Source organism: Flavobacterium fluvii, from assembly GCF_900129545.1.
Lineage (GTDB): Bacteria > Bacteroidota > Bacteroidia > Flavobacteriales > Flavobacteriaceae > Flavobacterium > Flavobacterium fluvii.
On record NZ_FQWB01000001.1, the window covers coordinates 403,700 to 461,370 of the forward strand.

General features: G+C 36.4%; 55 protein-coding genes (2 of these 55 running past the window's edge). 23 read left to right on the forward strand and 32 right to left on the reverse strand.

Features of this window, described 5'->3' with window-relative positions; all coding sequences use genetic code 11:
* From BUC16_RS01680 to purN, 5 genes are all read right to left on the reverse strand, one after another.
* On the reverse strand, window positions 1–1,405 hold the 5' portion of the coding sequence (locus BUC16_RS01680; protein ID WP_073367453.1) for an amidophosphoribosyltransferase. Its footprint begins 494 nt before the window's first position; the window shows 1,405 of its 1,899 coding nt (coding positions 1–1,405); its start codon is at window positions 1,403–1,405; its stop codon lies off the left edge, out of view.
* 64 nt (window positions 1,406–1,469) lie between these two features.
* On the reverse strand, window positions 1,470–2,393 hold the full coding sequence (locus BUC16_RS01685; protein ID WP_073367455.1) for a PfkB family carbohydrate kinase: 924 nt from the start codon (window positions 2,391–2,393) through the stop codon (window positions 1,470–1,472).
* Between the two features lie 181 nt (window positions 2,394–2,574).
* Window positions 2,575–3,588: a cytochrome-c peroxidase gene (locus tag BUC16_RS01690; protein WP_073367457.1), complete on the reverse strand. Its 1,014-nt coding sequence runs from the start codon at window positions 3,586–3,588 to the stop codon at window positions 2,575–2,577.
* Window positions 3,589–3,722: 134 nt separating this feature from the next.
* Window positions 3,723–4,202 (reverse strand): ribonuclease HI, encoded by a 480-nt coding sequence (gene rnhA, locus BUC16_RS01695; RefSeq protein WP_073367458.1) that lies wholly within the window; start codon window positions 4,200–4,202, stop codon window positions 3,723–3,725.
* 2 nt (window positions 4,203–4,204) lie between these two features.
* On the reverse strand, window positions 4,205–4,774 hold the full coding sequence (gene purN, locus BUC16_RS01700) for a phosphoribosylglycinamide formyltransferase (protein WP_073367460.1): 570 nt from the start codon (window positions 4,772–4,774) through the stop codon (window positions 4,205–4,207).
* Window positions 4,775–4,949: 175 nt separating this feature from the next.
* On the opposite strand from purN, the gene BUC16_RS01705 reads away from it, so the two are divergent.
* The 6 genes from BUC16_RS01705 (at window position 4,950) to BUC16_RS01730 (ending at window position 10,331) form a co-directional block, all read left to right on the forward strand.
* The gene (locus BUC16_RS01705) at window positions 4,950–5,186 is read left to right on the forward strand and encodes an acyl carrier protein (RefSeq protein WP_007137004.1); all 237 of its coding nucleotides are present in this window, start codon (window positions 4,950–4,952) and stop codon (window positions 5,184–5,186) included.
* Window positions 5,187–5,364: 178 nt separating this feature from the next.
* A complete protein-coding gene (gene fabF, locus BUC16_RS01710) occupies window positions 5,365–6,618 on the forward strand; it encodes a beta-ketoacyl-ACP synthase II (protein ID WP_141226055.1) in 1,254 nt (417 codons plus the stop codon).
* A 14-nt stretch (window positions 6,619–6,632) separates the two neighbouring features.
* Window positions 6,633–7,373 carry a ribonuclease III gene (rnc, locus tag BUC16_RS01715; protein ID WP_073368634.1) on the forward strand — a complete coding sequence of 247 codons (741 nt, stop codon included), beginning with the start codon at window positions 6,633–6,635 and terminating at the stop codon, window positions 7,371–7,373.
* Between the two features lie 114 nt (window positions 7,374–7,487).
* A complete protein-coding gene (locus BUC16_RS01720; protein ID WP_073367461.1) occupies window positions 7,488–7,976 on the forward strand; it encodes an IPExxxVDY family protein in 489 nt (162 codons plus the stop codon).
* A gap of 5 nt (window positions 7,977–7,981) precedes the next feature.
* Window positions 7,982–9,412 carry a pyruvate kinase gene (pyk, locus tag BUC16_RS01725; RefSeq protein ID WP_073367463.1) on the forward strand — a complete coding sequence of 477 codons (1,431 nt, stop codon included), beginning with the start codon at window positions 7,982–7,984 and terminating at the stop codon, window positions 9,410–9,412.
* A gap of 145 nt (window positions 9,413–9,557) precedes the next feature.
* Window positions 9,558–10,331, forward strand: coding sequence for a Bax inhibitor-1/YccA family protein (locus BUC16_RS01730; protein WP_073367465.1), 774 nt, complete (start codon window positions 9,558–9,560; stop codon window positions 10,329–10,331).
* 46 nt (window positions 10,332–10,377) lie between these two features.
* Here the strand turns inward: BUC16_RS01730 and dinB are convergent, their stop codons facing one another.
* Window positions 10,378–11,460 carry a DNA polymerase IV gene (dinB, locus tag BUC16_RS01735; protein WP_073367466.1) on the reverse strand — a complete coding sequence of 361 codons (1,083 nt, stop codon included), beginning with the start codon at window positions 11,458–11,460 and terminating at the stop codon, window positions 10,378–10,380.
* A 103-nt stretch (window positions 11,461–11,563) separates the two neighbouring features.
* Between dinB and BUC16_RS01740 the strand changes: the two genes are divergently transcribed.
* Both BUC16_RS01740 and BUC16_RS01745 read left to right on the forward strand, forming a co-directional pair.
* The gene (locus BUC16_RS01740) at window positions 11,564–12,970 is read left to right on the forward strand and encodes a T9SS type A sorting domain-containing protein (protein WP_073367468.1); all 1,407 of its coding nucleotides are present in this window, start codon (window positions 11,564–11,566) and stop codon (window positions 12,968–12,970) included.
* A gap of 34 nt (window positions 12,971–13,004) precedes the next feature.
* Window positions 13,005–13,472 (forward strand): CYTH domain-containing protein, encoded by a 468-nt coding sequence (locus BUC16_RS01745; RefSeq protein WP_073367469.1) that lies wholly within the window; start codon window positions 13,005–13,007, stop codon window positions 13,470–13,472.
* A gap of 1 nt (window position 13,473) precedes the next feature.
* Here the strand turns inward: BUC16_RS01745 and BUC16_RS01750 are convergent, their stop codons facing one another.
* From BUC16_RS01750 to uvrC, 8 genes are all read right to left on the reverse strand, one after another.
* On the reverse strand, window positions 13,474–13,959 hold the full coding sequence (locus tag BUC16_RS01750) for a septal ring lytic transglycosylase RlpA family protein (protein ID WP_073367471.1): 486 nt from the start codon (window positions 13,957–13,959) through the stop codon (window positions 13,474–13,476).
* A 157-nt stretch (window positions 13,960–14,116) separates the two neighbouring features.
* Window positions 14,117–14,539 carry a hypothetical protein gene (locus tag BUC16_RS01755; RefSeq protein ID WP_073368636.1) on the reverse strand — a complete coding sequence of 141 codons (423 nt, stop codon included), beginning with the start codon at window positions 14,537–14,539 and terminating at the stop codon, window positions 14,117–14,119.
* Between the two features lie 101 nt (window positions 14,540–14,640).
* Window positions 14,641–17,469 carry a TonB-dependent receptor gene (locus BUC16_RS01760; protein ID WP_073367472.1) on the reverse strand — a complete coding sequence of 943 codons (2,829 nt, stop codon included), beginning with the start codon at window positions 17,467–17,469 and terminating at the stop codon, window positions 14,641–14,643.
* A 320-nt stretch (window positions 17,470–17,789) separates the two neighbouring features.
* Window positions 17,790–19,433 (reverse strand): glucose-6-phosphate isomerase, encoded by a 1,644-nt coding sequence (gene pgi, locus BUC16_RS01765; RefSeq protein ID WP_073367474.1) that lies wholly within the window; start codon window positions 19,431–19,433, stop codon window positions 17,790–17,792.
* Between the two features lie 99 nt (window positions 19,434–19,532).
* On the reverse strand, window positions 19,533–20,750 hold the full coding sequence (locus BUC16_RS01770; RefSeq protein WP_073367475.1) for a peptidoglycan DD-metalloendopeptidase family protein: 1,218 nt from the start codon (window positions 20,748–20,750) through the stop codon (window positions 19,533–19,535).
* 113 nt (window positions 20,751–20,863) lie between these two features.
* Window positions 20,864–21,649 (reverse strand): DUF3108 domain-containing protein, encoded by a 786-nt coding sequence (locus tag BUC16_RS01775; RefSeq protein ID WP_073367477.1) that lies wholly within the window; start codon window positions 21,647–21,649, stop codon window positions 20,864–20,866.
* A 537-nt stretch (window positions 21,650–22,186) separates the two neighbouring features.
* The gene (locus tag BUC16_RS01780) at window positions 22,187–24,394 is read right to left on the reverse strand and encodes a patatin-like phospholipase family protein (RefSeq protein WP_073367479.1); all 2,208 of its coding nucleotides are present in this window, start codon (window positions 24,392–24,394) and stop codon (window positions 22,187–22,189) included.
* Between the two features lie 9 nt (window positions 24,395–24,403).
* The gene (gene uvrC, locus BUC16_RS01785) at window positions 24,404–26,197 is read right to left on the reverse strand and encodes an excinuclease ABC subunit UvrC (protein ID WP_073367480.1); all 1,794 of its coding nucleotides are present in this window, start codon (window positions 26,195–26,197) and stop codon (window positions 24,404–24,406) included.
* 98 nt (window positions 26,198–26,295) lie between these two features.
* On the opposite strand from uvrC, the gene BUC16_RS01790 reads away from it, so the two are divergent.
* Genes BUC16_RS01790 through BUC16_RS01800 form a run of 3 tightly spaced genes read left to right on the forward strand, consistent with a single transcriptional unit; the run spans window position 26,296 to window position 28,318 of the window.
* Window positions 26,296–27,534: a pyridoxal phosphate-dependent decarboxylase family protein gene (locus BUC16_RS01790; protein WP_073367482.1), complete on the forward strand. Its 1,239-nt coding sequence runs from the start codon at window positions 26,296–26,298 to the stop codon at window positions 27,532–27,534.
* Entirely contained in the window at window positions 27,527–28,090 is a 564-nt protein-coding gene (locus BUC16_RS01795) for a 5-formyltetrahydrofolate cyclo-ligase (protein WP_073367483.1), read from the forward strand. The genes BUC16_RS01790 and BUC16_RS01795 overlap by 8 nt, the downstream gene beginning before the upstream one ends.
* A gap of 36 nt (window positions 28,091–28,126) precedes the next feature.
* Complete coding sequence (locus BUC16_RS01800) at window positions 28,127–28,318, forward strand: hypothetical protein (RefSeq protein ID WP_073367485.1); 192 nt, start codon at window positions 28,127–28,129, stop codon at window positions 28,316–28,318.
* An 80-nt stretch (window positions 28,319–28,398) separates the two neighbouring features.
* On the opposite strand, the gene BUC16_RS01805 is transcribed toward BUC16_RS01800, so the two are convergent.
* From BUC16_RS01805 to gdhA, 7 genes are all read right to left on the reverse strand, one after another.
* On the reverse strand, window positions 28,399–29,007 hold the full coding sequence (locus tag BUC16_RS01805; protein ID WP_073367486.1) for a lipoprotein signal peptidase: 609 nt from the start codon (window positions 29,005–29,007) through the stop codon (window positions 28,399–28,401).
* Window positions 29,008–29,093: 86 nt separating this feature from the next.
* Complete coding sequence (locus BUC16_RS01810; protein ID WP_073367488.1) at window positions 29,094–29,474, reverse strand: TraR/DksA family transcriptional regulator; 381 nt, start codon at window positions 29,472–29,474, stop codon at window positions 29,094–29,096.
* A 7-nt stretch (window positions 29,475–29,481) separates the two neighbouring features.
* Window positions 29,482–32,883 carry an isoleucine--tRNA ligase gene (gene ileS, locus BUC16_RS01815; protein WP_073368638.1) on the reverse strand — a complete coding sequence of 1,134 codons (3,402 nt, stop codon included), beginning with the start codon at window positions 32,881–32,883 and terminating at the stop codon, window positions 29,482–29,484.
* A gap of 188 nt (window positions 32,884–33,071) precedes the next feature.
* Window positions 33,072–33,785, reverse strand: coding sequence for a DNA repair protein RecO (gene recO, locus BUC16_RS01820; RefSeq protein ID WP_073367490.1), 714 nt, complete (start codon window positions 33,783–33,785; stop codon window positions 33,072–33,074).
* Window positions 33,779–34,813, reverse strand: coding sequence for an acyltransferase family protein (locus BUC16_RS01825; RefSeq protein WP_073367491.1), 1,035 nt, complete (start codon window positions 34,811–34,813; stop codon window positions 33,779–33,781). Before BUC16_RS01825 ends, recO begins: the two co-directional genes overlap by 7 nt.
* A gap of 8 nt (window positions 34,814–34,821) precedes the next feature.
* A complete protein-coding gene (gene porZ, locus BUC16_RS01830) occupies window positions 34,822–37,110 on the reverse strand; it encodes a type IX secretion system anionic LPS delivery protein PorZ (protein WP_073368640.1) in 2,289 nt (762 codons plus the stop codon).
* 136 nt (window positions 37,111–37,246) lie between these two features.
* A complete protein-coding gene (gene gdhA, locus BUC16_RS01835; RefSeq protein WP_073367493.1) occupies window positions 37,247–38,590 on the reverse strand; it encodes an NADP-specific glutamate dehydrogenase in 1,344 nt (447 codons plus the stop codon).
* A 246-nt stretch (window positions 38,591–38,836) separates the two neighbouring features.
* Between gdhA and BUC16_RS01840 the strand changes: the two genes are divergently transcribed.
* A complete protein-coding gene (locus BUC16_RS01840; RefSeq protein WP_073367494.1) occupies window positions 38,837–39,640 on the forward strand; it encodes a THC0290_0291 family protein in 804 nt (267 codons plus the stop codon).
* Between the two features lie 85 nt (window positions 39,641–39,725).
* Here BUC16_RS01840 and BUC16_RS01845 read toward each other — a convergent pair whose 3' ends face one another.
* Window positions 39,726–40,181: a DinB family protein gene (locus tag BUC16_RS01845; protein ID WP_073368642.1), complete on the reverse strand. Its 456-nt coding sequence runs from the start codon at window positions 40,179–40,181 to the stop codon at window positions 39,726–39,728.
* 80 nt (window positions 40,182–40,261) lie between these two features.
* On the opposite strand from BUC16_RS01845, the gene BUC16_RS01850 reads away from it, so the two are divergent.
* From BUC16_RS01850 to nadD, 6 genes are all read left to right on the forward strand, one after another.
* Window positions 40,262–40,612, forward strand: a complete 351-nt coding sequence (locus tag BUC16_RS01850) for an arsenate reductase family protein (RefSeq protein ID WP_073367496.1) — start codon at window positions 40,262–40,264, stop codon at window positions 40,610–40,612.
* On the forward strand, window positions 40,612–41,508 hold the full coding sequence (locus tag BUC16_RS01855; protein WP_073367498.1) for a DMT family transporter: 897 nt from the start codon (window positions 40,612–40,614) through the stop codon (window positions 41,506–41,508). Before BUC16_RS01850 ends, BUC16_RS01855 begins: the two co-directional genes overlap by 1 nt.
* A gap of 2 nt (window positions 41,509–41,510) precedes the next feature.
* The gene (locus tag BUC16_RS01860; protein WP_073367499.1) at window positions 41,511–41,819 is read left to right on the forward strand and encodes a hypothetical protein; all 309 of its coding nucleotides are present in this window, start codon (window positions 41,511–41,513) and stop codon (window positions 41,817–41,819) included.
* An 81-nt stretch (window positions 41,820–41,900) separates the two neighbouring features.
* The gene (locus BUC16_RS01865; protein WP_073367501.1) at window positions 41,901–42,761 is read left to right on the forward strand and encodes a YicC/YloC family endoribonuclease; all 861 of its coding nucleotides are present in this window, start codon (window positions 41,901–41,903) and stop codon (window positions 42,759–42,761) included.
* A 121-nt stretch (window positions 42,762–42,882) separates the two neighbouring features.
* Window positions 42,883–43,455 (forward strand): guanylate kinase, encoded by a 573-nt coding sequence (gene gmk / locus BUC16_RS01870; RefSeq protein ID WP_073367503.1) that lies wholly within the window; start codon window positions 42,883–42,885, stop codon window positions 43,453–43,455.
* A gap of 110 nt (window positions 43,456–43,565) precedes the next feature.
* Window positions 43,566–44,147, forward strand: coding sequence for a nicotinate (nicotinamide) nucleotide adenylyltransferase (gene nadD / locus BUC16_RS01875; RefSeq protein ID WP_073367504.1), 582 nt, complete (start codon window positions 43,566–43,568; stop codon window positions 44,145–44,147).
* Here the strand turns inward: nadD and BUC16_RS01880 are convergent, their stop codons facing one another.
* On the reverse strand, window positions 44,148–45,044 hold the full coding sequence (locus BUC16_RS01880) for a LysR family transcriptional regulator (protein WP_073368644.1): 897 nt from the start codon (window positions 45,042–45,044) through the stop codon (window positions 44,148–44,150).
* Between the two features lie 86 nt (window positions 45,045–45,130).
* Here BUC16_RS01880 and BUC16_RS01885 point away from each other — a divergent pair, with 86 nt between their 5' ends.
* From BUC16_RS01885 to BUC16_RS01900, 4 genes are all read left to right on the forward strand, one after another.
* A complete protein-coding gene (locus tag BUC16_RS01885; RefSeq protein WP_073367506.1) occupies window positions 45,131–45,901 on the forward strand; it encodes a type 1 glutamine amidotransferase domain-containing protein in 771 nt (256 codons plus the stop codon).
* Between the two features lie 3 nt (window positions 45,902–45,904).
* On the forward strand, window positions 45,905–47,068 hold the full coding sequence (locus BUC16_RS01890) for an iron-containing alcohol dehydrogenase (RefSeq protein WP_073367507.1): 1,164 nt from the start codon (window positions 45,905–45,907) through the stop codon (window positions 47,066–47,068).
* A gap of 275 nt (window positions 47,069–47,343) precedes the next feature.
* The gene (locus tag BUC16_RS01895; RefSeq protein WP_073367509.1) at window positions 47,344–48,339 is read left to right on the forward strand and encodes an NAD(P)H-dependent glycerol-3-phosphate dehydrogenase; all 996 of its coding nucleotides are present in this window, start codon (window positions 47,344–47,346) and stop codon (window positions 48,337–48,339) included.
* A 161-nt stretch (window positions 48,340–48,500) separates the two neighbouring features.
* Window positions 48,501–49,217 carry a hypothetical protein gene (locus BUC16_RS01900; protein ID WP_073367510.1) on the forward strand — a complete coding sequence of 239 codons (717 nt, stop codon included), beginning with the start codon at window positions 48,501–48,503 and terminating at the stop codon, window positions 49,215–49,217.
* Between the two features lie 103 nt (window positions 49,218–49,320).
* Here BUC16_RS01900 and BUC16_RS01905 read toward each other — a convergent pair whose 3' ends face one another.
* From BUC16_RS01905 to BUC16_RS01915, 3 genes are all read right to left on the reverse strand, one after another.
* Window positions 49,321–49,728, reverse strand: coding sequence for a hypothetical protein (locus tag BUC16_RS01905; RefSeq protein ID WP_073367511.1), 408 nt, complete (start codon window positions 49,726–49,728; stop codon window positions 49,321–49,323).
* 94 nt (window positions 49,729–49,822) lie between these two features.
* Window positions 49,823–50,842, reverse strand: a complete 1,020-nt coding sequence (pheS, locus tag BUC16_RS01910; RefSeq protein ID WP_073368646.1) for a phenylalanine--tRNA ligase subunit alpha — start codon at window positions 50,840–50,842, stop codon at window positions 49,823–49,825.
* 153 nt (window positions 50,843–50,995) lie between these two features.
* The gene (locus tag BUC16_RS01915; protein WP_073367512.1) at window positions 50,996–51,352 is read right to left on the reverse strand and encodes a hypothetical protein; all 357 of its coding nucleotides are present in this window, start codon (window positions 51,350–51,352) and stop codon (window positions 50,996–50,998) included.
* A 135-nt stretch (window positions 51,353–51,487) separates the two neighbouring features.
* Here BUC16_RS01915 and BUC16_RS01920 point away from each other — a divergent pair, with 135 nt between their 5' ends.
* Complete coding sequence (locus BUC16_RS01920) at window positions 51,488–51,991, forward strand: CvpA family protein (RefSeq protein WP_073367513.1); 504 nt, start codon at window positions 51,488–51,490, stop codon at window positions 51,989–51,991.
* 21 nt (window positions 51,992–52,012) lie between these two features.
* On the opposite strand, the gene BUC16_RS01925 is transcribed toward BUC16_RS01920, so the two are convergent.
* The 6 genes from BUC16_RS01925 to BUC16_RS01950 all read right to left on the reverse strand — a co-directional run.
* A complete protein-coding gene (locus tag BUC16_RS01925) occupies window positions 52,013–52,756 on the reverse strand; it encodes a tetratricopeptide repeat protein (protein WP_073367514.1) in 744 nt (247 codons plus the stop codon).
* A gap of 48 nt (window positions 52,757–52,804) precedes the next feature.
* Window positions 52,805–53,185 carry a GxxExxY protein gene (locus BUC16_RS01930; protein WP_073367515.1) on the reverse strand — a complete coding sequence of 127 codons (381 nt, stop codon included), beginning with the start codon at window positions 53,183–53,185 and terminating at the stop codon, window positions 52,805–52,807.
* A gap of 54 nt (window positions 53,186–53,239) precedes the next feature.
* Entirely contained in the window at window positions 53,240–55,000 is a 1,761-nt protein-coding gene (locus tag BUC16_RS01935; RefSeq protein WP_073367516.1) for a BatD family protein, read from the reverse strand.
* Window positions 55,001–55,020: 20 nt separating this feature from the next.
* A complete protein-coding gene (locus BUC16_RS01940; protein ID WP_073367517.1) occupies window positions 55,021–55,767 on the reverse strand; it encodes a tetratricopeptide repeat protein in 747 nt (248 codons plus the stop codon).
* Window positions 55,768–55,769: 2 nt separating this feature from the next.
* Window positions 55,770–56,801: a VWA domain-containing protein gene (locus BUC16_RS01945; RefSeq protein WP_073367519.1), complete on the reverse strand. Its 1,032-nt coding sequence runs from the start codon at window positions 56,799–56,801 to the stop codon at window positions 55,770–55,772.
* Between the two features lie 62 nt (window positions 56,802–56,863).
* Window positions 56,864–57,671 carry the 3' portion of a vWA domain-containing protein gene (locus BUC16_RS01950; protein ID WP_073367520.1) on the reverse strand. Its footprint extends 194 nt past the window's final position, so only the last 808 of its 1,002 coding nucleotides appear in the window; its start codon lies off the right edge, out of view; the stop codon is at window positions 56,864–56,866.

Sequence of the window (57,671 nt, forward strand, 5' to 3'; positions counted from 1 at the left end):
GCGTTGTTCCTCGCACGATGCTATCGTCTATAATTACCAAATTGTCGGTAGGCTTTATTACACCGTAAGTAACATCATATACGTGGGCAACCAAATCATTACGACTGCTGTCTTCTGTAATGAAAGTTCGCAATTTGGCATCCTTGATGGCTACTTTTTCGGTTCTGATTTTTACCGAAAGGATTTCCTCCAATTTCTCCTTGGTTAATTTTTTTCTGTTTTCAAGAATGTAATTGTTTTTTCTTTGATTCAAGAAATCTTGGGCCGCTTCGACCATTCCGTAGAAAGAAGTTTCGGCGGTATTTGGAATATAAGAAAAAACAGTATTGTCCGTATCGTCACCGATTGCATTTAAAACTGCAGGGAGAATTAATTTTCCAAGATTTTTTCTTTCTTGATATATTTCGGCATCACTTCCACGAGAGAAATAAATTCTTTCGAAAGAACATGCTTTTTTCACGGTTGGTTCCAGAATTTGTTGCTCTGTTACCGTTCCGTTTTTCTTTATAATCAAGGCATTTCCAGGTTGCAATTCCTGTACTTTTTCGAAATCGACATTGAAAACCGTTTGAATGACCGGACGTTCCGAAGCCACTACCACAATTTCGTCATCTTCATAAAAATAGGCTGGACGAATTCCGGCTGGATCCCTGAAAACAAAAGCGTCTCCGTGACCCAAAAGTCCTGCCATGGCATAACCTCCATCCAAATTTTTGGAAGCTCTTCTCAAAATTCTGGCAACGTCTAATTTTTCAGCTATAACTGGCGATGCTTCTCTTTTTGTCAAACCGTTATTTTTGCATTCTTGATACAAATCGGTAACTGCATTATCCAAGAAATGTCCAATTTTTTCCATTACCGTAACGGTATCTGCCATTTCTTTTGGATGCTGTCCTAAATCAATAAGGTTTTGAAAAAGTTCTTTTACGTTGGTCATATTGAAATTTCCAGCCAAAATCAAGTTTCTGTGCATCCAGTTATTCTGACGTAAAAATGGGTGAACACTTTCGATGCTGTTTTTTCCAAAAGTCCCGTAACGTACGTGTCCCAAAAATAACTCCCCTAAATATGGAATCATTTTTTTCTGCAAAGCCACATCATCTAGATATTCGGGATGCAATGCCAATTCCTCGTTAATCCTGTCGTTTATCTGGGCAAATACATCTTGAATAGGCTGTGCATCATTGGAACGCACACGACTAATGTATCTTTCTCCTGGTTCAACATCAAGTTTAATACTTGCAAAACCTGCTCCATCCTGCCCACGATTGTGTTGCTTTTCCATAAGGAGATACATTTTTTGTATTCCGTAGAAAGCCGTTCCGTATTTTTCTTTGTAGAATTCTAACGGTTTCTTTAATCTTAAAAGGGCAATCCCGCATTCGTGTTTAATTGCGTCGCTCATTGTATAGTAGTTGTAGTTGGTTTCTATTGAAAAAGCCCCGTCTCCGAGGCTTCATAATTTTGCATTATAGTTCTATATCAAATTGGGTCAATGACTTGAATTGCTTCAATCTCGACACTACTTCTTCTTTTTCCAATCCAACCATTCTTTCGGTTCCAAATTTTTCTACACAGAAGGAAGCTAAATTTGATCCATAAATAATGGCGTTTTTCATATTCTCGAATGATATGTTTTCGCTTTGGGTTAAATACCCGGCAAATCCTCCTGCGAATGTATCTCCAGCTCCCGTTGGATCGAAAACTTCTTCCAATGGCAATGCTGGCGCAAAGAAAATTTGATTGTCATGAAACAATAAAGCACCGTGTTCACCTTTTTTGATAACTACGTATTTTGGCCCCATTGCGTGAATTTTCACGGCTGCTTTTACCAATGAATATTCTCCCGACAATTGTCTTGCTTCTTCGTCATTGATGGTAATGACATCCACACGTTTTATTACTTCCAATAATTCAGGCAAAGCACAATCCATCCAGAAATTCATCGTATCCAAAACTACTAATTTAGGTTTGGTTTCCATTTGGTCCAAAACGCTGCTTTGTACTAATGGATGCAAGTTTCCAAGCATTACGACATCGGCAGTTTTGAAATTTTGAGGAACTTTTGGCTGAAAATCCGCCAACACATTCAACTCTGTTGCCAAAGTATCTCTTGAGTTCAAGTCGTTGTGGTACAAACCACTCCAAAAGAAAGTTTTTCCACCTTTAACTACTTCAAGACCTGAAATATCGATGTTTCTTTCGGTTAATAAATCTAAATATTCTTGTGGAAAATCATCGCCAACAACAGAAACAATAGCAGATTCCAGTTTAAAATGAGCCGCAGAAAGTCCTATATAAGTTCCCGCTCCACCCAAGATTTTGTCTGTTTTACCAAAAGGTGTTTCAATGGCGTCGAAAGCAACAGTCCCAACAATCAATAATTTATTCATTATATGTGTTTCGAATTAAGCGGCAAAGATAGTTCATAAGTTTTAGAGTTGCAAAGGATGATGCTCTCAAAGTTTTCATAAAATTATACGCCCATTTTTCACAAAAACACCCAACAAACAAATGTTGGGTGTTTCAGGTATCACAAGAAGTGAAACTCAAAATTGAACTATAAAATAGTAATTATTCTTTGTATTTAGAATCTACATCAGCGGTTAATGTTTTCAAAAAAGCCTCCATATCATTGGCATCGGCATCAGAAATATCTTTCTTGAGCTGTAATTTTCCCATTATTTTTATGGCTTCTTTAAGTGAAGCAACTGAACCATCGTGGAAATAAGGATATGTTTTTTCACTATTTCTTAAACTTGGAGTTTTAAACAAAAATTGGTCTCCCTCTTTTTTGGTCACATTATAAAGTCCCTTGTCTGTTTTTTTACTGTGAGTCAAATTCGCATAATCTCCATACAATCCAAATTTTTGCATCAATTGTCCTCCCACTGCAACCCCGCTGTGACAAGTAATACAAGCATTGTCAATAAAAGCGGACAACCCTTTTTTCTCCTGTTCGCTTAGAGCATCTTCATCGCCATCTAAATAGCTGTCAAATTTACTTTTGGGCAATAATTGGCGTTCAAATGCCTCGATTGCATTATTGAAGTTTGCAATAGTGATAGGTTCTTTGTCATTTGGGAATGCCTTTTTAAAAGCAGCTTGGTATTCTGGATTCGCATTTAATTTTTTTACCAATACTGCTGCGCTTGGAATTCCGTGCTCAACAGGATTTGAATTTGAATTTCCAGTTTCTCCGATGGCTTTGCCCCGACCATCCCAAAATTGCGAAGCGTGTAAAGACGCGTAAATTACTGATGGAGAATTTCTTTCTTCAGGTTGTTTGGAATCTCCAAGTGAAAACACTTTGTTGTCAACTCCAAAAGTTGCCAGGTTGTGGCAAGAATTACAACTGATGTCGCCGTTTTTTGAAAAGGTTTTGTCAAAATACAACTTTTTGCCCAAATCAATTTTATCCAGAGGAATCGCCTCATATTTGACCGTTGAAATGGATTTAAAGAAATTTTCGGCTTTTTTCACAAGTTCTGATTTTTCAGAAACTGGTTTTATGGAGAAATCTTCTTCGGCTCCTTTTTTGCAACCAAACAAAGTCAATCCCAGTATTACAAAAACTAACTTTTTCATTTCTTTATTTTTTTACAACAAAGTTAGTCAGGAACACAACAAAAAGCAACATTAAATACCTGAAATATAAGCAATTATAAAAACAATAGAGCTAAAACAAAAGGTTTTTGAAACACATATAGAACTTTGGATTTCTATAAAAGCTTACCCTCTTCTTTTTCATAAAAAACATCCACGGAAAGTTTACTTTGAGTAGAAGCCATAACCGCCAATTCATCGCAGCGCTCATTTTGGGGATGATTATTATGTCCTTTTATCCATTTGAAATCGACTTTATGCTTTCTGTAAACTATTAAAAACCGTTTCCACAAATCAGAATTTTTCCTGTCTGCAAAACCTTTTTTCTCCCAGCCAAAAACCCATTTTTTCAAAACAGAATCCACTACATATTTAGAATCCGAAATAACCAAAACTTTCATATTCGGATTTTTTAGTTTTTCAAGACCCACAATTACAGCCAACAATTCCATTCTATTGTTAGTTGTAAGGCGAAAACCTTCGTAAAATTCCTTTTTATGCGGCGTACCCACCAATTCCATCACAACACCGTAACCACCGCGACCAGGATTCCCCTTGGCAGCACCATCAGTATATATATGTACGTCGTGTTCCAATTTTAGGATTTAAGTTTTAGGACTTCTTCTACTATTGATGGAAAATATTTTTGTTCCAATTCGTGTATTTTTTCAGCCACAACCTCAGGTGTGTCCGTAATCAACACGGTTACCTTTTTTTGAAAAATAATATTTCCTTCATCATAATTTTCATTTACATAATGAATGGAGATTCCCGTTTCCTTTTCCTTGTTTTCGACAATCGCTTTATGCACATTCATGCCGTACATTCCTTTTCCACCATACTTTGGCAACAAGGCTGGATGCACGTTTATTATTTTATCGGGATACTGTGCTATAATATTTTCGGGGAATTTTAATAAAAATCCGGCAAGAACTATCAAATCGGGCTGAATGGCAATTAATTTTTGTAGTATTTTGTCGCTATTTAATTCTTCTCTGGAAAAAATTTCTGTTGGAACCTGAAAATTTTTAGCTCTTTCAATTACATAAGCCTTTGGATTGTTTGTAAAAACAGAAACGACTGTTCCTATACTGGTACTTTTAAAATGTTTTATAATGTTTTCAGCATTAGTACCCGATCCAGAAGCAAAAATTACTATTTTTTTCATATTTTTAACAGATTTCAATACTGCAAAAAAAAGAATAAAAAGTGATAATAAATAACATTAACGGCTCTTTGTGAAATTTATTTTATAAATTAGCTGTCACATTTATTAACTAAATAGTTGTTTTAAAATAAAGTTTTTTATTTTTGCCAACAATTAAAATTTAAAATTAAAGATTATGTCAGACATTGCATCAAGAGTAAAAGCGATTATCGTAGACAAATTAGGTGTTGACGAAAACGAAGTTGTAACAGAAGCTAGCTTCACTAATGATTTAGGAGCTGACTCATTAGACACTGTAGAGCTTATTATGGAGTTCGAAAAAGAATTTGACATCCAAATTCCAGACGATCAAGCAGAGAATATCGCTACTGTAGGTCAAGCAATTTCTTATATCGAAGAAGCTAAGAAATAATAAAAAAACACCCGTTTATATTTTATTGTAAACGGGTGTTATTATTTTTTAAAATTAAATTCCGGATTGAATTTCAATCAAAAATGATATTTATAATAACACCCATGGCTCTTTTGTGATATCAATACAGCAAGAAAGCATGGGTTTTATTTGTTTAAAAATACTAATTTAATAAATTATGGAATTAAGGCGAGTTGTTGTAACAGGTCTAGGTGCTCTTACTCCTATTGGGAATACTATTCAAGAGTATTGGAACGGTCTTATTAACGGCGTTAGTGGAGCTGCTCCAATAACTTATTACGACCCTTCAAAGTTTAGAACACATTTTGCATGCGAGTTAAAAAACTTCAATGTTGAAGATTTTATAGACAGGAAAGAAGCTCGAAAAATGGACCGTTATGCTCAATATGCACTGGTTGCAGCCGAGGAAGCCGTACAAGATGCCGGTTTTAATTTTGAAAAATTAGACAAAGACAGAGTCGGCGTTATCTGGGGTTCTGGTATTGGCGGATTGGAAACTTTTCAAATAGAAGTTCTTAATTATGCAGCCGGAGACGGTACACCAAAATTCAATCCTTTCTTTATACCAAAAATGATTGCCGATATAGCAGGTGGTCACATTTCGATTAAATACGGTTTTAGAGGCCCTAATTTCACGACCGTTTCGGCTTGTGCTTCATCTACAAATGCCATTATTGATGCTTTCAATTATATTCGATTGGGTCATGCTGATGCTATGGTAACAGGAGGTTCAGAAGCTGCAGTAACGATTGCGGGGATGGGTGGATTCAATGCCATGCACGCTCTTTCGACAAGAAATGACGATCCAAAAACCGCTTCCAGACCTATGGACAAAGACCGTGACGGTTTTGTTTTAGGCGAAGGTGCAGGTGCTTTAATCCTTGAAGAATACGAACATGCCGTAGCCCGTGGAGCAACTATTTATTGCGAAATTGGTGGCGGTGGAATGTCGGCAGATGCTTATCATATTACGGCTCCACATCCAGAAGGACTGGGTGCAAAAAACGTGATGCTAAACTGTTTGAGAGATGCCGGATTAAAACCTACCGATGTTGATGGCGTGAATATGCACGGAACTTCGACACCGCTTGGCGACTTGGCAGAATCTAAAGCCATTGAAACTGTTTTTGGAGAACATGCTTACACCATGAATTTGAATTCCACAAAATCAATGACGGGACACTTGCTAGGTGCAGCCGGCGCAATAGAAACCATCTCTTCCATCCTTTCGATAAAACACGGAATTATTCCTCCAACAATCAATCATTTTACCGATGATGAAAGCATTAATTCTAAATTAAACTTTACTTTTAATGTTGCCCAAAAAAGAGACGTGAATGTCTTGATGAGTAATACTTTTGGTTTTGGCGGACATAATGCTTGTGTATTGGTAAAAAAACTAGATTATTAATTATATCAATGCAAATGCGTATAATTAAAAAAATATTTTCAAAATCCCGTTCTCTTGAAGACGGGATTTTTTTTGATGCTATACGTAAGGTTTTGGGGTTTGACCCAAAAATGCTCGATTACTACAAAAAAGCATTTACCCACCGCTCCTCGAATAAGCTGGATGAACAAGGAAACGCAATTAATTATGAACGCCTAGAATTTCTGGGTGATGCCATGTTAAGTTCTGTAATTGCGGCGCATTTATTCAACAAAGCTCCTGCTGGAGACGAAGGTTATCTTACAAAAATGAGGTCGAAAATTGTTAGCAGGGAACATCTGAACGAATTGGGAAAAGATTTGAATCTCATTCGATTCATAGAGAGCAAAGTTCCCGTACAACATTTTGGAGAGAACATTCACGGCAATATTTTTGAATCTTTGGTTGGTGCCATCTATCTGGATAGAGGCTATAATTATTGCGAAAAATTCATCCAGAAAAGAGTCGTGATTCCTTATGTGGACATTGCCCGATTGGAAGGAAAAGTGATCAGTTACAAAAGTCTGCTCATAGAATGGTGTCAAAAAGAAAAAAAACAATTTCACTATGACATATTTGAGGATAACGGAATAGATGGACAACGATTATTTGGGGTAAAACTGAGTATCGACGACAAAGTAATTGCAAAAGCAAGAGCAACTTCTAAAAAGAAAGCCGAAGAAAAAGCATCGCAACGTGCTTATTTTGCATTTCAAAAAAAAATTGACAATAAATGATTACAACAAGATGTTAGCTACATCGTTTTCGAATATAAAATAACAAAATCATCCGTTTTGATAGGTAAATGCTTGCGATAGAAATACTATCTTTACATCTTATTTTTTCATGAAATGGCTATTCATAAATTGGATCTTGGCGAGTTTGACGAAATAGATTATCATCTTATTGCTATTCATACTTCGTTGGAAGATTATCGGCTGGCTTATTTCATCAATCAAAAGCTTCCAATAAATTTGGGCAAAAACAAGAATGAAATTCAAATCAACATAAAAGAAGGAGAGACAAAATTCTCGCGATTTTATTATTACGATGTCGAAAAAGAGATTTTCTGGAATTTAATTCAAAACAAAAACGAAGTCATACAACAAAAAAATAACAGTGGAGGAAATCTATTTTCGAATATAAACATGGAAGTTTCAACAAAAGTCTATTTGCTTCCCGAATTCAAAAAAGTAGATTATTTTTTAAAAATTGAAAATATGGACAAGGCCACGGATTTGTTAAAAATACAATCCATATTAAATACAATAGAAAGCATATCAACGGCATATTCCGTTGAAACAAATAAAATAAAATCAAAAAATAATTTAATTTTTTAATACAAATGATTACAAACAAAAAGACTAAAATTGTAGCCACACTAGGACCTGCATGTAGTACAAGAGAAATCATAAAAGACATGGTTGACGCAGGTGTAAATGTGTTCAGAATAAATTTTTCACATGCGGATTATGAAGATGTTAAACAAAAAATCAATATAATTAGAGGTCTTAACGAAGAATTTGGACACACTACCGCAATTCTTGCAGACTTGCAAGGTCCTAAACTTCGTGTAGGTGTCATGGAAGATGGTGTCGTGGTAAATGACGGTGATTTAATCACGTTTACAACTGCCGAAGACATACTTGGTACTGCCAAAAAAGTTTTTATGAAGTACAAAAATTTTCCAAACGATGTGAATCCTGGGGAAAAAATCTTGCTTGATGACGGTAAATTGATTTTCGAAATTGTTGAAACAGACAAAAAAACCGAAGTTGTGGCGAGAGTCCTTCAAGGAGGTGAATTGAAATCCAAAAAAGGGGTAAATCTTCCTAACACAAAAATTTCATTGCCTGCATTGACTGAAAAAGACATTGCCGATGCCATATTTGCAATAAGTCAAAATGTAGATTGGATTGCACTTTCATTCGTAAAAACTCCAGAAGATTTACAAGACCTGCAAGAATTAATCGCAAAACATTCAGATTATAAAATTCCAATCGTTGCCAAAATAGAAATGCCGGAAGCATTGGTAAATATCGACAAGATTATTGCTTATTGCGACGCCTTGATGGTAGCACGTGGTGATTTGGGAGTAGAACTTCCTGCACATGAAGTACCTCTTGTTCAAAAAGAATTAATTAGAAGAGCAAAAACAGCAAGAATTCCTGTTATTGTGGCCACCCAAATGATGGAAACCATGATCACCAGCTTGACTCCTACACGTGCTGAAGTAAACGACGTTGCCAACTCGGTTATGGACGGTGCCGATGCTGTAATGCTTTCTGGAGAAACTGCTACAGGTAATTATCCTGTTCAAGTAATTCAACAAATGTCACAAATTCTTAAAGCTGTTGAAGATTCTCCGTTAATTCAAGTTCCTCAAAACACGCCTCAAATCAAAACAAACCGTTTTATCACCAAAATTGTTTGTCACCACGCAACAGTTATGGCCAACTCAATCAAAGCCAAAGCAATTTGTACTTTGACAAACAGTGGTTATACTGCTTTTCAAATTTCGGCTTGGAGACCACAATCCCATATTTTGGTTTTTACTTCCAATAAACGAATCTTGACTCGTCTTAATTTGTTATGGGGAGTAAAATCATTTTATTATGACAGTTCCGTAAGTACGGATGACACTGTTGCTGATGTAAATGAAATTGCAAGAAAAAAAGGGTATGTAACCAAGGGTGATTTCTTGGTAAACCTTTCTGCAATGCCTCTTACCGACAAGGGTATGGTAAACACCTTGAGAGTTTCAGAAATAGAATAGTGTAAGCTGTCAAATCAATAACAAATCCGTGTCAATAAAATGGCACGGATTTTTTTGTTTAGGCACCTAATGAAAAAAATTAAGAATAATTAAACATTCTTCTACAGAAAATATTCTACTTTTGAAAAAACTAACATTTTATACTATGGCTTTCGAATCGAAAAACCCGTTTTTAACCAATAAATCTTTTACGGCCACATCGGCTTCATCTGACAACAAAGTGCATCAAGCCACTCTTATTGATTACAATCAAGAGATGACTTTGTCTGGAACAATCAACAAAACTTTAATCTTGTTTCTATTGCTTACGGCATCGGCCATCGTGGTTTGGTGGATGGCTTTTAATGGAATGAATCCGTTGTTGCCTGCTATTGGAGGCGCAATTGTGGGATTAATTTTAGTAGTGATTGCCGCTTTTAAACCTCAATATTCACCCGTTTTGGCTCCAGGTTACGCCTTGTTCGAAGGCTTGTTCATAGGAGGCGTATCAGCAATTTTTGAGGCAAAATATCCAGGAATCGTGATTCAGGCTGTCGGCGCCACATTTGTGACATTTGCTGTCTGTCTTGGACTGTATAAGTTTAAAATTGTACAAGTAACCGAGCAGTTCAAATCGGTTGTTGTTGCGGCAACGCTTGCCATTGCCACCTATTACTTAATTTCCTGGTTAGTTTCCATATTTACCAGCTATACTCCTGCACATTATGGCAATTCTATGATGAGTATCGGCATCAGTGTTTTCGTGATTGTAATTGCTGCATTAAACTTATTCTTGGATTTTGATAGAATTGAAAAAGGAGTACAAGAAAAAATGCCTAAATTCATGGAATGGTTTGGCGCCATGGGATTGATGATAACCTTGGTTTGGTTGTACATCGAGTTTTTAAGATTGCTTTCCAAACTTTCGAGCAGGGATTAAATAAAAAACATATTCTAAAACCACGCCCGAAAGCGTGGTTTTTTCGTTAAAAAGCAAATTTCAACTGCACCACAACCGTCTTTTTTTCTTCGGTGTTGAGATTGCTCAGGGAAATTCCCAACAATCGAACAGAATCTTTCATTCGCTCTTGAAACAAGAGTTCTTTGACCGTTTCCATGATCAATCCCTTGTCGGAAATAAAGTAAGGCATCGTTTTACTGCGGGTTTGCTGCGTAAAATCGCTGTATTTTATTTTCAAGGTTACCGTTTTTCCAGCAATGCCGTGTTTTTTTAGTCTTTTTTCCAATGAATTGGCAATCTTTTCCAACTGTTCCATCATAAAAATCTCGGAAGAAAGGTTGACGTCAAAAGTATGTTCCGCTGCCACAGATTTGGTTATTCTATCTGATTTTACTTCGCTGTTGTGAATGCCTCGCACCACATTATAATAGAAATTTCCTGATTTCCCGAAATGCTTTTCGAGAAATTCCAAGGACTTGCTTTTCAATTCCAATCCCGTAAAAATGCCTAATTGGTACATTTTTTCGGTAGTAACCTTCCCCACTCCATAAAATTTTCGAATGGGCAAGACTTCCAAAAAAGGAATGACTTCATCCGGATTGACCGTTTTTTGACCATTGGGTTTGTTGTAATCACTGGCAATTTTGGCCACAAATTTATTGATTGAAATCCCTGCCGAAGCAGTCAAACCAACTTCATTGAGAATCCGAAGTCTTATTTCTTGAGCCAATAATGTGGCACTCGGATTTCCTTTTTTGTTTACCGTGACATCAAGATAGGCTTCATCCAACGACAATGGCTCGACCAAATCAGTGTATTCGTGGAATATGGTTCTTATTTTGTTGGATATTTCTTTGTAACGGTCAAATCGGGGTCTAACAAAAATTAAATCGGGACAATGCTTCTTTGCCAAAACCCCACTGATGGCACTTCGAACTCCAAATTTTCTGGCTTCATAACTTGCCGCTGCCACCACGCCACGATTTTCTGCACCGCCAACGGCAATGGGTTTTCCTCGCAAAACCGGATTGTCCATTTGCTCCACCGAAGCAAAAAAAGCATCCATGTCAATGTGTATGATTTTTCTATTGGGATTCATTTCTGGCATACAGCAAATTTATGCAAATTATTACACGTATATTAGCTTAAATATCTTACATTTAACCTAAATTATAGGCAACAAATTAATTCATTTGATTAACAAAGAAACCATGAATAAAATAGTTTACATCCTACTGCTTTTGCCAATCCTTCTATGGAGTCAGACCAATAACACAAACAATACCGTTATCAAACATTTTTATAAAGACAAAGTGGTATCAGTGGAAGTTTGGCGAGGAACAGACAAAATAATAGACAGTCTCAAAACCTATTATTCTAACGGAAAGCTAAACGAGATTTTTTATTATGATGACAAAGGACATAAAAACTCCAATTGTTTTCAATACAACGGACAAGGAGAAAAATTGGTTACTTGGAATTTTTCTCACGGAAAATTGTTGAGCAGAATAGACCATAAATTGCCTTTTAACAATAAAGAAACCATAGAAGTAGCAAAAAAACATCTTCAATTACTTACTGAATTAAACACAAAAACCAACTACAACCCCATAAAAATAGATGATTTATTCAAAAGAGGCAATTTAAGGGCTCGTCTTGGAAATAAAACATTGGCTCTTGACGATTTAAAAAAGGTGGAATGGATAATAAATAAAAACGCCAAAGATACAACCAAAGTAATTTCGGAATCCGCAAAGGCAAACAGGGAAAAATTCAAAAGCAGTCTTTACGACATGATTGCTAACATATATGGAAGTCTTGAAATGGAAAATTGCACTTTTCATTACTATTATAAAGCGATGGCCGCAGCGCCAAAAGACAATCGTATTTTATACAATTTTGCCAATTATTTACAACAAAAAAAATCCAATGATTTGGCTCTCCATTATTTAGAAAAAATTATTGCAGAACAACCTGAACACGGCCATGCAAGGTGGGCGATTGCAAAATTATACAGCGATATGGGAGAATATGAAAAAGCCATGGAGAATATTAACGCCGCTTTCCTCAAAGAAAAAACAATCATAGAACGCTCATCCGATTATGGAGGCAGGGATTTAAAAACTACTCGAGGTTTATTGTACCATAAACTGGGCGAATCCGAAAAAGGAATTAAAGATTTGAAAGAAGCATTGGAAATGGACAAAAACAATTCGTATGCCATGAAAAATCTGGGCATTATTTACCTCGACCAAAAAAAATACAATGAAGCCTGTGCCTTGTTCGAAAAAGCGAAAAAACTCGATTACACCTTGGTTTTTGACGAGAATGATCTTGATGCTTTATTGAAAAACGCCTGCAACAATGTGCAAACCGAAATCGCCATTGAGAAATCTAAACCATTTGTTTTCCCTAATCCTGCCACAACGGTGATTACCATTAAAAACTATGATTTCAAAAATTTTGGTTACGAGTTTTTTGATTTTGAATCCACTTCCGTTTTGCGCGGAAACAGTTCCGATGGCACTATTGACCTGTCGAGACTAAACGCCGGTTTTTACATCCTTAAAGTTTTCAATACCGATTCTCCACAAACCTTTAAAATTATCAAGGAATAATAAATTTTTCCCAAAGACTAGAATTTTACCAATTATGCTAGAAATAGAAAGAAAATTTCTCGTGACTTCGGAAGCTTTCAAAAAAGAAGCTTTTGTCCAAAATCGAATTGCACAAGGTTATTTGAGCTCAATTCCTGAACGAACAGTTAGGGTTCGCATAAAAGAAAACAAAGGATTCCTGACCATAAAAGGAGCCTCAAACGAATCGGGCTTGTCGCGTTTTGAATGGGAAAAAGAAATTCCTGTTGATGAAGCCAAAGAATTATTGAAATTATGCGAAAAAGGTGTTATCGACAAAACCCGTTTTGAAGTAAAAACGGGAAACCACGTCTTTGAAATTGACGAGTTCCATGGAGAAAATGAAGGTTTGACTATGGCCGAAATTGAACTGGGATCAGAAACTGAAATCTTCGAAAAACCAAGTTGGCTTGGCGAAGAAGTTACCAATGACAATCGGTATTATAATTCTTATTTAAGCAAAAATCCTTACGGGAATTGGTAAGCTATTTTTGAAGTATTTCCATGGTTACCAACACATTCCCAGAAGATATATTGTTGGCAATTTGCATATAAGCACGTCTTGAAAGATCGATTTCCCTTGATCTCACAAATGGTCCTCTATCGGTAATTTCCACAATTATCGATTTACCATTTTTTTCATTGGTGATTTTCACTTTGGTTCCAAAGGGTAATTTCTTGTGGGCAGCGGTAAATGAATTTTTGTCATATTTTTTTCCGCTGGCTGTTCTTCTTCCGTGAAATTTATCGGCATAATAGGATGCGTGGGCATCTTTTTTATAGAACTTGAATTTACCTGTTTCAAGCAGCAAACTATCGGAAACAGCTTCTTGTTCTTCAACAATTGATTTGTTTTTTTTGACCGTGTCTTTTTGTACCGCTATTTTTTGTTTTTCGGAAATCAAGGTTTGGCTGCTAGCTAACGCAACAAAGACAATCGAAAGAAAAATAAATATTGATTTTTTACTCATAATTTTAAATTTGCTTTTTTTGTATTCGTGACCCTAGTCTAGAAGGCGAACTGATGAAATAATCTTCGATTTCATTTTTGACTTTTAGATGAATTCCAGACTTGCAAAAAACCATACCTAGGTAAAAAAAGTCCTTTTCAGGACTTTTTTTAACTTTTTAAAACCATAAATTCCACGGAATTCTACTCAAAATAAGCACTAATCCCAATCCATAAAAAATGGATAATGTTTTGAATTTTGATTCACTTGTCGTTAATTTTTTATGTTTTGACCAACCAATGGTTATCAAGACAATACCAATGATGTTAATAAGCGGATGTTCCAATGAAGTCAATCTCAATGCTGCATCTTTCATTTGTCCTAATTGAGAAAATCCCAATGGTGAAATAAAATAAACAATAAATCCAATCAATAATTGAGTGTGTATTGCAGCCAAGGCAAATAGCCCAATTTTCCTGTCTTTTTCAGTAAATTCTTTTTTAGATGACAACCCAAGGAATGAATTCACAACAGCTATAACCAATACTAATAATGCCAAATAAGCCCAACCAGAATGCAATTTTTGAATGATTTCGTACATAAAATAATTTTTTGTTTTAACAAATATAAATAAAAAAGCTGAAAAAAAAACGGCATCACCTTTAGAAGTGATGCCGTTTTTGATATTATTTGAATTTCTATTTAGAAATCGTAACGTAAAGTAAAGTTCCAAGTTCTTCCAAAACCGAAGTAAACTTGGTTCGCATCGGCTACACCATTATAAGTTCTTCCTGGAGTAGATTCATAAGTAGGTCCAGATGTACCGGAAAGGAAATCATTAGCAAAGATGTTTGTTCTAGACTCTGCAATATAGGTTTCGTCCAAAACGTTGTTCACGTTCAATCTGAAGTTCACTGATTTATCCTTGTTCTTGCCTACAATCATCTTGTAAGAGAATCCAGCATCAAGCAATCCATAGGAAGGCAATTCCAACGATCCTTTATTTGTAGGCGATGAAAAATTAATTGGATTAATTCCAGCGTATAAATTATTGCTGAAATTATAATTTGCATCTAAAGTTACTCTTGTCAAAACTTCGTAAGAAGCTCCCAAAGATGCGGTCATTTGAGCAGCATCTCCTACTTTAACCTTATCCAAATACATAGTAGTAGCAGTATATCCAGGAACTGGCGTGTTATCAGCAATCCAATAAGCATTACTAAGGGCATTTCCTTTGTACTCCCAAATTCCATAAGAAAACATGGCATTTATTCTTATTTTTTCGGTTAATGGAGAATTCACTTCAAATTCAATTCCAGAGTGCACCTCATTAAGACCCACTAATTCTGTATAAGTAGTACCTGCAGGAACTGTAGGAGAGGTTGGAAGTGCATTTCCTCTTAAATACCTGTCATCCCAATTGGTATTGTAAATATTCACGTTAGCATTGAATTTTGCTGAACGGAATCCATAACCCGCTTCAAGACCCAATATTTTCTCATTGGTAAGATTAGGGTTTACAGTTGATCTATTATTAGGATAAACCGAATTAAAGAATGGTTGTTTTGAATAATATCCAGCATTTGCGTAAACATTATGATTTTCGTTGATGTTATAGTTTGCACCCCCTTTTACGTTACCTCCAAGTATGTTTTCATAATCAGTAGAAGCCAAAGAAGGTTGAGTTACTGTATTGTACACAAAATCATCTTCTCTTTTAAATCCTTGTTGAGAAACCGCTCCTTGAACAAAAGCCGTTAAATTATCTTTGGAATATTCCAATTGTGTAAAAGCTCCATACCATCTTACATTACCAGTACTGTTAAAAGCGATTTTTTCATAGTCTTTGTTTTGAAAAACATTCCATTGAACATCTGTATCATAAGTTGTGGTAAGATGTCTGTTTGGATAATTCACGTTGGTATTGTCAAAATACTCGTCCCCACCCAATAAATCATTCAAAACTGTATAATGGTATCCTTTGTAAGTTCTGGCGTCAAGACCAAAATCCAAAGTCAAGGTTTGGCTCAATTTTTTATTCAAATTAATTACACCACCAAACCAGTCATGTGAATTGATGGATGAAGTTTGCGAAATCCCTGCAGTATTGATATTTGTAGACGGATTATAAGCTGCATTTGATCCACTGAAGTAAGCACTATTTTGATACAATCCTCCAATTTTAGCTCTCGTTTTAAGACCCGCTAAACCATTAATGGCAACTGGAACACCCGAGTTATAGGCTTTAATTTTATCATAATCTACCAATCCGTTAGCAGTTCTAAACGCAATTACGTCACTATATGCCTTCCCTTGAATTCCTCCTGTTGCACCGGCACCGGCGCCACGACCCATTGAAGCATAAACCACCGTAGAAAGTTTAGTCGTTTCGTTGATTGCGTAATCCCAGTTGATGGATGCAATAGGCTTGTGGTAATAATTTTTTCTAATGTTGTATTTCTCTCCATTCAAATATCCTGCATCCGCATTGTATCTGATATTTGGATCTTCCTTAGAACCGTATTGCTGGTAAATTGCAATTGTAGAAACAGTAGATCTTTGGCTGTGCCATTGTGGCGCACCTGTTACAGTCAATTGAAAATCATGTTTATTGTCTTTCGTGGAATATCCTAAAGCCACATAATAGTTTGCGCCTTGAAAATCAGTACCTGTTATGTATCCATCTCCTTGAGTCTGGGACAACAAAATAGAAGCCGAAAATCCATTATTTAATTTCCCGCTATTATAAGATGCTTGTGTTTTTAAATAATTCGCATTACCAAAACCAGAAGAAATCGATCCTCCTTCTTTTTTATCAGAAGATCTAGTGATAACATTTATTGTTCCCCCAACAGATGAAACTGCCAGTTTGGAAGAACCTAATCCTCTTTGTACCTGCATTGCCGATGTAACGTCAGACAATCCAGCCCAGTTACTCCAAAAAACACGACTGTTTTCCATATCGTTAATAGGCATACCGTTAACCATCACCGCAATGTTTTCTTGAGCAAAACCTCGGATCGTAATTCTAGAATCCCCAAAACCACCACCACTTTTTGTTGCATATACAGAAGGCGTGTTTTTCAAAATTTCGGGAAATTCTTGGGTCCCTAATTTTTCTTGAATTTCAGCTGATTTGATAGTAGAAACTGCAACAGGTGTTTTTCTGTCCTTTGCAACGTCAACAACAGATGACTTAACAACAACTTCGCTTAATTCACTTGAATTATTAGTCAAAACGATTGTCCCCAAATCCGTGGTTCCTCCATTTGAAACCGTAAATTTAACTGTCGTGGCATCGTAACCAATAAAAGAAATTACCAATTCTCCGGAAGTAGCCGTAGTGTTAATAGAAAATTTACCGTCAAAATCTGCCGAAACTCCAATTTTAGACCCTTTGATGGAAACATTTGCTCCAGGCAAAGAGTTCTGTCCATCAGTTACTGTACCCGTAATTTTTCCTTGTGAAAATACTGTCGTGACCATCATAAACAGTAATCCAGAAAGCAACCAATTTTTCATTGTTCTCATTTTGTGTTGTTTAGTAGTTTTTGGCAAAATTCTAACATTTAATCGATAAAACCGTTAAGGAAATGTTAATAAAGTTGATTTAGATAACGAATTGTTAACAAATATAACTTTTTGATTAGAATTTGTTAAAAACAAACAACATCAACATATTGTTAATCAGATAGATATGTATTTTTGTAAAAAAATCAATGGTTAATAAATAATTAGCCAAGAAAAATTCTTAAAAAAATTAACATGTAATAAAAAAAGCCTTGATTTAATAAAAATCAAGGCTTCCAGTTTATTTATGATATCCGTTTCAGGAAAAACGGAAACTAATTTTATTTATTCTTCAAAAAATGATTCAACAAAAACTCTGTTGAACTGTCATGGGCATTGACTTTTTTCGAATGGATTTCATCAAGAATTGAATTGGCTAATTGTTTGCCCAATTCAACGCCCCATTGGTCATAACTGAAAATATTCCAGATAATTCCCTGGACAAAAATCTTGTGCTCGTACAACGCCACCAACGAACCTAGAGATTTAGGCGTCAATTTTTCTATAAGAATCGTGTTCGTAGGTTTGTTTCCACTGAATACTTTGAAAGGCAAAAGAAATTTTGCTTTTTCTGCTGACAGCCCTTGTTTGTCGAATTCCGCTTGTACTTGCTCTTTTGTTTTACCATTCATCAAAGCTTCGGTTTGGGCAAAAAAGTTGGACATCAATTTATTATGATGATCTTCGTTTCCATACAATGGCTTTACGAATCCAATAAAATCGGTTGGAATCAATTTGGTACCTTGATGAATCAATTGAAAGAAGGCGTGTTGCGAATTGGTTCCCGGCTCTCCCCAAATAATGGTTCCTGTTTGATAATCGACAGGTTTTCCGTCACGTCCAACACTTTTTCCATTGCTTTCCATTGTTCCTTGTTGCAAGTAAGGAGCCAATTTTTGCAAATATTGGGTATATGGAATCAAGGCTTCGCTTTCGGCACCAAAAAAATTATTGTACCAAACGCTCAACAAAGCCAAAACCACCGGAACATTTTTATCGAAATCTGCTGTCTTGAAATGCTCGTCCATTTCATTGGCACCAGCCAATAATTTATTGTAATTATCAAAACCGACAGCTAAACTTATGGAAAGACCAACAGCGCTCCAAAGAGAAAAACGTCCACCAACCCAATCCCACATTGGGAATACGTTGTCAGGATTTATTCCAAATTCGGTTACTTTTTGAAGATTGGTGGAAACTGCCACAAAATGCTTGGCCACGTCTTCTTGCGAAGCTGATTTCAAAAACCATTCTTTAATGGTTTCGGAATTGGTCAAGGTTTCCTGTGTAGTAAATGTTTTGGAAACAATGACAAAAAGGGTGGTTTCTGGATTTAACTTTTTAATGACTTCATTTACATGATCCCCATCCACATTCGAAACAAAATGAACATTCAAGTGATTTTTGTAATACTGTAAAGCTTCAACTGCCATTACTGGACCAAGGTCTGAACCCCCAATTCCAATATTGACAATATCCGTAAAAGGTTTGCCGGTATATCCTTTTCTGGCTCCGCTTACCACTTCGTTGGTGAAGTTTTTTATTTTATTTTTTACTTCAAAAACCTCCGGAATAACATTTTCTCCATCAACTTTTATGACTGCTGTTTCTTTTGCTCGTAAAGCGGTGTGCAAAACGGCACGGTTTTCAGTTTGATTGATGATGTCTCCATCAAAATATTGGGTAATCGAAGTTTTTAGTCCTGTTTCATTCGCCAATTCAAGCAACAAACTCATTGTGTCTTGATTGATGATGTTTTTAGAATAATCAACCAAAAAATCATTCCATTGCAAATGAAATTGGGATGTTCTTGTTTTGTCGGCATTAAACATTTCCTTCATTGAAGCATTGTTCATTTCCTGAAAATGTTTCTGAAGTTTTTGCCAAGCTGACGTTGTGGTGGGATTTGTATTTTGTAATGCCATTGCTGTTTTTATTTATGATAGTGTAAATTTACACTTTTAGTTTGTAAAATAATCTGCGCCATATTCTATTGAAGACATAAAAAATGTTTTTTTTAGAATTTATAGATTGGCAACACTGTCCAACTCCCATTTTAAAGGTTTCATTTGCAACATAAATCTAGGCAGATTTTTGCTATCCATAGGTTGGGAATTGGGTAATTTTAATCGTAATGCATCGACTTGCACTCCATTTTTCCAAAATCGATAACACACATGGGGTCCGGTTGCCAAACCAGTGCTTCCCACTTTGCCGATTATGGCTCCTTGGGTAACTCTTTGTCCTCGACGCACCAATATTTTTGACATGTGCAAATATTGGGTCGAATAGGTTTTGTCGTGTTTTACTTTTACAAAATTTCCGTTTCCTGCAGTGTATCCAGTTTGCTCCACGACTCCGGCTGCTGTAGTCATGATTGGCGTTCCTGTGGGTGCTGCATAATCTGTTCCTTTGTGGGCTTTCCAAATCATTTGCACCGGGTGAAACCTGTTTTTAGCGAAACGCGAAGTGATGTTTACAAACTTCAAGGGTGCTTTCAAGAAAAAGTTCTTGAGTGCCTTTCCGTTTTCATCATAATAATCCAATTTCCCGGAAACTTCGTTTTGGGCAAAAGGGAAAGCATAAATTAATTTTCCTTTATACTCAAAAAAAGCAGCTTTCAAACTGTCGACACCGTCATAAATGGTATCGTCGATATATCTTTCGGTAAACGTGATTCCGAATTTGTCTCCTTTTTTCAACTTGAAAAAATCGATGGACCAAGCATACACTTTTGTCAATTTATTGGCCAAAGACGCATCAACTCCATTCTTGTTCAGCGCCTCGGACAAGGAACCATCCATGACTCCAGCAATTGTTCGTTGTTTGACACGAATGGGTCTAATTATTTTGGAAACGGAAACTTCACCCCTGAAATCAATTACATAATAACTGCCTCTATCTGGCTGATAAACCAAAATCTGCAGTTTCTTGTATCGATCTTTGGAACGCAATAAAGTAAATGCTTTTCCGATTCTAATGGTTCTAACGTCAAAAGTGTCTTTGACTTTCTCTATGATGTCATAAACTTGCTGGTCGCCAATATTTTGATCTTCGATTATGCTGCCAAAAGTGTCTCCTCGTTCTATCGTGTCGTTGAGAACATTAAAATCGTTAAAATTAAAACCAAACTGTTCTAATCTAGGTTGGGGATTTTGATCTGGAATTACATCCAATGTTTCCGTTTTATTACACGAAAAAACTGAAAACAAAACCAGAAAAAGTAGAGATACTTGTTTCAAAATGTATGTGTTATGCAATTAAATATAATTTTAAATGTTCGCTTTCAATGCTCAACCCTCATTCAAAAATAAACTATTCCTTTTTAATCTTTTATCAAAAATTAAAATTCGAATTACAACCTTCGTTTATTGGACAAAATTCTAAACGGATATTTCAATCCCCGGAACTCTTCCAAATCAGCTTTTATTGACCCAACAACAAGGCTGGCTTTAATTCGCACAGGCAATTTGTTGTCATCGCTTGTTATCCAAATAGTTAGACTTTCTTCTTCCTTGAAAACTCTTCCAGACTGTACCAATGGTCGAAAAACCATCGTTGATACAACTCCAAATTTAGTGGTAATATCCTCACGTCCTATATATTTTAACCTAAATTTTGTAGTTTCATTGTCAAAAAACATATTAATGGCAACCGAATCTCCTGGATTTATTTTGTCGATATTTGGGTAATTTCGCAAATAATAAAAGGCTGACAATATGTCTTGGGTATTTTTGGGAATGGTAAACGTTTTTTCGGTTTTACGTTTATGATCTTTTACCTGAACTTTATTTTCTGAAGGGTTGAAAAAACCTTCCTGGTTTTTAGTATAACCCCCTTCGTCAATTTTTCTAACATATTTATAAGGATTCCCGGATTCCTTGTCGATGTAGCTTTCGTACAAGTCTTCCACCTTAAAAAAAAACTTGGACATTCCGGTGGTGTAACCATTCCCGACAACATGAAAAACTTTTTTGTTGTTTATCGTGGCATCCTTAACTTCCAAGGTGGCAAATCCTGCATTCACAAATCCATAATGAATTCGAAATTTAAACCATTCGCCCACATCAAAAGCATCTTCTTTTCGAGAATCAAAACTTACGGTGGTTATAAATATAAATAATAAAATTATTTTTTTCATGTCTTTTTGGACTCTTTACATACCGCAAATGCAAATTTTGTTCCAAATGTATTAAAACAAAAAAACCCAGTCAAATAATGACTGGGTTTTATGCTATTAACTAACCAAAAAACATAAATTATGAAAATTTATATTAATTTCGAGAAGGAAACCACCCCTTCTCTTTACTGGTACAAATATAATTCAGGATTCAAGTATTTTTAGCAAAAAAATAAAGTTTAACAGAACATTTACAAGGTGTTTGTCGCTTGCGGGTTATTTTTTCACATAATATAAAAAAAAGTATGTTTTTAAACGTTCTTTTCAATAATTTAATGAAGATATTGTTGTGAAAAAGGCAAAAAACTACTTAAAATAAACATATTTGATTCCATTTTCGAATGATTTTGTCGCTTTTTAATGTTTTTTTCGAATGATTCGACGAAAATCACCTTTTTTAAAACACTTTTATTTCCCTGGATTAGAAAACAGCAAATGCAAAATAAATCGGTTTGATTAGACATCTATCCTAGCACTGCTTTCTTTTGGATTTACACATTAAAACCAAAATCCAATGCTGAACCAAGTATATCCTTTTGAATTTTCGGGTGACCATGAATATTTCACTTCCAAAGGACCAATTATAGTTTCCAACCCATATCCCAGGGCATATCCAGAATATTTGGGCAAGGAAATCCAATCTAAAGATTCAAAGTAATCATCTTCCACATTGGCATAATTAGCGGAAAAATTCAGGTGGTTTCTTTTGAAAATCTCGTAGTCGATTGTTGCGGAAGCCTTGAGGTAGCTGCTTCCCGCAATTGTCAAAAAATCATAGCCGTAAAATGGCCTGAAATTATTCAAAGGCGTAAAACCATAACCGCCCAAAACAAAATCAAAAAATGGAACACTTTCGGCTCCAATGGTAAAACCGCCTTCCGATTGAAATTTGAAGGTGGCTTTTTTCAAAATTTTGAAAACAAATCCCGCATCAAATTTCGCTATTGAATAAGGGTTGAATGAACCGGTATAATTAGAAGAAAACAAATAATTGTGCAAGTCGCTCGTAAAATACCAACCTTTGGTAGGGAAATATTGGTTGTCAAAAGAATCGTATTTCATGTAAGCAAAAACACTGCTGTAATTACTCTTGTCAAGCACGGGATTTGTGGCAGTAAGCGTTTCCGACTCTATGGTCAAATATTTATATTCCAATCCTACTCCTACGAGGAATTTTTGCGCAAAGACAGATTGGATATAAAACTGGTTTGTAATGTCAAGAAAATCAATATTTATTGAATTCGAATTTTGGAATGGAGCTGTAGACAGACTGCTAATTTCGCTGGTGACATTTTTATTGAATTGATTCAGCTGCGACTTGACGCCATAACTCAAATTATAACCATTGTCAATATAATAATCCAGATTGTATCGCAAATTGTCTCCAATAATAAAATCAAAGGAGGCAATGTCGTTTTTAAAAAATGTTTTCTTGTTGGTAAGATTCACTAAAACACCGCTTTTATAGAGCCCGTCGAAGTGTAATCCAAATTTCAAATAGGTTTTTATCGGATTTTCAATGAAATTCAGCACCAAGTCGTCTCCTGATCCATTCGGTTCCAATGAATAGGTCACCGCCCCAAAATTGTGGGTGGCATCAATATTATTGATTCCTTTTTCCAAATCGGAATAATTGATTTTTGCCCCCGATTTGAACTTTAATTTTCCTTCTATATAATTTCTGGAATAATCCATCAAATTGTTGCAGACAATATTTACGATATTCAAACTGTCGGATTCAATTTTTAGTTTGGGTTTGCGATAAGGATTAGAGCTGTCCGATAATTTATATAGTTTTTCATAAACAGAAAAAGCGGCTTCTTCCCCTTTTTGGATAATTTGTGTCGCTTTTTCAAAAGACACTGTTCCGTAATCTTTAATATCCGGTTTGATATAAATATTCGTATTGGAAGCGTTTAATTTCATTTTTTCAATCATTTGAAGATTGGTAATTTGAAATAAAATCTTTGTAGCATCTTTAAGCTCCTCCCTATCTCGCAAACCGTTTTGCACATCGACACCTATGATGATGTCTGCTCCCAATTTACGCACCTCTTCAATTGGATAATTATTGGCAACACCTCCATCAATTAAAAACCGGTCTTCCAGTATCACGGGAGAAAAAACCGAAGGCAAAGCGGAGCTGGCATAGAGAGCTTGCGCCAAAACACCTTTATCCAATAAAACCTGTTCCCCTTTTTCAATGTCGGTGGCAACGCATAAAAAGGGAATAGGCAACGAATTAAAATCCCTGACATGTCTTACGTGAAAAGTAAGTTTGTTGAACAAGTTGTAATTAAACATTCCTTTGGAGAGCGATTGTGGAACTCCTATTTTGAACTTGCTAAAAGGCAGTATCAAGGCATACAACTCGTCATTTCGTTTTTCATAAAAGCTTTTGGAAGAACGCGGTATATAATCAATCAACAAGTTGTCAAAATTGGTTACCCTGACAATGGAATCGATTTGGGTGGCATTGTATCCCGAAGCGTAAAGCCCCCCAATAACGGCTCCCATACTGGTTCCGCCAATGAAATCAATTTTTATTCCCGCTTCTTCAAGCACCTTCAAAACTCCAACATGCGCAAAACCTTTTGCACCGCCACCACTTAGAACGAGTCCTATTTTCGGTCTTTTGATGGAATCTTGTGAAAAAGACGCCTGATAAGTAAATAGAAAAAAAACAAATAGGGCAAACTTTCTCATTTGGATTTGCTAATTGGTTTTGTAAAAGTCGGTAATTTTTTTGGCTTTTGAAATACCTATAACGTCGGAAATTTCTTTTTCTGTTGCCAATTTCAATCTTTTTACACTTTTAAAATGTTGAATCAAAGCCAACATCGTCTTCTCTCCAATCCCCGGAATGCTTTCCATCGAAGAATTAAGCGCTGATTTGCTCCTTTTGTCCCGATGAAAAGTTATCCCGAAACGGTGTGCTTCATTCCTCAATTGCTGAATTACTTTCAATGTTTCCGATTTTTTGTCCAAATACAACGGAATGGAATCTCCTGGATAAAACAATTCTTCCAATCGTTTTGCGATACCGATAATTGCAATTTTTCCACGCAAACCCAATTCATCAATACTTTTCAAAGCCGATGACAATTGTCCTTTTCCACCGTCAATGATGATAAGCTGTGGCAATGGTTCATTTTCGTCCAATAATCGTTTGTATCTTCTATAAACCACTTCGGTCATCGAAGCAAAATCATCCGGTCCTTCGACGGTTTTTATATTGAAATGACGATAATCTTTTTTACTGGGTTTCCCGTCTTTAAAAACCACGCAAGCCGCAACAGGATTGGTTCCCTGAATGTTCGAATTATCAAAACATTCGATGTGGCGCGGCTCCACCGGCAATCGCAAATCCTTTTGCATTTGCGCCATGATTCGATTGGCATGGCGGTCTGGATCCACGATTTGCAATTGTTTCAATTGTTCGATTCGATAAAACTTGGCGTTGCGAATGGACAAATCCAAAATCTGTTTTTTATCACCCAATTGCGGTACGGTAACTTTTATTTTTTCGCCTAAATCCACTTCAAACGGAACTATTATTTCTTTGGACAATAATTGAAAACGCTCCCGAAGTTCAATAATCACCAATTCCAATAATTCTTCATCAGATTCATCCAATTTTTTCTTGATTTCCATCGTGTGCGAACGAATAATCGAACCGTGAGAAATTTGCAGAAAGTTCACATAAGCGGCGCTTTCGTCAGAAACTATCGAAAACACGTCGATATTGGTGATTTTTGGATTGACGATGGTAGAACGCGATTGGTAATTTTCGAGAACTTCGATTTTTTCTTTTATTTTCTGCGCTTCTTCAAAGCGCATATCCTTTGCCAAATCAGTCATCAACTTCTTGAAATCCTTCATTGATTCCTTGAAATTTCCTTTCAGAATTTCCCGAATGGCATCAACTTGTTTTTGGTAATGTTCCAAAGATTCATAACCTTCGCAAGGACCTTTGCAATTGCCGATATGATACTCCAAACACACCTTGAATTTCCCGCTTTCAATATTCGATTGACTCAAATCATAATTGCAAGTTCGTAGCGGATACAATTCTTTTATCAACTCCAAAATGGTGTTCACCGTCTTGAAACTCGTGTACGGTCCAAAATATTCCGAACCGTCCTTGACCATTTTTCGGGTGGGAAATATTCGTGAAAAAGGTTCTTTTTTAATGCAAATCCAAGGATAACTTTTATCATCCTTCAACAAGACATTATATCTTGGCATAAGGGTTTTTATCAGATTGTTTTCCAATAAAAGCGCATCGGTTTCGGTGGGAACGACGATGTGTTTTATGGCAACAATTTTCTTGACCAACACATTGGTTTTGGCCGTGTCGTGAATTTTATTGAAATAAGAAGAAACCCTTTTTTTGAGATTTTTGGCTTTGCCCACATACAAAATCTTCCCTTCCTTGTCATAATATTGATACACTCCAGGTCCGTCTGGCAAGGTTTGAATTTGAAGTTCTAGAGTTGGGCTGTTCATATAACAAAGTTAACCTGAAAAACATGAAGTTCCAAATTCAGAAAATTATCCCATCTATAAAGATTTATAAATTTATCTTTGTTTAAAACATTACAGCCATGATATACTGGAAGAAACTTTCGCAAGAAGAACGGAAAAACAGAATTCAAAGGGCATTGGAAGAAAATGTGAATTTTTCAAAAGATGCCTCCCTTGGTTATCCCGCCTCAAAACTGGACGGAAAAGTTTTTTATGACGATGCCCCTTTTTTGAAAGACGCGCCAACATTGCAGACTTATGTGGCCAATCCCAATCATATTGGTTGCCATACTTTGGGAACTTCCGAGAAAGCTTTCAAGGGTACACAGGAAATCGAACGCGAGGTTTTGAATGTTCTTGCCGTGGATGTTTTTAAAGCCCAACCCGATTCATTTGACGGCTATATTTCTCCTGGCGGAACCGAAGCGAACATACAAGCCCTTTGGATGTACCGTAATTTTTTCATGAATCAAAAGAATGCTAAACTAGACGAAATCGCCATTTTGGCTTCCGAAGACACCCATTATTCCATCCCGAAAGGAGCCAATCTATTGATGCTGGATTTAATCAAAATCCCTGTTTCTTTCGAAAATAGAGAAATCGACAAAGTGGCGTTGGAACAGAAAATCATCGAAGCCAAACAAAAAGGGAAAAAATATTATATCGTGGTTGCCAATATGGGAACTACCATGTTTGGTTCCGTCGACAATCCCGAAGATTACACTTCCCTATTAGAAAAACATGATGTCCAATACAAACTTCACATTGACGGGGCATATGGTGGTTTTGTATATCCGTTCAGCAACCAAAAATCCACCATAAACTTCAATAATCCGAAGATAAGTTCCATCACGATTGATGCCCACAAAATGCTGCAATCGCCTTATGGAACCGGCGTTTTTATCTGCCGAAAAGGGCTGCTCGAAAATGTTTTGACCAAGGAAGCCCAATATATCGAAGGAATGGATTTAACACTTTGCGGAAGTCGTTCCGGTGCCAATGCCGTGGCCGTTTGGATGATTTTGTTTACTTATGGCCCCCACGGATGGTTCGAAAAAGTGAGCGTTTTGCAAATGCGCACCCAGTTTTTGTGCCACGAATTAGACCAACTCAACATCAACTATTTCAGGGAACCTTTCATGAATATCGTGACCATTCATTCACGACATATTCCGGAGGAAATTGCCATGAAATATAATTTGGTTCCCGAGCAGCACAATAAAGACAATAAATGGTATAAAGTTGTTCTTATGGATCACGTGGAAGTAGAACATTTGACCGCCTTTATAAACGAATTAAAAACCGCCATTCATGCTTAAAAAAGAATTACGGGCAAAATATAAAGCCTTGCGAAACCAACTTTCCGATGAAGATCTGGAGGAAATGAGTTTGACTATTGCCAATAAAGTAATTGCACTTCCTGTTTGGGAGAAAACCTATTTCCATATTTTTCTGCCCATCGCCGAACAAAAAGAAGTCAACACGGAGTTTATCCTGCATTTACTTTCGGGAAAAGACAAGGAAATAATCATTTCAAAAAGTGATTTTGAAACCAGGGAAATGACTCATTTTCTATTGACTGACAACACCAAAATCAAGAAGAACCAATACAACATTCCTGAACCTGTTGATGGACTGGAAGTGCCAACCCATAAAATCGACGTGGTTTTTGTGCCACTTTTGGCTTTTGACAAAACCGGACATCGAGCAGGTTACGGCAAAGGATTTTATGATAAATTCTTGACGGAATGCAAACCCGAAACCATCAAAATTGGACTTTCCTTCTTTGAAGCCGAAGAAAATATTGAAGATGTTTTCGAAAATGACGTGAAGCTGGATTATTGCGTCACTCCGAATGGGGTTTATCAGTTTTAAAAAACGTATTTTAGCATTCTTAATATCCGAAAACTTATGAAAAAATTTAAGCTCTCTAGATTTGGAATGACACTTTTGGTTATTCTATTTGCATTTTCAATATCCAATTGCAGTGTTCAAGTAAGGAATTCTCCACCTCCTAAAGCGAAAAAGATACCTCCTGGACAGGCCAAAAAAATGAATGGCTCCAAAAGTGCCAAAAACTATGCACCTGGCCAAAATAAATAAAAAAGGAAAGACCTATTTCACAATTAGAAATAGGTCTTTTTATTTTGTACAATTTAGATTTTACCAACAAAAAACAGCTCCTAATGCTGATGATGAAACGCCTTCTTGTTGAAAACAATCAAAATCCCGACACCAGTAGAAATCGCCACATCGGCAATGTTGAAAATCGCGTTGAAGAATTTAAAATGTTGTCCGCCCCAAAAAGGGAACCATTCTGGCCAATTTCCTTCGAATAATGGAAAATACAACATGTCGACCACTTTACCGTGAAACCAAGTCCCATATGGTTTTTCAGTAAACAATGTAGCCAAATGACCGTAGCTGTCATCGAAAATCACGCCGTAAAAAACGGAGTCGATGATGTTGCCAAAAGCTCCTGCTAGAATCAGGGAAATTGCCACAATCAAATAGTTGGAACTGTGTTTTCTTTCTACTGAATCCCAAAGCCAATAGCCGATTCCCGTAACCGCAACCAGACGAAAAACCGTAAGGAACAATTTTCCATAAAGTCCCGGAATTACCGTTCCCCAAGCCATCCCCTCGTTTTCTATCAACAGGATTTTGAACCAACTGGTAACATCAATTTGTCCACTTTCGCCATAAACAAAATTGGTTTTAATATATATTTTAGAAAGTTGGTCGACAAGTAAGATGATAAAAACTATCAGATAAGCTTTTCGTAAAGACATTTTGTGAATTTTAATGGCGCAAAAATACTATTATTTTCTATAAAAAACGCTCCATTAGGAGCGTTAATTTCTTTATGAGTAATGGTTTATCGCTGCAAATTTTTTGCTTCGATGCTCATTGTTGCATGAGGAACAATCATTAATCTTTCTTTGCTGATTAATTTACCTGTCACTTTACAAACACCATAGGTTTTGTTTTCCACACGGAAAAGTGCGTTTTTCAAGTCACGGATGAACTTTTCCTGACGGATGGCCAACTGTGAGTTCGCTTCTTTCGACATTGTTTCGCTTCCTTCTTCAAATGCCTTGAATGTAGGCGAAGTATCGTCGGTTCCGTTATTCAAATCGTTCATATAGGCGCTTTTGATCAAATCCAAATCGGCCTGTGCTTTGTTTATTTTTTTAAGAATAAGTTCTTTGAACTCTGCTAAGTCAGCGTCTGAGTATCTTGCAATTTCATCTACCATTTTCGTGTTATTTTGTAATTGTTATTTTTGTTTTTATCTCGTCGAATTCTATTTCTGTTCCGTTACTTATATTTTCTTCAAAAATCAGTGTTTCCGTCAATGTTTCCGATTTAATATAGGCCTCGTTTGCTTTTACCGCGTTTTCCAACTCGGAATTTTTTTGCAAATGTACTTTAATTTTGTCAGTAACCTCAAAACCAGAATCTTTTCTTATGTTCTGAATCCTGTTGACCAATTCCCTGGCAATTCCTTCTTGTTTTAATTCGTCCGAAATCGTGATATCCAAAGCCACCGTTATTCCATTGGAATTGGCAACCAGCCAGCCTTCGATATCCTGTGAAGAAATCTCCACGTCTTCTAAGGATAAAGTTATACTATTTCCAGCAATAATAATATTTATGCTTCCCTGCTTGTCCAATTGGTTGATTTGGTCTTGCGAAAAACCTTGTATCTCTTTGGCAATCAATCCCATATCTTTTCCGAAGCGTGGTCCCAAAGCCTTGAAATTAGGCTTGATTTGCTTGATCAAAATTCCCGAAGCATCGTCTAAAAGCGTGATTTCTTTCACGTTAACTTCCGCTTTTATAAGGTCGGAAACGGCCTCAATTTCAGCACGCTGATTGTCGTCAAGTACCGGAATCATTACCTTTTGCAAAGGTTGACGCACCTTGATCATTTCCTTTTTTCGAAGTGATAAAACGAGTGATGAAATGGTCTGTGCCTTCTGCATTTTGCTCTCCAACGATTTATCAACAAAGTTTTCAACTGAAATAGGAAATTTCGCCAAATGTACACTGTCGAATTTTTCCGTATTTGTTGCCAAAGTCAAGTCTCTGTACAGCTTATCCATAAAGAACGGAGCTACCGGAGCGCCCAATTTACTGATGGTCAGCAAGCAAGTATATAAAGTTTGGTAAGCTGCAATTTTATCCTGTGCGTATTCGCCTTTCCAAAAACGACGACGACACAAACGAACGTACCAGTTACTTAAATTTTCCTGTACAAATTCTGAAATCGCGCGAGTCGCTTTTGTTGGTTCATAATCCGCATACGCTTCATCAACCACTTTTACCAAAGTATTCAATTCCGAAATAATCCATCGGTCTATTTCCGGCCTTTCGTTCAACGGAACTTCAGCTTCAACGTAAGCGAAATTATCAATATTGGCATACAACGCAAAGAAAGAATAAGTGTTGTACAAAGTCCCGAAGAATTTACGGCGAACCTCGGCAATTCCTTCCAAATCAAATTTCAAGTTATCCCAAGGATTCGCATTTGAAATCATGTACCAACGCGTGGCATCTGGACCGTATTCATTCAATGTTTCGAATGGATCGACTGCATTCCCCAGACGTTTAGACATTTTATGTCCGTTTTTGTCCAAAACCAATCCGTTTGAAACCACATTTTTATAAGCTGTTTTATCGAAAACCAAGGTTGCAATAGCGTGCAAAGTATAAAACCAACCACGTGTTTGATCGACACCTTCCGCAATGAAATCGGCAGGAAAATCTTTGTTTCCGTCAATTTTGTCTTTGTTTTCAAAAGGATAATGCCATTGTGCATAAGGCATTGAACCCGAATCAAACCAAACGTCAATCAAATCAGATTCGCGTTTCATTGGTTTTCCGGAAGCAGAAACCAAAGTGATTTCATCGACCACATTTTTGTGTAGGTCAATCAAATCATAATTTGCTTCGTCCATATTTCCAATTTCGAAACCTTTGAAAGGATTTTCTTTTTGGAAACCTGCTGCGATAGATTTTTCGATTTCGTTGTATAATTCTTCAACAGAACCAATCAGGATTTCTTCTGTTCCTTCTTCGTTTCTCCAAATTGGCAACGGAATTCCCCAAAAACGAGAGCGTGATAAATTCCAGTCGTTGGCGTTTTTCAACCAATTCCCGAAACGTCCTTCTCCGGTTGCTTTTGGTTTCCAGTTGATGGTTTCGTTCAATTCGAACATTCTGTCTCGAACTTCCGTTATTTTGATAAACCAGGAATCCAAAGGATAATATAAAATTGGCGTGTCAGTTCTCCAGCAATGTGGGTAACTATGCACGTATTTCTCTACTTTGAAAGCTTTATTTTCTTCTTTTAACTGAATGGCAATTTCTACATCAACAGAACGTTCCGGAGCATCGCCATCGGTATAATATTCGTTTTTAACGTATTTCCCGGAATAATTCCCTAAACCGTCAATGAATTTTCCTTGCAGATTTACTAATGGAACCGGAGTTCCGTGTTCGTCCAAAACCAACATTGGCGGAACTTCGGGAGAAGCTTCTTTAGCTACTTTAGCATCATCTGCACCAAATGTCGGAGCAGTGTGCACAATTCCTGTTCCGTCTTCAGTCGTCACAAAATCTCCTGAAATTACTCTAAAAGCATTTTCTGGATTTTGGTATGGCAAAGCCAATTTCATTAATTGTTCGTAACGAATTCCAACTAAATCAGCACCTTTGCATTCGGTCAAAATTTGGTATGGGATTTTCTTGCCACCTTCTTTGAAATTTTCAAAATCAGCAGCTTCAGTACTTGGAAAAAATCCTTTTCCGAATTGTTTTCCAACCAAATTTTTAGCCAAAATTACTTTGGTAGGTCGGAAAGTATATTGATTGAAAGTTTCAACCAACACATAATCGATTTTTGGACCAACAGTCAATGCTGTATTCGAAGGCAAAGTCCAAGGCGTTGTCGTCCAAGCCAAGATGTGAACATCTCCAAATCCCTGAAGAAATGAAGGTAAAGTTTCGTTTAATGCCTTGAATTGGGCAACTATCGTTGTATCAGTCACATCACGGTAAGACCCAGGTTGGTTTACTTCGTGAGAAGACAATCCCGTTCCCGCTTTTGGAGAATACGGCTGAATGGTATAGCCTTTGTACATCAAATCCTTATTGTAGATTTGTTTCAAAATCCACCAAACGGTTTCCATATACTTGGATTTGTAGGTCACATACGGATCTTCCATATCCACCCAATATCCCATTTTTTCGGTCAAATCATTCCACACATCGGTGTAACGCATCACGGTTTTTTTACAGGCTTCGTTGTATTCGGCTACGGAAATGGTTTTTCCAATATCTTCTTTGGTAATGCCTAATGATGCTTCGGTTCCTAATTCCACAGGCAAACCGTGCGTATCCCAGCCTGCTTTACGCTTTACCTGGAATCCTTTTTGGGTTTTATAACGGCAAAAAATATCTTTAATCGCACGTGCCATCACGTGGTGAATTCCCGGCAGTCCATTTGCAGAAGGTGGTCCTTCAAAAAACACGAAAGGTGGGTTGCCCTCACGAGTGGTTACACTCTTCTCGAATATGTTTTCTTTTTTCCAAAAATCAAGTACTTCCGATGCAACTGTTGGCAGGTTAAGTCCTTTGTATTCAGTAAATTTTATGCTCATTTTGTCCATTTCTTTAATCGCGGTGCGAAAGTAAGAAATTGTTATGAATTATGCGGTATTAGTGATGAGTTTTTGTTTGCCGCAAAGGCTCGAAGACACAAAGAAACAGGAGAATACCCTAGATTATGAGTTTTGCAATGAAATTAAAACACAATCTTTGTGACTTCGGGTCTTCGTGGCTGAATTTTTCAAGAAAAAATTTCTTTCAGAACATCCAACGATTTTGGTTTTCGGAAACCGTCGAGATGAAAAGCGTAATAATCAATCAGTATTTTCAAGACGATTTGCCTTTCGATGACGTGGAAGATTTTTTGGTCGTTGTCGAATTTTAATGGAATGAGTTTCTTGAAAAGATTGGTTTCGTGTTCCGAGAGTGAACCAATGCCGTGAAATGGGGTAAAAATGCCTTCGTTACTGTCGAAAAAAGGGAATTCCATTTCGCAAATATCTGGGTAAAACCCGAGATATTTTGTTATTTCGAGCATTAGAATCAAATGAAAATTCGCGATTTGGTCGTGATTGTCGAGCCAATGCAAAGCGGTTTCCAAGAAAGCAAAAAGGTGTTCATTTTTTTCTTCTTCGTGAATGGAATGGTGCAAGATTTCGGAAATAAACATCACAATCGTACTCTTGAAAATATCCGAATGAATGGATTGAAATGGAGTTGCAATTTTGATTTCTTTGAAGTTCTCCAAAGTTCCCTTGTTTTTATGAACGGCTTCGATTTCGAGAATAGTCAGCGGTTGGAAATAGGCAATTTTCTGGTTTGACTTTCTGGAAGAAAAAGCGTCACGAACAAAATAAGTTTTCAAACCGTGTGATTGGGTAAAACATTTCACAATCAAACTTTTCTCCTGGTATTTGAGGGAAGAAATGACGATGGCTTTGGTTTTGACTAACATACAGCCAAAGTTTGTTTAACCTCATCCTTTTTGAATCTATCCAAAAATCTTTTCTCAACAAAAAACCAAGAAAAAACAGCGAAGAAAAAAGTAATGGAAATCACCAAAAAAGCCATTAGAATTGGATCGTATTTTTCAAATAAATCATACTGCCTGAAAAGCTGAATTATTGGAAAATGATAAATATAAAGTCCATAAGTGAAATCGCCATATTTACCAAAATTATTAAGAAAGGGAAGGCTGTATGCAGTAATTATAACGATTGTACCAAAGGCTGCTGGGTAAAGAAAATCCATTTGAAAATCTAAAAAATTGGAAATAATCAACAGCAAAATAGCTGCCATCAAAAACTTGTTTTTTTCTTGTTGTACAAAATCAAAATTCAAAAACAAAAATATTCCTGTAACAAAATATGCCAAATACCCTGGTAATTGCTTTGCCAACAAGGGTTTGTTTAAATAAAAATCCATCACAAACCAGTAAAGAATTGATAAAACATACAAACTTACAAGAATTAGTAAAGGCTTCTTTGATTTTTTAATGGCGTAAAAAATTAGCGGTAAAACAATGTAAAATCCTTCTTCGACTTTTAATGTCCATAATGATCCGTTTACAGCACAGAAAAGATTATCTTCAAACAAACCCGGCAAGCAAGGGTGCATAAAATTCAAAAAAACAGAGTTCCATCCCAAATATTTATATGTGCCTATATCTGTAAAATATTCTGAAAAACTGTTGCTACTAAACAATGACAAAATTAGAACCGCTAGTAGTAAAACAACAATATAAGCCGGTAAAATTCTTTTGGCTCTTTTGATAAAATATTCTTTTAGAGAAGAAGTATTTGCAAAACTTTTAGCCACTAAAAAACCGCTAATGATAAAAAAACCTTTAACAGCAAAACTTGAAGTAGGAAAACTAGACAGAAATTCCAGATTTTTATTTTGAGAAAGTTCGCCAAGATGTGCTAATAAAATATTGGCAGCAAAAAAGAATCTTAAAAAGTCAAAGCAATTTCTATTATTCATAATTAAAACTACCTGATAATCATTACTTTTTTAACCTTGGTTTCCATACCGTCTTGTGCCGAAACAAAAATCATGTATACGCCAGAAGCCACTTTGTGTTTTCCAAAAGCGGTGGTGTCCCACTCAATTGTCCCACCTTCGGAAGTAGTTTCGTAAACCAGATTACCTTCGATATCGGTAATTTTCACGATGGCTTTATTTAACAAACCCGTGATTTTTACGGTTCCTTCGTATTCCGGTCGAACGGGATTTGGATAAACATACACATTATTCAAATCTTCGTTTGCTGCAGTCGCTGTTCCTTTGAAAGAAACCATTCCTTTGGTTGTGGCTATAAAAACCTCGCCTGTCGCACTATTAATGTCAATATCATTAACAACATTACTTGGCAATGGGGAATTATTTGTTGTAAAATGATATTTTGTTTCCTGCCCGTTTGGCGAAACTAAAAAAACGCCTGAATCAGCAGTGCCAATCCATTTATTATTGGCTCCATCGACAACAATATCAGAAATAAATTGTTCGTACATCAATTCTTGGGCAAGATTGTCATCTAAAATAATTATGGGATTGGTTGTCATTTGATCATCGGTTAGAAAACTATTTACATTAGGCAAGACCCTCAATCCCTTTGATGTTCCTATCCAAAGTTGATTCCTGTTATCCACTGCAATTGACCTAACGTCAAAAATTGGCAAATTCCCCTTATCTGGACCCAACGTTATTTTTTTGAATTTATTAATGGATTCGTTATAACCTATCAATCCTTCATAATTAGTACCCCACCATTTGGTTCCGTTTTTGTCAATTATTAGTCGCCCCATACTAGCATTGGTATATTTATCCAAAATGCCCTCCATTGAAAAACTTTGCCATTGACCATTCGCTTTTAACACTTTTAATCCATTTAGAACAAGACTGTTATTAACCCATAAATTCCCTGATTTATCAAATGCTCCTCCATTTATTCGCACATCATCATGATACCCTGAGATAAATGAAATTTCTTCTAACCCACTGTTTGTTTGGTTATATAAAACAGAAGGAATGTCGTTCTCTATTTTCAACAAACCCGAATAAGAGCATCCCATATAAACTTCATTTTCATTATTGGGATTCATTATAACCCTGACTATTGACTTGGCTCCAAGCACTTTTTCATAAGGAATGTTGAGCCAACCAGCACTACTGAATTTACTGATTCCATAACTGTCCAATGGATACGGATTGTAATCCCCAGCATAATCTCCATAAACTGCCCAAAGTGCATTTGCTCCGACTTGAAGTGCAAAAACATTGTTCCGACTTGGACCTGACGGCATTGTGTTTTCAAAAGCTGAAGCTGTTGCAATTGTAGTGGAATAGATACCATTCCCCGTTGTTCCTATGTATATTGTGTCTCCAATGCTAGTCGCACAAACGAAAACAACATTGCTTTGTGGAATTTGATTGCTGTTTATTTGTCGAACAAGAACTAATTGTTTGTTATAAACATAAGCGCTGCTTGCCGTGGTTATCACAAGATAATCACCCGTAGCCCTCATATCGCTCGATGCTTGCGGAAGTGATAAATACCCTGTAAAAGAATTGGTGACCTGATTGTATTTATGAATATATCCAGTGGTATTGATGGCAATAAGTTCCGTGCCAAAGGCCTCTATACTTGACCAACTTCCTGAGGCAATTTGTGTCCATTGGTTAAAATCGATAAGGTTTTTATTGGCAATATCTGCTTTTCTGACACCATCAATCGTGGATGCATAAATGTAACCATTAAATACTGCGGTTTGGGTGACACTTATCTCGGCTCCATTGTTTCCTATAAAATAGGTGTCACCAAACAGCATAGTGGCCAAATTGAATTGAACGATTCCAAAATCACAGGAAACATAGACAATGCCTCCATATTCCATAAAATGATTTATTTTTTTGATATTGGATGGAAGCTGCTTGTTGATGATATCCACGATATTCAACATACTCCCATCGGCTTCGTTTATCACGATCATCAAGCCGTTTTTATAGCCTACGAGTGTTTTATTAGATGTTGGACTATAATACAAAGAAGTAATGGTTTCGCCCGAAAGCCCATCAACGGTATTCGTAGTTTTAAGTTGGTTTGTGGTTGTGCTTTTAGAAAACAAGGCATTTTCGGAAGCCGCAAAAATTGTTGTTGAAGATTCTGAAATGTCCTTGATGTCATTATAGGAAAAATAGCCTTGCCATAACAAATTGTTTTGTGCAAAACCCATTTGCATAGTAATCAGAAACACAAAACAGAAAAGTCTTTTTTTCATTATTTTCACAAATATTGGTCCACAAATATAATACAAACGAAAGTAATGGAATTTTGTTTTGTCCAAAAAAAATGCCTTCCATCCCATACCGAAATCTCGGGCTGGAAGAAGGCATTTTATTTTTATTTAAAAGGGGTTATACCACCCCTTGAGCCAACATAGCGTCAGCTACTTTTACAAATCCTGCAATATTGGCTCCTTTTACATAATCGATATAGCCACTTGAATCTGTGCCATATTTAACACAAGAAGCGTGTATGTTGAGCATGATTTCCTTTAATCTTTCGTCAACTTCTTCGGATGACCAGTTTAATCTCAAGGAATTTTGCGACATTTCAAGTCCTGAAGTGGCCACTCCACCTGCATTTGAGGCTTTTCCTGGCGAGTATAGTGTTTTTGCTTTTTGAAACACGATTACCGCTTCTGGAGTGGTAGGCATGTTTGCCCCTTCGCCAACGCAGATACAGCCATTGGCAACAAGTGTTTTTGCTTCTTCCTCGTTTAATTCATTTTGGGTGGCACAGGGTAACGCCACATCGCATTTTACTCCCCAAGGGCGTTTCCCGGCAACATACTTTGCATCAGGATATTTAGTAATGTAATCACTAATTCTGCCTCTTAACTCGTTTTTAATTTCCATTATATAAGCCAATTTTTGGGCATCGATTCCGGCAGAATCATAAATATATCCGGCAGAATCAGACATGGTAACTACTTTTCCCCCCAATTGGGTTGCTTTTTCAGCCGCATATTGTGCCACGTTTCCTGAACCAGAAACAACAATTGTTTTTCCCGAAAGACTTTCACCTCTGGTAGCCAACATGCTTTGAACAAAATATACGTTGCCATATCCTGTCGCTTCAGGTCGGATTAATGATCCTCCAAAAGAAATTCCTTTTCCAGTCATCACTCCAGTGAATTCATTTCGAAGTCTTTTATATTGACCAAACATATACCCCACTTCTCTTCCACCTACACCAATATCTCCTGCGGGAACATCCGTGTTTGCTCCGATGTGTTTAGACAATTCAGTCATGAATGCTTGACAAAAACGCATTACTTCATTGTCTGATTTTCCTTTTGGATCAAAATCTGCCCCTCCTTTTCCACCACCCATTGGCAATGTCGTTAGACTGTTTTTGAAAGTTTGTTCGAAAGCCAAAAATTTTAAAATGCTTAAATTTACTGTGGGATGAAAACGAATTCCTCCTTTATAAGGACCGATGGCCGAATTCATCTGGATGCGATATCCTCTATTTACTTGAGTATCTCCTTTGTCGTCAATCCAAACTACTCTAAAAATAATGGTTCGATCCGGCTCTACCATTCTTTCCAGAAGCATCTTGTTTTGGTATTTTTTGTTTTCTTCAATAAAAGGAATTACTGTTTCAGCAACCTCCATAACCGCTTGCATAAACTCCGGTTCGTTTGGATTTTTTTTCGCAACGGATTCAATAAAAGTAGAAATGCTTTGTGACATGATTATAAGATTATTAACGTTTAAGAAAACGTTTTCGTTATTGATACAAATATACGTTATATCAGAATATTTATGGGTAATTTTCCGATTTCTTCGAGCTCCTTCATTCTTTTTATAAATGCTGAAAAGATTTTATTTAAAACTACAACTATTGTTTATAAAAACACAAAACCCTTATATTTTAATTTGATAATTTACTTAATGATTGATGTTTTTATATATTTGTAAAAAAGTAACCCATCTATAATGACTCCAAAATCTATTATAGCCCTCTGCATTCTTCTTTTTGGATTTTCAAATACGGTTAATGCACAATTTGGATTTTCACATGAGATTGGCGTTATTGCAGGTCCGGTGGCATTTCAATCGGATTATGGGGAAAGACACGATTTAGGGACAAATGCCGGCAACTCTGGATATGGAATTGGAATAATCCACTACTTGAATTTTTCTTATACAGCAGAATGTAATTGTTATACCCCCGAAACTTATTTTAATGACCACTTCAAATTAAGAAGCGAACTATCTTACAACAAAACCGATTTGGAGCATTTCGGTCAATGGGTAGAAGGCAAAAACTCTATTGGCAAACAACAGTTAAAAGCAATGTATGGAAGCACGGCCGTGACCAATATTGGAATGCAACTGGAATATTTCCCTTGGAGTATTCGCGATTTTACCGCTACAATTGGAAGTTGGGCACCTTTTGTTAGTCTTGGAGGTCAATTTAGCTTTTACAATACAAAAGCTGGATCAACAATGGGACCATTGGGAACGCCGTTGACCACTTTTCCTAAATATTTAACGCCAACAGACGACAGAGCCTATGGATTTTCTACAGAATCAAGTTCGGTTTGGTCGATAGTTTCAAGTGTGGGAACTCGTTATAAACTGGCTCCTCTATCTGATTTGATGGTCGATTTGAGATTGCAATATTATTTTTCAGACTGGGTAGATGGTTTGAAGCCAAACCCAGATTTATATAAAGAAAACAAAGCAAATGACTGGCTGGTATGGTTTAATGTGGGTTATATTTACTACTTACAATAACAGAAACATTCTTGCACAAAATAAAAAACCCCAATGCTTCAACTAGTTGAAGCATTGGGGTTTTTTTGACATAAACAGGAATTACTTAAACCAACTTTCGAATACTCATCATCACTCCAACGTGAAGTCCTTCGTGATAATTATTGAAATTCATTGCTCCCTCTGCACTTGTCAAAACAAAGCCAGTTGAAGTGGGATATTCTTGATAGTTTTTGAAAATTCCATTACCGAAATCTTCTTTGGTCTTTTCAATTGTTTTGAACAACAAAGACTTGATTTCGTCCACTTCGGCTTGGGTTGCATCCTGTTCCGGCTTGGTACCTTTTTTGTATTTTTCGACCATTTCGTCCGAAACCATTATAGGCAATCCTGAAAGTTTATACACCAACAATTGTTGTGTAACAATAATATGAGCGATGTTCCAAATCAAATTATTGCTAAATCCTTCTGGAATTTTGTTGAGTTGTTCCAAAGTGTGGTTTTCTAGAATTTTGGAAACCATGGTTCTACTTGTAGTGTTTACGTTGAGTGTCTGATTCATTATTTTTAAATTTTTGATAAAATTAATCATTTTCCGTAGTAAATGGATTTTCTTTGCACAAAGAAATTGTACTTACCATTATGAACAAAATATATTATCTCGCTTCCTGCGATACTTGTCGAAAAATCATCAAATCCTTGCCAAAAGACCATAATTTGGTATTTCACGATATCAAACAAGATCCTATTACGGTTGAAGAATTGGAAGAAATGCACCGCCTTTCCGGAAGTTACGAAGCGCTTTTCAGCAAAAAAGCACAACTTTACAAATCGATGGATTTGAAAAACAAATCCTTGACCGAAGCTGATTTCAAAAAATACATTCTGGAGCATTACACCTTTTTGAGTCGTCCTGTTTTTATTATTGACGGCAAAATCTACATTGGCAACAGCCAACAAAACATACTCCAGGTAATGAAAGCTTTAGCCTAATGTCCAAAAGAACGCTTGCCCTCATTACCGCCACAATTGTTTCCATAATATACGGAATGACTTTCACGCTTGCCAAAGACGTAATGCCAAATTATGTCGAGGCTTATGGTTTCATTATAATGCGTGTGGGAGGGGCTTCCATTTTGTTTTGGTTGGTTTGGCTTTTCAGCAGAAAATCCAAGGAAGTTCGGGAAGAGAAAATCGACCCAAAAGATTACCTGCGAATAGTTTGGGCCGCCTTTTTTGGCGTGGCTTTAAACATGCTTTCTTTCTTCAAAGGATTAAGTCTTACCTCTCCTATTTCGGCATCGGTTCTCATGGTTTCAACACCAATAATTGTACTGATTCTTTCGGCTATCATTCTCAAAGAACGAATGCAAAAACGAATGGTTTTTGGAATTATTCTGGGATTGATTGGTACCGCTTTTCTTATTCTTTACGGAAAATCTGTTGGGAATGCGACAAATGCCACTTTAGGAAATTTTCTGGTTTTTGTCAATGCTTCTTCTTATGGAGTCTATTTAGTAATCGTCAAGAAACTAATGCAAAAATACAATCCTTTCAATTTTGCCAAATGGATTTATCTGATTGGTTTCATAATGGTTTTGCCTTTTGGCTGGAGCCAATTTGAGGCAGTTGATTGGGTCTCGATGCCAATGGATATTTATTGGAAAATAGGGTTTGTAGTCGTTTTTTCGACTTTCCTGACCTACTTGCTGAATTTGCTTTCGATGAAAGAATTGAAACCAACCACTATTGCCGTTTTTGTCTATCTACAGCCATTTTTCGCCACCGTTTTTGCCATCAGCCTCGGAAAAGACGAGCTGACTTTGGTAAAAATCATTTCGGCTGTTTTGATATTTACAGGCGTGTATTTAGTTACACAAAAAAAGTAACAATGAAAATTAAAATAGCCTTAACATTAATTTCAATTGTTTTTCTTTTATCTTTTCAACAAAAAGAAAATAATTCTATTAAAGGAATTTGGACAGATAAAACAACTGAAAATGCAACCTTTGAAATAAGAGATAAAACAATATATTATATTGATGCTTTTGCAACCTACAAGTACACTTTTAAAAACAATATTATAAAAATTTATTACTCTGATTATACGTTTACAGGAAAAGTCAGCTTTAAAAATGACATAATGTTTATAAAATCTTCAGATGGTATTATCATAAAATATTATAGATTTAAAGGATAATTTTTTTTGAATTCCTGTGAAATACTGAACACTGACCACTGAAAACTTTTTTCTTATCTTTGAACTCTTTTAGAAAATAATATGATACAATCAATGACTGGATTTGGTAAAGCAAGCTTGCAATTACCAACCAAAAAAATAACGGTAGAAGTAAAATCCCTGAACAGTAAAGGTTTGGATTTAAGCGTGCGAATGCCTTCGTCTTACCGCGAAATGGAATTGGGTTTGCGCAACCAAATCGCCTTGAAACTGGAAAGAGGGAAAGTGGATTTTTCGATTTTTATTGAAAGTACTGCCGAACAAACTTCCACGAAAGTGAACGTGCCCATCGTGAAAGCCTACATCGGTCAGTTACGCGAAGTATATCCTGATGCCGATGAAACGGAATTAATGAAAATGGCCATCAGAATGCCGGACACTTTAAAAACTGAAAGAGAAGAAATCGACGAAAATGATTGGTCTGAAATTCAAAAAGTAATTGCAGAAGCCTTGGATTATATTGGAGATTTCCGAAAAGATGAAGGTGCTTCATTGGAAAAAGAATTCCAATTACGAATTGGCAATATTCGCCAATACATGAACGATGCTTTGGCACTGGATCCAGAACGTGTTCAAGCCATAAAAGACCGTTTGCAAACTGCGATTTCAGAATTAAAAGTGAATGTGGATGAAAACCGTTTTGAACAGGAATTGATTTATTATCTTGAAAAACTGGACATTACCGAAGAAAAAGTACGTTTGACCAATCACTTGGATTATTTCTTGGAAACCATCAACGGAACGGAAGCCAACGGAAGAAAACTAGGTTTCATCACCCAAGAAATGGGACGTGAAATCAATACTATGGGTTCCAAATCCAATCACGCACAAATGCAAAAATTAGTCGTGATGATGAAGGATGAATTGGAAAAAATCAAGGAACAGGTTTTGAATGTGTTATAAAATTCAGCCCAAAATTACACGAATTATCACAAATTAATTAGTGGAAATTCGTGAAATTCGTGGCTAAAATAAAAATAAAAAGAGGATGATATTGCTTCTCGTTCCTCGCAATGACTTTAAAATGAAAAAAGGAAAATTAATAGTGTTTTCGGCACCATCGGGCTCAGGGAAAACCACCATCGTTAGGCATTTATTAGGCAAAGAAGACTTGAATTTGGAGTTCTCCATTTCGGCGGCAACCCGAGAAGCTCGTGGCGAAGAAGTAAACGGAAAAGACTATTACTTTATGTCGCTTTCTGAATTTAAATCCCACATCAAGAACGAAGATTTCGTGGAATGGGAAGAAGTGTACAGAGATAATTTCTACGGAACTTTAAAAAGCGAAGTGGAACGCATTTGGGCTCAAGGGAAAAACGTGATTTTTGACATCGACGTTGCCGGCGGTTTGCGAATCAAACATAAATTCCCGGAAGAAACCTTGGCCGTTTTCGTAAAACCACCAAGCGTGGACGAACTGAAAAGAAGGTTGAAAGAACGCTCCACGGAAAGCGATGAAAAAATCAATATGCGTATTGCCAAAGCCCACGTAGAATTGGCCACGGCACCACAATTTGACGTTGTCATCAAAAACTATGATTTGCCTATTGCACTAGAAGAAGCACATCAATTGGTAAAGGATTTTGTGAATAAATAAATTTATTACACAAAGAGACACGAAGAAAAACACAGAGAGACGCAAAAAATTTTAAAAGTACTTTGTGAATCTTCTTGTAAACTTTGTGAATCTTTGCGAAACAAAATAGTATGAAAATCGGTCTCTATTTCGGAACATTCAATCCCATTCATATTGGGCATTTGATTATTGCCAACCACTTTGCCGAATATTCCGGTCTGGATCAAATTTGGATGGTCGTGACGCCACACAATCCGTTGAAAAACAAACAGACTTTACTGGACGATTACCAACGACTCCAATTGGTTTTTTTGGCCACCGAAGATTACCCAAAAATCAAGCCTTCGGATATTGAGTTCAAGTTGTCGCAGCCCAATTATACCGTGAATACTTTGGCACATTTGCAGGACAAACATCCACAACACGAATTTTCGTTGATTATGGGCGAAGACAATTTAAAGTCTTTGCACAAATGGAAAAATCACGAAGTCATTTTGCAAAACCACGAAGTTTATGTGTATCCTCGCATTTCATCTGAACTCGAAAATTCGGTTTATAAAAACAATCCCAAGATTCATGTCATAGATGCCCCGATTGTGGAAATCTCTTCGACATTCATTCGAGAAAACATCAAAAACAAGAAGAATGTCCAGCCGCTTTTGCCTTCTAAAGTTTGGGAATACATTGACCACAATAATTTATACAGGAAATAATTATTCCAAAACCTTTTTCAACTCGGTTTCGATATTTTCGAAAATTGGGCTTATGTTTTCATTTTTTCCCGACAACAAAAAAACTTCGGTACCCGGCATTTGATTGGAATTCCACAACAGTTGTATTTTCTTTTCGGCCAACAATTCCTTGGCATTGATGTTCCAAACTACCGCTACTCCAGTGTTTTTTGCAAGTAATTCCAGCATTTCATATTCGGATGGAATAATATAATTGGGAACCATCGACGGTCTTTTTTTATTGAAAACGTGCAACCAAAACAACTTGATGTGCGGAATTCCCGAATCGTGACTGAACCATTTTTGATTGTTTAACCAATTTTCGATTGTCGAAAAATCCTTGATTTTGATGTTTGCTTTTAATTCCGAAGCATCAATACCGTTCGAACCCACGATGATTTGCTTGATTTCACCCAATTTTTTCTGGATGGTGTCAAAAGTGTCGTATTGTTTGGTCACAACCGCAAAATCGAGTTTTTTGGAATCCACCAATTCAAAAAGTTGGTCATTCGTATGGAAAGAAAAATCGATAAATTCATACTTCGAAAGCAATGCGCTTCCCAAAGAACTCATCAAGTGTTTAGAAATCCCCACCGAAATCAATCTATTGGCATTGAAGGCTTTGGCACGAAAACCATTTTCCACATTTTCCAGTCGATCTAAGGCTTCAATGATTAAATTATTGAGTAACTTGGCGTATTCCGTTGGCTCCACACCTTTGGACTTTCTGTTGAAAAGTTTGTAGCCAACATGGGCTTCCAACATACCTATTTGCTGACTTACGGCCGGCTGACTGATAAACAATTCTTTGGCAGCCAAAGAAAAGTTCCCGTTTTTGTAAACCGATTTAAAGGTTCTGTACCATTCGAGATTGACCATGTTATAAATATATTTATCACAAACATAATTTAAATTATTTTTACTGATAACACATTCGCCGTAAATTTGCATAAACAAAATCAATTATGAAAAAAACAGCCTTATTTGCCATTATAGCATTAACCGTGGGTTGCATAACAGCAACCGCACAAAAACAAAATAAAAAAGTCATGAAAAAAGTATTATTTGTTGTCACCAGCCACGATAAATTGGGCAACACGGGAGAAAAAACAGGATTTTGGACAGAAGAATTAGCGGCACCTTATTATGCTTTGGCAGACAAAGGAGTGCAAATTGACATCGTAACACCTCTTGGCGGACAACCTCCAATTGACCCAAAAAGTGCCGATCCATCATCAGCCACGGAAGATACCAAAAGATTTGATGCGGATATCGTTTTATTGGAAAAACTAAAAAACACCAAAAAATTATCCGAGGTAAATCAAGCCGATTACGATGCTGTTTTTTATCCAGGAGGACACGGCCCGCTTTGGGATTTGGCCGAAGATTCCAATTCAGCAAAACTGATTGAAGCATTTTACACCCACAACAAACCAGTTGCTTTCGTTTGTCACGCACCCGGTGTTCTCAAAAACGTGAAAATCAATGGCGAATATTTGGTTAAAGGAAAAAAAGTTACCGGCTTTGCCAATACCGAAGAAGAAGCGGTTGGCTTGACCAAAATTGTTCCTTTTTTGCTGGAAGATGTTTTGCAACAAAACGGCGGCATTTACAGTAAAACCGAAAATTGGCATCCTTATGCCGTTGAAGATGGCTTGTTGATTACGGGACAAAATCCAGCTTCATCTAAACTGGTTGCCGAGAAATTATTACTACAATTAAACGCTAAAAAATAAACGATGCTTAACTTCGAATTATACAATCCCACGAATTTGGTTTTTGGCAAAGGCCAAATAGAAAAATTGTCTGTTTTGGTTCCCTCTGGTTCAAAAATTCTGCTGGCTTACGGAGGCGGAAGCATCTTCAAGAACGGCATTTACGAACAGGTAAAAACCGCATTGTCGGGTTTTGAAATCGTTGAATTTGGCGGTATTGAACCCAATCCCCATTTTGAAACCTTGATGAAAGCCGTTGCCGTAATCAAAGAACAAAAAATCGATTTTATCCTTGCCGTTGGTGGTGGAAGCGTCATCGATGGCGTGAAATTTATTTCGGCAGCCGTTCATTATGACGGAAATCCAATAGAGATTCTTCAAAAACGCATTTTATTCAAAGATGTTTCGAAAGTTGTTCCTTTTGGAACCGTTTTGACCTTGCCTGCCACCGGTTCCGAAATGAATTCGGGTGCCGTGGTGACCATTGCGGCAACACAAGAAAAATTGACTCTTGGCGGAAGCGCCCTGTTTCCAAAGTTTTCTATTTGCGACCCAAGCGTCATTGCATCCTTGCCCAAAAGACAATTGCAAAACGGAGTTGTCGATGCCTACACCCACGTTTTGGAACAATATTTAACCTATCCACATGACGGTTATCTTCAAGACCGAATTGCAGAAAGCATCCTGCAAACCTTGATTCAAGTGGGACCAAACGTGGTCGAAAATCCAACGGATTATGCTTTGGCTTCCAATTTTATGTGGAGTTGCACGATGGCTCTAAACGGATTGATCCAAAAAGGAGTTCCTTCGGATTGGGCGACGCACATGATCGGCCACGAATTGACCGCTTTGTACGGAATTGACCATGCCCGAACCTTGGCCATCATTGGACCCAATTTATATAGAGTAATGTTCGAAACCAAAAAAGGAAAATTGGCGCAATACGGAAAACGCATTTTTAACTTGACCGGAAGCGAGGATGAAATTGCCCAAGAAGCCATCATCAAAACAGTTGAATTCTTTCACGTTATGGGCATGCAAACCAAATTGTCCGATTGTGCAAAAGACTATGCAAAAACAGCCGATTTTATTGTCAACCGCTTTGAAGAAAGAGGTTGGACAGCCATGGGGGAAAAACAAAATATTACTTTGGAAAAAGTAAAATCAATTGTGGAAATGAGTTATTAGCAAATAAAAAAGGCGTTCCTAAACTCCTTTAAGACCGCCTTTTCCAAAAATACTAAAACAAAACTAACTAATTCAATCCTCCTAATTTATTTATAAAAAACAAACTAACAGTAAGTTACAACGACTAAACGAAATATATATTGCATCAAAATAAATATTTTTTTAATTTTTTTTTAATGTTCTTTTTTTGGTGGTTTCAAAATCTATTTTGGCCGTTTATTTATTGCTTTATTAGTATATTTTTAAGTACTTTTGATTTTAAAAGTACTTAAAAAATGACCAAAAATCTAAAATTTGCAGTAATTGGAGGCGGAAGTTGGGCTACAGCCATTGCCAAAATGCTTTGTGTAAATCTAAAAGAAATTACTTGGTATATGCGAAATGAAGATGCCATTGAACACCTAAAAATACATCATCATAATCCCAATTATCTGAGTTCTGTTGAATTTGACATCAAAAAATTAAAACTAACCAGTGACATCAATGAAGCTGTGGCTTATGCCGATTATATCATTTTTGCCATTCCTTCTGCTTTTTTGAACGATGAACTAAAAAAATTAACCGTTAGTTTAAACGACAAAGTAGTGTTCTCTGCCATTAAAGGAATCGTTCCTGAAACCAGTTTAATCGTTGGAGAACATTTCAATACCACCTACAACATTCCTTTCGAAAATATTGGCGTAATTACTGGTCCTTGCCACGCAGAAGAAGTGGCGTTGGAACGATTATCTTATTTAACCATTGCTTGTGGCGATGCCGAAAAAGCCAAAATAGTTGCCAAATGTCTGTCCAGCAATTACATCAAAACCAAAATCTCTGACGACATCATAGGTACGGAATATGCCGCAATGCTCAAGAATATTTATGCCATTGCAGCAGGAATTGCCCACGGATTGGGTTATGGCGATAATTTCCAATCGGTATTGATGAGCAACGGGATTCGAGAGATGAAAAAATTCATCAGAAAAGTACACAAAATGAAGCGTAACATCAATGATTCTGCTTATTTGGGAGATTTATTGGTAACCGGTTATTCGGTATTTTCAAGAAACAGGATGTTTGGAAACATGATAGGAAAAGGCTATACCGTAAAATCAGCCCAAATGGAAATGAGCATGGTTGCCGAAGGTTATTATGCCGCAAAAAGCGCTTACAATCTCAATCTTGCCTATAAGGCAAAAACACCAATTATTGATGCCGTTTACAGCGTTTTATACGAAGGAAAATCAGCCAAAAACGTTTTTGAAAAACTAACGGAGAAGTTGGATTAAAGTTAAATTATAAAGGCACAAAAGGCAGCGTTTCAATTTAAGAGACGCTGCCTTTTTCATTGATTTAATTGACTTCAAAAATTGGGAAGATAAAAAGCAACCTCAATTAACTGTAAGGATTTGATTATTATTTTGTAAGTTTGAAAATACAAATCACAAAAATGAAAGTATTTATAGAAAACCACATTAAACTTCTTAAAGAATATTATGCTTTAATTGCATTAATTCCAACTTTATTAGGAGGGATTTGGCAGTTTTATAAATTAGGTGAGATGTCATTTAATATGATGCGTTTTTTTTCTATTACCCAATTAGTTTCTGACGGAATATTAATTCTCGTTTTTTGTTTTTTACCAATATCTTTTATACTCCCTTATATTAATTTCAAGAAGAAAATCAAAAGAAATCCTGAACAAGAAAAGTTACAACTCAAAAAGACTGAAATTATTCTTGGATTAATAATGATAGCCCTTATCCTATCATCAATTTTTCTTGAAATTAAGACAATTTTAAAATTAGAAACTTTTAAATCATTACTTTATCTGCTAGTATTAATTCACATTATCGCTACAATAGTATATTCTGTTTTTTTATATTTAATTAAAGACGAAATTAATCAAGCTGTTTTTAGAGTCATATTTTGTTTTATTTTGTTATCTATCTCTATAACTATTGCTAAAATATCTTTAGAAAACAATATAAAGGATTTTAAAAGCATACAAAATTTTCAAAAATTAATAAATACTCTTAAGCAAAATGATAGTTATTCCAAAGAACCGGAAATTTTATATTTTAATGATAAATACATTTTTATAGCAATTGAAAAAAAAGAGGAAAAAGAAATAATTATAAAAAAAACAGATGCTCTTTTTGAATAAAAAATTAATTTAGAAAAATGATGATTCTTTTAAATCATATAAAATAAAAGGGCAGCATATTCAATCGAATATGCTGCCCTTTTATATTTCTGTATATTCAAATCTACCTCACAATCACGCCGTCCACAAACAAAAGTGGCACTTCCTCAACATAATCTGGAGTAATGGAATTGGCCCTGAAAATAAATTTTCGGTCGTATAAGGTGTTACCAATAAAGAAAGTAACCATAAACTCGTTGTTGAGTGCCAAAACACTTTTTTCGACCATTTCCACTTTCACGAAAGTAACCGCAGGCACTTCCAGAAAAGCGTGACGTAAAAGCGAAGTTTTTTTCATTTCGCCATCAATGGTTCCAAAAGCTTTGGAAACAATCATTACACTATCGAGATTAAAATCGCTGTCGTTTACTAAATAGATGTACCAAACTTTTTCCATAAAGTCGTCGCTCCATTCCTGGACTGCGGCGAGGAAAACGTTTTCTACTTCGGGGATGATGATGTCAGATTTCATTCTTTTGATTTTTGAATGCAGATTTAAACTTCTGAAATCTTTGCCTGTTCGCTTTCGCTCGGGTCAAAAATCGTTAATCTGCAATCTGAAATTTTTAAATACTTGCTTTGAATTGCTCCAGAAAACGAACGTCATTTTCGTAGAACATTCGAATATCACCAATTTGATACAACAACATGGCAATTCTTTCGATTCCCATTCCAAAAGCAAAACCAGTGTACTCTTCCGGGTTGATGTTGCAGTTTTTCAAAACATTGGGATCCACCATTCCGCAACCGCCAATTTCCAACCAGCCGGTTCCTTTTGTAATTCGGTAATCAGTTTCGGTTTTTAAACCCCAGTAAATATCAATTTCGGCACTTGGCTCCGTGAATGGAAAATAAGACGGGCGAAGACGAATTTTTGATTTTCCGAACATTTCCTTGGTGAAATATAAAAGCGTTTGCTTCAAATCGGCAAAAGAAACGTCTTTGTCAATGTATAATCCTTCCACTTGGTGAAAAATACAGTGTGACCGCGATGAAACGGCTTCGTTACGGAAAACTCTTCCCGGAGAAATCGTTCTGATAGGTGGTTTGTTGTTTTCCATATAACGCACCTGCACGGATGAAGTGTGTGTACGCAACAAAATATCGGGATTCGTCTGGATGAAAAATGTATCTTGCATATCACGCGCCGGATGGTATTCCGGCAAATTCAATGCGGTAAAATTATGCCAATCGTCCTCAATCTCCGGACCTTCTGAAACATTGAAACCAACATTGGAAAAGATGTCGATAATTTGGTTTTTTACCAAGGATATTGGGTGACGGGAACCAATGATTACTGGTTCTGCCGAACGTGTTAAATCGCCATACAATCCTTTGCTTTCTTCTTTGCTTTCCAAAGATTCTTGAATGGATTTTACTTTTTCTTCTGCAGAAGATTTTAGCAAATTGATTACTTGTCCAAATTCCTTTTTCTGGTCGTTCGGCACGTTTTTGAATTCGGCGAAAAAATCTTTTAAAAGCCCTTTGCTTCCCAGAAATTTGATTCTAAATGCTTCTAGTTCTTCCTTGTTTTGTGTTGAAAAAGCTTGTGCTTCACCAATATATTCTTTTATCTTGTCTATCATTTTCATCCAATAATTGAGAGTGCAAATTTAGTTTTTTGCCACGAATTACACTAATTTTCACAAATTAAACAGTAAGTTTTTAAACCATATAAGTCATGTAAGGTCATTCAAGTTTGTTTTTCTCCCTGAAATCTGCAATCTGTTACCTGAAGTCTAATCAATTAGTTCTTTTTCGATAAAATAATTCACGATAGCTTCTTTCATCAAAACGGATTGTTCTCCTGCTTTCAATGGTGGCAACTCTTCTTTTACCTTGTAATGTGGCCAACCTTCTTCGTCGAAAAATTCGAATTCATAAAAACCATAAGGCTCCAATAATCGGCAAATGGCGATATGCATCAGGTTTAGTTTCTCGTCTTTGGCATAGGTTTGATGCACTTTTCCAAGTTCCTGAACACCAATTAAATAAATTATGGCGTCCAAATCCAAGTCTTCGCCTTGCGAAAATTGATTGGAAAGTATGTTGACCAGCTGTTCCCAGCGTTCTTTCAGTTGTATATCTCTTGACATTACTATTTTAGATTTAGAATTTAGAACTCAGATTGCGGATTTTTTTAACCTAAAGTCTGAATTCTAAAATTATTAAGGCAAAGATACCAACATAATTCTTTTATATTTGCTCTTTATTCTTTTCTCTTTTTTACTATGAGTTTTTTAGATATTGTTTTGGGAAGTTTACTGCTTTTTGGTTTGTACAAAGGCATTAAAAACGGACTTTTTGTAGAAATTGCATCTTTGATTTCCTTACTATTGGGGATTTATATTGCAGTGAAATTTTCGATATTGACGGCAGAAATCCTTTCTAGCATTGTGCATTGGAATCCAAAAACCATTCAGGTTACTGCTTTTATCTTGACCTTTATTTTAGTTGTCATTGGAATTTATTTTTTAGCAAAATTCCTTACCGGAATAGCCGATTTTGCCCAATTGGGCTGGATTAACAAACTCGGAGGAGGCTTTTTTAGAATTTTAAAAACAATATTGATTGTGAGTATCTTTCTAAATCTTTTCGAAAAAATAAACTTCAACAATACGTTTGCCAAAAAAGAAACATTGGATAAATCGATGTTTTATCGTCCTATCCAAAAAACCGCGGCATTCATTTATCCTTCTATCGAAAAATGGTATGAGGATTTGAAAAAGAAATAGTTCTCAGTAAACTGAAAACTTCTATTTCACTTCTTTAATCGCGGTTTTCTCAATCCAGCCTTCGGTTCCATCGGTCAATTGAATTTTTTTCCAATTTTCCAATTCTTCCAACACAAAAACCTTGGTTCCTTCGTGTAGGGTAAAAACGGTGTTGCTGGCTTTTTGAGGTTCGCTTTTTACCAAGGTCATTTCAGCGAAAACAATGGCAGGCCTTTCATTTTTGAAATCATTTTTCTCTGAAATTGCTGCAGAAACACTCATCAAAAGCAAAAAGACCAAGACAAACATTCCGAAGAAAAATATCCTTTTGGACAGGGTAATTTGCGAAAAATAATAACCTATAAAGAAAAGTAAAAACAGCGTTGACAATCCAATCGAAATCCAGGCCCAAGTATTATAGTGAAAAATTGACGTGAAGTCTTGAACCATTTTAGAAAAGCCAACTGTTGGGATGTCTTTTATCTCGTCGATTTGCAATTTTTGTGCAAATTTGAGGTTGTTTGTTATTTCGGCATCGTCCGGATTGAGCACCAATGCTTTTTCATAATTGTAAATAGCCGGAGCCACTTTGTTCAATTTATAATAACAATTCCCCAAATTAAAATACAATTCTGACGAATGTTGTTGGCTTGCCAAAACACTTTCATATTCCTTGATTGCTTCTTCGTATCTCGCTTTTTGGTACAAATAATTCCCTCTATCAAAGCCGGTTTGAGCAAAGAAAAATTGGGTTGTTAACAGCAATATAAAAATTATCTTTTTCATAAAAAAATTTAAACACTAAGGACACAAAGAAGGCACAAAGTTCACTATTTAAAGTATTCCATTGACCACTCTTCTCACTCCTTCTTTTAGTAATTTGACATTAAAATTGATTAATAATCCTAATTTACAATCTGACAATCTTAAATAAGTTAGTAATTGTGCAAGATGAATATCATTTAAAGCTTCGACAGATTTAATTTCTACAATAAATTTATCTTCAACTATAATATCAATTCTGTAACCAACATCCAACTTGACTTCTTCATAAACCAATGGCAATGCTTTTTGTTTTTCAACTTTTAAATTAGATTTTTTAAGTTCATAAAACATACATTCCTCATAAGCACTTTCCAATAATCCTGGGCCTAAAGTTTTATGCACTTTCAAAGCACATTCAAATACTATTTTTGAAATTTCGTTTTCAGTCATTAATATATTTTTAAAAACTTTGTGTCCTTCGTGCCTTCTTTGTGTCCTTTGTGGTTAAGAAATCTGTTTTTCCAAATCCGAAATAATCATTACCGCTTTGTCAAAATCCTGCTGGATAGCCGAACTCGAAGTCAACGCATAACGAGCCAACTCACAATTTTCCGTCAGGTCGATAAAATCAATTATGGTTTGCGCATTCACGTTTCTTGACGCCAACAACTGCTGAATGTTGCTTTTACTCATATCCGATGTTTCGATATGCAATTTGGCTTTCAAGAAATTGTGCATTGCTTTTTCCAAAGCCACATAAAACGGTTCTTTGTTGTTGATTTGTTTTTTGGCTTCCGATAAATATTTTTTGGCCAATCGGTTGTTCATTTTTATCTTGTTTCCAAAAACGTCGCTGTCGATGGCTTCTTTTTTCTTTTTGAACAACACGATCAATGGAAGGATTAAAAACGGCAAAAACAACAATCCATAAAACAAATTAGACCCCAAGAAATCATCTTCTTTCATTGAAAAAAGATCGCTTTTCAGCTTAATAAATTTGAATTGCTCATTGCTTGTAATCGTGTTTTTGGTCACTCCAGGCGTTGTGGTTGCCACTTGGTCACTTGCCATGGGACCGTCCAAAACATTAATCATTATTTCCGGTGAACTAATGGTTTTGTATTTTCCTGAACCTAAATCAAAATACGAAAACTGCATTGGTTTTATTGGATAATTCCCCTTGAATTGCGGAATAATGGTATATTTATCCGTGATTTTTCCAGACATTCCCGCTAAAGTGGTATTCACTTTTTCATCGTGAACTGGATCGTACATTTCCAATGAATTTGGAACTACGGGTTTTGGCAAATTAAACAATTTCATGTTCCCGGTTCCGGTCACGCTAACCAGTAAATCGAGGCTTTCCCCGTTTTTCAAATTTGTTTTTGATGGTGTAACCTTAAAATCAAATTTACCCACAGCTCCTGAAAAATCGGCTGGTTTTCCTGTTTCCGGAAGTGCTCTTACGTTTATGGTTTTGGCACCAGCCGAAACTCTTTTATTGTCATTAACAAGCTGAACTCGCCCAAACACATCTCTACGATTGGTAGGCAATTGCACGTCAATGTCCAATGACAAAGGCTCGATAACCAGTTTCCCTGATTTTTGTGGATATAAAACCGTTTTTCTCAACACTACAAAACGATATTTTTCACCTTTAAACATTCCTTCTTCACCAACGAGTTGTTTGATGTCAATGTTTTGACTCCAAAAGTCGTTGTATTTTGGCTTGTCTAATTCTCTCCAATTCGAGATTCCAATATTATAACTGAAATACAGTTTGTAAACCACGGTAATCGGTTCGTTGATGTAGGGACTGGTTTTAGAAATATCAGCAACCAGATAAATATTGTCATCGGCCGAAATTTGAGGTGAATCATCAGGGTTTCTTGCCTCTTGAACCGCATTGGTTACATTGATTCTTATTGGGGAAGTTTTATAAATCTGGCCATTGTACTCTATAGTGGCTTGCCTGATAACCAAACTTCCTTTTTGTTGTGGCAAAAGATAATAGGAATAGACTTTCTCGAATGAACTTTTCCCGTTTATCCATGACTGGCTCACTTGCTGGCTTGGTCCGGCAATAATCCTGAATCCTTCAAAAGACGGTTGGTTAAAGTTGTCCCCGTCCATGTTCATCACAAAATCGATGCGCAGTCTTTCGTTGAGTCCAAGCGTGGTTTTGCTCACTTTTGCTTCAAATTGTACTTGAGCCAAAAGAGAGTTGCACACCATTAAAACTATCGCTACTATAAATTTTTTCATTGTGTTTTATTCTAATTGAATTACCAATCTTTTTCTGTTTGTACTGGTTTTCCTTTAGCTTTTTGGGCATTCACCTTGTTTTGAATCTTCTTTTCTTCGTTGTTTACGGCGTCCAAAAGGTTTTCTAATCGTTGTTTGGATATTCCGCCAGGCATTGGTTTTGGTTGTCCTTGCTCTCCGGGTTTATTGTCGTTTTTCCCTTTGTCGGATGGCTTATCTTTACCTTGATCGTCTTTCTTGTCTTTGTCTCCGTCTTTCTTTTCGTCCTTTTTATCTTTATCCTTGTCGTCTTTTTTGTCCTTGTCTTTGTCCTTCTCTTTTTTATCGTCACCTTTGGGTGGATTTTCTTTTAGTTTTTTCTTCGCCAAAGCATAATTATAACGAGTTTCTTCGTCTGTCGGGTTATTTCTCAAAGCATTTTTATAAGCTTCAACGGCAGCGGAATAATTTTTTTCCTTCATGAAAACATTGCCCAAATTGTGATATACTTTATGTTTTTGGGGTCTTGATTTTATGTTTTTAATCGCTTTGGCATAAGCAAATTTAGCCTCCGCAATTTGATTTTGTCTATAAATGGCATTCCCCAAGTTATAAGGCGCCACCGTTCTTTTGGAAAATTTGGAATTCGAAACTCGGTAATTGGCTTCCGCTTCGACAAACTTCTTTTCAGCATATTCCTCATTCGCTTTTGGCAATGTTTTGTCCTTCTCCTGCGCCGAAACTGCAAAAGAAAACATTAATATCATATATAAAATAAAATTCCTCATTATTATTTTTCGTTAAATAAATTCAGCTTTTCGACCCATTTTGTCTTTCTTTCCAACAGGAAAACATCCAACAACAACAAGGCAAAAGCAAAACCCAAGAACCACTGAAATTGCGACTGGAAATCAGCCATTTGTGTCGATTCGAATTCGGTTTTTTGAATATTGTCCAGCGCATTTTTCACGTAATCAAGAACTGCTTTGGTATTGTTTCCATCGACATATCCGCCCTTTGTGGCTTTGGCAATGGAGGTTAAACCCTCTTTATTTAATTTTGTAATCACCACTTCATTGTTGGCGTCTCTTTTAAAACTTTCGACAACTCCATTTCTTCTCAATGGAATGGCTCCCCCTTTTTCGGTTCCAACACCAATGGTAATGATTTTCATTCCCATTTTATTCGCTTCTTCAGCCGCCGATTCTGCTCCTTCCGAATGATCTTCGCCATCGGAAATCATGATCAATAATTTGCTGGTTTTGCTTTTTTCGTCGAAATACGTCGCCGACAATTTTATGGCTTCGTCCAACGAAGTTCCTTGTGAAGAAACCATGTCGGTATTCGCGCTTTGCAAAAACATTTTTGCCACGCTGTAATCGGTCGTGATGGGCAATACTGGAAATGCACTTCCGGCATAAGCCACGATTCCTATCCTGTCGTTTCCCAATTGATTGATGATTTGCGAAACGATTTGCTTGCTTTTTTCCAATCGGCTTGGCGCCACGTCTTCGGCCAACATACTTTTGGAAACATCCATTGCAAAAACGATGTCGATTCCTTCTCGCTTCACGGTTTCCATTTTGGTTCCGATCTTTGGATTTACCAATCCTAAAATGATTCCAACCAATGCCAAAAGCAGTACAACCAACTTTAAAATCGGTTTGAAAATAGATTTTTCGGGACTTAATTTTTTAACCAAATCCAAGTCACCAAATTCACGCTGTTTTTTTCTTTTCCAATATTGATTGTACAGAAAAAGTAGCACCAAAATAGGCACTAAAAAAAGAAGATATAAATATTTTGATTCGTCTAATTCCATAATTTTTTAACCACAAAGGCACTAAGTTTTCACCAAGTTTACCAAGTATTTTTATTTTGCTTTTATATAAAACTTCTATAAATCGTGTTTCGTAATCCAACTTCCAACAAAATCAGGAATCCTGCAATCCATACAAAAGGCCTGTATTTTTCGTCGTAATCATAGAATTTCAATTCTTCGATTTCGGTGGTTTCCAGTTTGTTGATGGAGGCATAAATCTCGGCCAATTTGCTGTTGCTGGTTGCCCTGAAATATTTTCCGTCCGTTTTTCTGGCTATATTTCTCAACAATTGTTCGTCAATTTCCACTTTCATCATTTGGAATAAAATTTGTCCGCTTGGCGAAAGAGCATAAGGTGATTCTGCCATTCCGTTTGTTCCCAGTCCAATCGTATATACTTTTATTCCGTATTGCTTGGCAATGTCGGCAGCAGTTTCTGGCTCTATAAAACCCGCATTATTCACCCCATCCGTCAAAAGAATTACCACTTTACTTTTGGCCTTACTGTCTTTTAATCGATTTACGGCTGTCGCCAATCCCATTCCAATTCCTGTTCCGTCTTGTAAAACATTGTCGTATTTTATGCTTTTTATGGCTTCAAGAACAACGGCTTTGTCACTGGTTACAGGAGTTTTTGTATAGGCTTCGGATGCATAAACCACAAGTCCAATTCTGTCGTTTGGTCTTTCTTCAACGAAATCTGCAGCCACATCTTTAAGAGCTTCCATTCGGTTTGGTCTCAAATCCTTGGCAAGCATACTTCCAGAAACGTCCATTGCCATAACAATATCCACTCCTCTGGTAGTCTTGGTTTGATTACTGATATCAACCGTTCTAGGTCTTGCCATTGCAATAATCAAAGAACTTAAC

Coding starts and splice junctions, on each gene's coding strand:
- BUC16_RS01685 (WP_073367455.1), bottom strand. CDS start 2,393: ATGAATAAATTATTGATTGTTGGGACTGTTGCTTTCGACGCCATTGAA.
- BUC16_RS01925 (WP_073367514.1), bottom strand. CDS start 52,756: ATGAAAAAGATAATTTTTATATTGCTGTTAACAACCCAATTTTTCTTT.
- BUC16_RS01780 (WP_073367479.1), bottom strand. CDS start 24,394: ATGAGAAAGTTTGCCCTATTTGTTTTTTTTCTATTTACTTATCAGGCG.
- nadD (WP_073367504.1), top strand. CDS start 43,566: ATGAAAATCGGTCTCTATTTCGGAACATTCAATCCCATTCATATTGGG.
- ileS (WP_073368638.1), bottom strand. CDS start 32,883: ATGAGCATAAAATTTACTGAATACAAAGGACTTAACCTGCCAACAGTT.
- BUC16_RS01755 (WP_073368636.1), bottom strand. CDS start 14,539: ATGTACGAAATCATTCAAAAATTGCATTCTGGTTGGGCTTATTTGGCA.
- dinB (WP_073367466.1), bottom strand. CDS start 11,460: ATGCCAGAAATGAATCCCAATAGAAAAATCATACACATTGACATGGAT.
- porZ (WP_073368640.1), bottom strand. CDS start 37,110: ATGAAAAAAAGACTTTTCTGTTTTGTGTTTCTGATTACTATGCAAATG.
- BUC16_RS01760 (WP_073367472.1), bottom strand. CDS start 17,469: ATGAGAACAATGAAAAATTGGTTGCTTTCTGGATTACTGTTTATGATG.
- BUC16_RS01905 (WP_073367511.1), bottom strand. CDS start 49,728: ATGAAATCTGACATCATCATCCCCGAAGTAGAAAACGTTTTCCTCGCC.
- BUC16_RS01865 (WP_073367501.1), top strand. CDS start 41,901: ATGATACAATCAATGACTGGATTTGGTAAAGCAAGCTTGCAATTACCA.
- BUC16_RS01940 (WP_073367517.1), bottom strand. CDS start 55,767: ATGAGGAATTTTATTTTATATATGATATTAATGTTTTCTTTTGCAGTT.
- pyk (WP_073367463.1), top strand. CDS start 7,982: ATGATTACAAACAAAAAGACTAAAATTGTAGCCACACTAGGACCTGCA.
- BUC16_RS01935 (WP_073367516.1), bottom strand. CDS start 55,000: ATGAAAAAATTTATAGTAGCGATAGTTTTAATGGTGTGCAACTCTCTT.
- BUC16_RS01855 (WP_073367498.1), top strand. CDS start 40,612: ATGTCCAAAAGAACGCTTGCCCTCATTACCGCCACAATTGTTTCCATA.
- BUC16_RS01740 (WP_073367468.1), top strand. CDS start 11,564: ATGAATAAAATAGTTTACATCCTACTGCTTTTGCCAATCCTTCTATGG.
- gdhA (WP_073367493.1), bottom strand. CDS start 38,590: ATGTCACAAAGCATTTCTACTTTTATTGAATCCGTTGCGAAAAAAAAT.
- BUC16_RS01895 (WP_073367509.1), top strand. CDS start 47,344: ATGACCAAAAATCTAAAATTTGCAGTAATTGGAGGCGGAAGTTGGGCT.
- BUC16_RS01915 (WP_073367512.1), bottom strand. CDS start 51,352: ATGTCAAGAGATATACAACTGAAAGAACGCTGGGAACAGCTGGTCAAC.
- BUC16_RS01885 (WP_073367506.1), top strand. CDS start 45,131: ATGAAAAAAACAGCCTTATTTGCCATTATAGCATTAACCGTGGGTTGC.
- BUC16_RS01795 (WP_073367483.1), top strand. CDS start 27,527: ATGCTTAAAAAAGAATTACGGGCAAAATATAAAGCCTTGCGAAACCAA.
- BUC16_RS01800 (WP_073367485.1), top strand. CDS start 28,127: ATGAAAAAATTTAAGCTCTCTAGATTTGGAATGACACTTTTGGTTATT.
- gmk (WP_073367503.1), top strand. CDS start 42,883: ATGAAAAAAGGAAAATTAATAGTGTTTTCGGCACCATCGGGCTCAGGG.
- BUC16_RS01880 (WP_073368644.1), bottom strand. CDS start 45,044: ATGGTCAATCTCGAATGGTACAGAACCTTTAAATCGGTTTACAAAAAC.
- BUC16_RS01775 (WP_073367477.1), bottom strand. CDS start 21,649: ATGAAAAAAATAATTTTATTATTTATATTTATAACCACCGTAAGTTTT.
- BUC16_RS01805 (WP_073367486.1), bottom strand. CDS start 29,007: ATGTCTTTACGAAAAGCTTATCTGATAGTTTTTATCATCTTACTTGTC.
- purN (WP_073367460.1), bottom strand. CDS start 4,774: ATGAAAAAAATAGTAATTTTTGCTTCTGGATCGGGTACTAATGCTGAA.
- BUC16_RS01930 (WP_073367515.1), bottom strand. CDS start 53,185: ATGACTGAAAACGAAATTTCAAAAATAGTATTTGAATGTGCTTTGAAA.
- uvrC (WP_073367480.1), bottom strand. CDS start 26,197: ATGAACAGCCCAACTCTAGAACTTCAAATTCAAACCTTGCCAGACGGA.
- recO (WP_073367490.1), bottom strand. CDS start 33,785: ATGTTAGTCAAAACCAAAGCCATCGTCATTTCTTCCCTCAAATACCAG.
- pheS (WP_073368646.1), bottom strand. CDS start 50,842: ATGATAGACAAGATAAAAGAATATATTGGTGAAGCACAAGCTTTTTCA.
- BUC16_RS01825 (WP_073367491.1), bottom strand. CDS start 34,813: ATGAATAATAGAAATTGCTTTGACTTTTTAAGATTCTTTTTTGCTGCC.
- BUC16_RS01890 (WP_073367507.1), top strand. CDS start 45,905: ATGCTTAACTTCGAATTATACAATCCCACGAATTTGGTTTTTGGCAAA.
- BUC16_RS01900 (WP_073367510.1), top strand. CDS start 48,501: ATGAAAGTATTTATAGAAAACCACATTAAACTTCTTAAAGAATATTAT.
- fabF (WP_141226055.1), top strand. CDS start 5,365: ATGGAATTAAGGCGAGTTGTTGTAACAGGTCTAGGTGCTCTTACTCCT.
- BUC16_RS01920 (WP_073367513.1), top strand. CDS start 51,488: ATGAGTTTTTTAGATATTGTTTTGGGAAGTTTACTGCTTTTTGGTTTG.
- rnc (WP_073368634.1), top strand. CDS start 6,633: ATGCGTATAATTAAAAAAATATTTTCAAAATCCCGTTCTCTTGAAGAC.
- BUC16_RS01810 (WP_073367488.1), bottom strand. CDS start 29,474: ATGGTAGATGAAATTGCAAGATACTCAGACGCTGACTTAGCAGAGTTC.
- BUC16_RS01860 (WP_073367499.1), top strand. CDS start 41,511: ATGAAAATTAAAATAGCCTTAACATTAATTTCAATTGTTTTTCTTTTA.
- BUC16_RS01730 (WP_073367465.1), top strand. CDS start 9,558: ATGGCTTTCGAATCGAAAAACCCGTTTTTAACCAATAAATCTTTTACG.
- BUC16_RS01750 (WP_073367471.1), bottom strand. CDS start 13,959: ATGAGTAAAAAATCAATATTTATTTTTCTTTCGATTGTCTTTGTTGCG.
- pgi (WP_073367474.1), bottom strand. CDS start 19,433: ATGGCATTACAAAATACAAATCCCACCACAACGTCAGCTTGGCAAAAA.
- BUC16_RS01845 (WP_073368642.1), bottom strand. CDS start 40,181: ATGAATCAGACACTCAACGTAAACACTACAAGTAGAACCATGGTTTCC.
- BUC16_RS01840 (WP_073367494.1), top strand. CDS start 38,837: ATGACTCCAAAATCTATTATAGCCCTCTGCATTCTTCTTTTTGGATTT.
- BUC16_RS01790 (WP_073367482.1), top strand. CDS start 26,296: ATGATATACTGGAAGAAACTTTCGCAAGAAGAACGGAAAAACAGAATT.
- BUC16_RS01720 (WP_073367461.1), top strand. CDS start 7,488: ATGGCTATTCATAAATTGGATCTTGGCGAGTTTGACGAAATAGATTAT.
- BUC16_RS01850 (WP_073367496.1), top strand. CDS start 40,262: ATGAACAAAATATATTATCTCGCTTCCTGCGATACTTGTCGAAAAATC.
- BUC16_RS01690 (WP_073367457.1), bottom strand. CDS start 3,588: ATGAAAAAGTTAGTTTTTGTAATACTGGGATTGACTTTGTTTGGTTGC.
- BUC16_RS01945 (WP_073367519.1), bottom strand. CDS start 56,801: ATGGAATTAGACGAATCAAAATATTTATATCTTCTTTTTTTAGTGCCT.
- BUC16_RS01745 (WP_073367469.1), top strand. CDS start 13,005: ATGCTAGAAATAGAAAGAAAATTTCTCGTGACTTCGGAAGCTTTCAAA.
- BUC16_RS01705 (WP_007137004.1), top strand. CDS start 4,950: ATGTCAGACATTGCATCAAGAGTAAAAGCGATTATCGTAGACAAATTA.